50 protein-coding genes, 1 tRNA gene, 1 pseudogene and 1 CRISPR repeat array (1 of these 53 running past the window's edge) are annotated in these 57,671 nt (G+C 42.5%); of the genes and pseudogenes, 26 read left to right on the plus strand and 26 right to left on the minus strand.

Going from position 1 to position 57,671, the window contains the following annotated elements; all coding sequences use genetic code 11:
• From OC23_RS06565 to OC23_RS06590, 6 genes are all read left to right on the plus strand, one after another.
• Window positions 1-2,559, plus strand: a 2,559-nt coding sequence (locus OC23_RS06565) for a type VI secretion system Vgr family protein (RefSeq protein ID WP_038343704.1), incomplete at its 5' end; no start/stop codon positions are given.
• A complete protein-coding gene (locus tag OC23_RS06570; protein WP_038343705.1) occupies window positions 2,556-3,500 on the plus strand; it encodes a DUF4123 domain-containing protein in 945 nt (314 codons plus the stop codon). The genes OC23_RS06565 and OC23_RS06570, both read left to right, overlap by 4 nt.
• Window positions 3,501-3,508: 8 nt before the next feature.
• Entirely contained in the window at window positions 3,509-6,268 is a 2,760-nt protein-coding gene (locus OC23_RS06575) for a T6SS effector BTH_I2691 family protein (protein ID WP_038343707.1), read from the plus strand.
• Between the two features lies 1 nt (window position 6,269).
• Window positions 6,270-7,049 carry a putative type VI secretion system effector gene (locus OC23_RS06580; RefSeq protein WP_081407301.1) on the plus strand — a complete coding sequence of 260 codons (780 nt, stop codon included), beginning with the start codon at window positions 6,270-6,272 and terminating at the stop codon, window positions 7,047-7,049.
• Entirely contained in the window at window positions 7,046-7,840 is a 795-nt protein-coding gene (locus OC23_RS06585; protein ID WP_038343708.1) for a putative type VI secretion system effector, read from the plus strand. The genes OC23_RS06580 and OC23_RS06585 overlap by 4 nt, the downstream gene beginning before the upstream one ends.
• Window positions 7,837-8,628: a putative type VI secretion system effector gene (locus OC23_RS06590; protein ID WP_152607805.1), complete on the plus strand. Its 792-nt coding sequence runs from the start codon at window positions 7,837-7,839 to the stop codon at window positions 8,626-8,628. The genes OC23_RS06585 and OC23_RS06590 overlap by 4 nt, the downstream gene beginning before the upstream one ends.
• Window positions 8,629-8,681: 53 nt before the next feature.
• Here OC23_RS06590 and OC23_RS06595 read toward each other — a convergent pair.
• Both OC23_RS06595 and OC23_RS06600 read right to left on the minus strand, forming a co-directional pair.
• Window positions 8,682-9,659: pseudogene (locus OC23_RS06595) on the minus strand (formylglycine-generating enzyme family protein).
• Window positions 9,660-9,687: 28 nt separating this feature from the next.
• Window positions 9,688-10,692 carry a formylglycine-generating enzyme family protein gene (locus OC23_RS06600; RefSeq protein ID WP_038343711.1) on the minus strand — a complete coding sequence of 335 codons (1,005 nt, stop codon included), beginning with the start codon at window positions 10,690-10,692 and terminating at the stop codon, window positions 9,688-9,690.
• A gap of 276 nt (window positions 10,693-10,968) precedes the next feature.
• On the opposite strand from OC23_RS06600, the gene OC23_RS06605 reads away from it, so the two are divergent.
• Complete coding sequence (locus tag OC23_RS06605) at window positions 10,969-11,751, plus strand: tetratricopeptide repeat protein (protein WP_038343712.1); 783 nt, start codon at window positions 10,969-10,971, stop codon at window positions 11,749-11,751.
• 74 nt (window positions 11,752-11,825) lie between these two features.
• Here OC23_RS06605 and trmB read toward each other — a convergent pair whose 3' ends face one another.
• Entirely contained in the window at window positions 11,826-12,542 is a 717-nt protein-coding gene (gene trmB / locus OC23_RS06610; protein ID WP_038343713.1) for a tRNA (guanosine(46)-N7)-methyltransferase TrmB, read from the minus strand.
• A 182-nt stretch (window positions 12,543-12,724) separates the two neighbouring features.
• Here trmB and OC23_RS06615 point away from each other — a divergent pair, with 182 nt between their 5' ends.
• Together OC23_RS06615 and OC23_RS06620 are read left to right on the plus strand one after the other, a co-directional pair.
• The gene (locus tag OC23_RS06615; protein WP_038343714.1) at window positions 12,725-15,166 is read left to right on the plus strand and encodes an ExeM/NucH family extracellular endonuclease; all 2,442 of its coding nucleotides are present in this window, start codon (window positions 12,725-12,727) and stop codon (window positions 15,164-15,166) included.
• Window positions 15,167-15,372: 206 nt separating this feature from the next.
• The gene (locus OC23_RS06620) at window positions 15,373-15,984 is read left to right on the plus strand and encodes a glutathione binding-like protein (protein WP_038343716.1); all 612 of its coding nucleotides are present in this window, start codon (window positions 15,373-15,375) and stop codon (window positions 15,982-15,984) included.
• A 54-nt stretch (window positions 15,985-16,038) separates the two neighbouring features.
• On the opposite strand, the gene OC23_RS06625 is transcribed toward OC23_RS06620, so the two are convergent.
• Both OC23_RS06625 and ahpF read right to left on the minus strand, forming a co-directional pair.
• Window positions 16,039-16,383 (minus strand): hypothetical protein, encoded by a 345-nt coding sequence (locus OC23_RS06625; protein WP_038343717.1) that lies wholly within the window; start codon window positions 16,381-16,383, stop codon window positions 16,039-16,041.
• Between the two features lie 145 nt (window positions 16,384-16,528).
• Entirely contained in the window at window positions 16,529-18,094 is a 1,566-nt protein-coding gene (gene ahpF / locus OC23_RS06630; RefSeq protein ID WP_038343720.1) for an alkyl hydroperoxide reductase subunit F, read from the minus strand.
• Between the two features lie 230 nt (window positions 18,095-18,324).
• Here ahpF and OC23_RS06635 point away from each other — a divergent pair, with 230 nt between their 5' ends.
• Together OC23_RS06635 and OC23_RS06640 are read left to right on the plus strand one after the other, a co-directional pair.
• Window positions 18,325-18,546, plus strand: a complete 222-nt coding sequence (locus OC23_RS06635; RefSeq protein WP_038343721.1) for a DUF1653 domain-containing protein — start codon at window positions 18,325-18,327, stop codon at window positions 18,544-18,546.
• A gap of 41 nt (window positions 18,547-18,587) precedes the next feature.
• Window positions 18,588-19,175 (plus strand): O-methyltransferase, encoded by a 588-nt coding sequence (locus tag OC23_RS06640; protein WP_038343722.1) that lies wholly within the window; start codon window positions 18,588-18,590, stop codon window positions 19,173-19,175.
• Here OC23_RS06640 and OC23_RS06645 read toward each other — a convergent pair.
• Window positions 19,152-20,201, minus strand: coding sequence for a helix-turn-helix domain-containing protein (locus OC23_RS06645; protein ID WP_038343723.1), 1,050 nt, complete (start codon window positions 20,199-20,201; stop codon window positions 19,152-19,154). The two genes, OC23_RS06640 and OC23_RS06645, sit on opposite strands and share 24 nt — an antisense overlap.
• 122 nt (window positions 20,202-20,323) lie before the next feature.
• Here OC23_RS06645 and OC23_RS06650 point away from each other — a divergent pair, with 122 nt between their 5' ends.
• A complete protein-coding gene (locus OC23_RS06650; RefSeq protein ID WP_038343724.1) occupies window positions 20,324-21,517 on the plus strand; it encodes an alkane 1-monooxygenase in 1,194 nt (397 codons plus the stop codon).
• A 52-nt stretch (window positions 21,518-21,569) separates the two neighbouring features.
• Here the strand turns inward: OC23_RS06650 and OC23_RS06655 are convergent, their stop codons facing one another.
• Window positions 21,570-21,779 carry a KTSC domain-containing protein gene (locus tag OC23_RS06655; RefSeq protein WP_038343725.1) on the minus strand — a complete coding sequence of 70 codons (210 nt, stop codon included), beginning with the start codon at window positions 21,777-21,779 and terminating at the stop codon, window positions 21,570-21,572.
• Window positions 21,780-22,035: 256 nt separating this feature from the next.
• Window positions 22,036-22,599 (minus strand): alkyl hydroperoxide reductase subunit C, encoded by a 564-nt coding sequence (gene ahpC / locus OC23_RS06660; protein ID WP_038343727.1) that lies wholly within the window; start codon window positions 22,597-22,599, stop codon window positions 22,036-22,038.
• 698 nt (window positions 22,600-23,297) lie between these two features.
• On the opposite strand from ahpC, the gene hrpA reads away from it, so the two are divergent.
• Together hrpA and OC23_RS06670 are read left to right on the plus strand one after the other, a co-directional pair.
• The gene (gene hrpA / locus OC23_RS06665) at window positions 23,298-27,236 is read left to right on the plus strand and encodes an ATP-dependent RNA helicase HrpA (RefSeq protein ID WP_038343729.1); all 3,939 of its coding nucleotides are present in this window, start codon (window positions 23,298-23,300) and stop codon (window positions 27,234-27,236) included.
• A 45-nt stretch (window positions 27,237-27,281) separates the two neighbouring features.
• On the plus strand, window positions 27,282-28,388 hold the full coding sequence (locus OC23_RS06670; RefSeq protein WP_038343731.1) for a beta-ketoacyl-ACP synthase III: 1,107 nt from the start codon (window positions 27,282-27,284) through the stop codon (window positions 28,386-28,388).
• 60 nt (window positions 28,389-28,448) lie between these two features.
• Here the strand turns inward: OC23_RS06670 and lipA are convergent, their stop codons facing one another.
• Window positions 28,449-29,462 (minus strand): lipoyl synthase, encoded by a 1,014-nt coding sequence (lipA, locus tag OC23_RS06675; RefSeq protein ID WP_038343733.1) that lies wholly within the window; start codon window positions 29,460-29,462, stop codon window positions 28,449-28,451.
• Window positions 29,463-29,652: 190 nt separating this feature from the next.
• Here lipA and sthA point away from each other — a divergent pair, with 190 nt between their 5' ends.
• Together sthA and OC23_RS06685 are read left to right on the plus strand one after the other, a co-directional pair.
• On the plus strand, window positions 29,653-31,068 hold the full coding sequence (gene sthA, locus OC23_RS06680; protein WP_038343735.1) for a Si-specific NAD(P)(+) transhydrogenase: 1,416 nt from the start codon (window positions 29,653-29,655) through the stop codon (window positions 31,066-31,068).
• 79 nt (window positions 31,069-31,147) lie between these two features.
• On the plus strand, window positions 31,148-31,621 hold the full coding sequence (locus OC23_RS06685; RefSeq protein WP_038343736.1) for a DUF3465 domain-containing protein: 474 nt from the start codon (window positions 31,148-31,150) through the stop codon (window positions 31,619-31,621).
• 40 nt (window positions 31,622-31,661) lie between these two features.
• Here OC23_RS06685 and OC23_RS06690 read toward each other — a convergent pair whose 3' ends face one another.
• The 8 genes from OC23_RS06690 to OC23_RS06725 form a co-directional block, all read right to left on the minus strand.
• A complete protein-coding gene (locus tag OC23_RS06690; protein ID WP_038343738.1) occupies window positions 31,662-32,114 on the minus strand; it encodes a DUF962 domain-containing protein in 453 nt (150 codons plus the stop codon).
• A gap of 138 nt (window positions 32,115-32,252) precedes the next feature.
• Entirely contained in the window at window positions 32,253-32,864 is a 612-nt protein-coding gene (locus OC23_RS06695; protein ID WP_038343740.1) for a septal ring lytic transglycosylase RlpA family protein, read from the minus strand.
• A gap of 288 nt (window positions 32,865-33,152) precedes the next feature.
• Window positions 33,153-34,154 (minus strand): lytic murein transglycosylase B, encoded by a 1,002-nt coding sequence (gene mltB, locus OC23_RS06700; RefSeq protein WP_038343741.1) that lies wholly within the window; start codon window positions 34,152-34,154, stop codon window positions 33,153-33,155.
• A gap of 19 nt (window positions 34,155-34,173) precedes the next feature.
• On the minus strand, window positions 34,174-35,316 hold the full coding sequence (gene rodA, locus OC23_RS06705; RefSeq protein ID WP_038343742.1) for a rod shape-determining protein RodA: 1,143 nt from the start codon (window positions 35,314-35,316) through the stop codon (window positions 34,174-34,176).
• Between the two features lie 155 nt (window positions 35,317-35,471).
• Window positions 35,472-36,131, minus strand: coding sequence for a hypothetical protein (locus tag OC23_RS06710; protein ID WP_038343743.1), 660 nt, complete (start codon window positions 36,129-36,131; stop codon window positions 35,472-35,474).
• 33 nt (window positions 36,132-36,164) lie between these two features.
• Window positions 36,165-36,980 carry an NADPH-dependent 7-cyano-7-deazaguanine reductase QueF gene (gene queF, locus OC23_RS06715; protein WP_038343744.1) on the minus strand — a complete coding sequence of 272 codons (816 nt, stop codon included), beginning with the start codon at window positions 36,978-36,980 and terminating at the stop codon, window positions 36,165-36,167.
• Window positions 36,977-37,750, minus strand: coding sequence for an ABC transporter permease (locus OC23_RS06720; RefSeq protein ID WP_038343745.1), 774 nt, complete (start codon window positions 37,748-37,750; stop codon window positions 36,977-36,979). The genes queF and OC23_RS06720 overlap by 4 nt, the downstream gene beginning before the upstream one ends.
• Window positions 37,747-38,682: an ABC transporter ATP-binding protein gene (locus OC23_RS06725; RefSeq protein WP_038343746.1), complete on the minus strand. Its 936-nt coding sequence runs from the start codon at window positions 38,680-38,682 to the stop codon at window positions 37,747-37,749. Before OC23_RS06725 ends, OC23_RS06720 begins: the two co-directional genes overlap by 4 nt.
• A gap of 274 nt (window positions 38,683-38,956) precedes the next feature.
• Between OC23_RS06725 and OC23_RS06730 the strand changes: the two genes are divergently transcribed.
• Window positions 38,957-39,032 (plus strand) — tRNA-Arg (locus OC23_RS06730).
• 307 nt (window positions 39,033-39,339) lie between these two features.
• Here OC23_RS06730 and OC23_RS06735 read toward each other — a convergent pair.
• Window positions 39,340-39,900, minus strand: a complete 561-nt coding sequence (locus tag OC23_RS06735; protein WP_038343747.1) for a hypothetical protein — start codon at window positions 39,898-39,900, stop codon at window positions 39,340-39,342.
• Window positions 39,901-40,036: 136 nt separating this feature from the next.
• Window positions 40,037-40,729 carry a putative quorum-sensing-regulated virulence factor gene (locus OC23_RS06740; RefSeq protein ID WP_038343748.1) on the minus strand — a complete coding sequence of 231 codons (693 nt, stop codon included), beginning with the start codon at window positions 40,727-40,729 and terminating at the stop codon, window positions 40,037-40,039.
• Window positions 40,730-40,963: 234 nt separating this feature from the next.
• On the opposite strand from OC23_RS06740, the gene OC23_RS06745 reads away from it, so the two are divergent.
• Both OC23_RS06745 and glyA read left to right on the plus strand, forming a co-directional pair.
• A complete protein-coding gene (locus OC23_RS06745; RefSeq protein ID WP_038343749.1) occupies window positions 40,964-42,205 on the plus strand; it encodes an alpha/beta hydrolase family protein in 1,242 nt (413 codons plus the stop codon).
• Window positions 42,206-42,782: 577 nt separating this feature from the next.
• On the plus strand, window positions 42,783-44,036 hold the full coding sequence (gene glyA / locus OC23_RS06750) for a serine hydroxymethyltransferase (RefSeq protein ID WP_038343750.1): 1,254 nt from the start codon (window positions 42,783-42,785) through the stop codon (window positions 44,034-44,036).
• A gap of 50 nt (window positions 44,037-44,086) precedes the next feature.
• Here the strand turns inward: glyA and OC23_RS06755 are convergent, their stop codons facing one another.
• From OC23_RS06755 to yiaA, 4 genes are all read right to left on the minus strand, one after another.
• Complete coding sequence (locus OC23_RS06755; protein ID WP_038343751.1) at window positions 44,087-44,335, minus strand: YfhL family 4Fe-4S dicluster ferredoxin; 249 nt, start codon at window positions 44,333-44,335, stop codon at window positions 44,087-44,089.
• 1 nt (window position 44,336) lies between these two features.
• Window positions 44,337-45,704: a tRNA 5-hydroxyuridine modification protein YegQ gene (gene yegQ / locus OC23_RS06760; RefSeq protein ID WP_038344379.1), complete on the minus strand. Its 1,368-nt coding sequence runs from the start codon at window positions 45,702-45,704 to the stop codon at window positions 44,337-44,339.
• 147 nt (window positions 45,705-45,851) lie between these two features.
• Window positions 45,852-46,280, minus strand: coding sequence for a hypothetical protein (locus OC23_RS06765; protein WP_038343752.1), 429 nt, complete (start codon window positions 46,278-46,280; stop codon window positions 45,852-45,854).
• A 238-nt stretch (window positions 46,281-46,518) separates the two neighbouring features.
• Complete coding sequence (gene yiaA / locus OC23_RS06770; RefSeq protein WP_038343754.1) at window positions 46,519-46,986, minus strand: inner membrane protein YiaA; 468 nt, start codon at window positions 46,984-46,986, stop codon at window positions 46,519-46,521.
• Between the two features lie 238 nt (window positions 46,987-47,224).
• Here yiaA and prfA point away from each other — a divergent pair, with 238 nt between their 5' ends.
• Window positions 47,225-48,313: a peptide chain release factor 1 gene (prfA, locus tag OC23_RS06775; protein ID WP_038343756.1), complete on the plus strand. Its 1,089-nt coding sequence runs from the start codon at window positions 47,225-47,227 to the stop codon at window positions 48,311-48,313.
• The gene (gene prmC / locus OC23_RS06780; RefSeq protein ID WP_038343757.1) at window positions 48,313-49,131 is read left to right on the plus strand and encodes a peptide chain release factor N(5)-glutamine methyltransferase; all 819 of its coding nucleotides are present in this window, start codon (window positions 48,313-48,315) and stop codon (window positions 49,129-49,131) included. The genes prfA and prmC overlap by 1 nt, the downstream gene beginning before the upstream one ends.
• Here the strand turns inward: prmC and OC23_RS06785 are convergent.
• Both OC23_RS06785 and OC23_RS06790 read right to left on the minus strand, forming a co-directional pair.
• A complete protein-coding gene (locus OC23_RS06785) occupies window positions 49,128-49,760 on the minus strand; it encodes an FMN-binding negative transcriptional regulator (RefSeq protein ID WP_038343758.1) in 633 nt (210 codons plus the stop codon). The genes prmC and OC23_RS06785 overlap by 4 nt on opposite strands.
• 13 nt (window positions 49,761-49,773) lie before the next feature.
• Window positions 49,774-50,835 carry an AraC family transcriptional regulator gene (locus OC23_RS06790; RefSeq protein ID WP_038343759.1) on the minus strand — a complete coding sequence of 354 codons (1,062 nt, stop codon included), beginning with the start codon at window positions 50,833-50,835 and terminating at the stop codon, window positions 49,774-49,776.
• A gap of 143 nt (window positions 50,836-50,978) precedes the next feature.
• Between OC23_RS06790 and OC23_RS06795 the strand changes: the two genes are divergently transcribed.
• Window positions 50,979-51,749: an SDR family NAD(P)-dependent oxidoreductase gene (locus tag OC23_RS06795; RefSeq protein WP_038343761.1), complete on the plus strand. Its 771-nt coding sequence runs from the start codon at window positions 50,979-50,981 to the stop codon at window positions 51,747-51,749.
• A 162-nt stretch (window positions 51,750-51,911) separates the two neighbouring features.
• A complete protein-coding gene (locus OC23_RS06800; RefSeq protein ID WP_038343762.1) occupies window positions 51,912-52,478 on the plus strand; it encodes a hypothetical protein in 567 nt (188 codons plus the stop codon).
• Window positions 52,479-52,521: 43 nt separating this feature from the next.
• Here the strand turns inward: OC23_RS06800 and OC23_RS06805 are convergent, their stop codons facing one another.
• Complete coding sequence (locus OC23_RS06805; protein ID WP_038343764.1) at window positions 52,522-53,097, minus strand: flavin reductase family protein; 576 nt, start codon at window positions 53,095-53,097, stop codon at window positions 52,522-52,524.
• A gap of 426 nt (window positions 53,098-53,523) precedes the next feature.
• On the opposite strand from OC23_RS06805, the gene OC23_RS06810 reads away from it, so the two are divergent.
• The 3 genes from OC23_RS06810 (at window position 53,524) to OC23_RS06820 (ending at window position 56,149) form a co-directional block, all read left to right on the plus strand.
• Window positions 53,524-54,540: a lipase family alpha/beta hydrolase gene (locus OC23_RS06810; protein ID WP_038344380.1), complete on the plus strand. Its 1,017-nt coding sequence runs from the start codon at window positions 53,524-53,526 to the stop codon at window positions 54,538-54,540.
• 79 nt (window positions 54,541-54,619) lie between these two features.
• Window positions 54,620-55,648 (plus strand): lipase secretion chaperone, encoded by a 1,029-nt coding sequence (locus OC23_RS06815; protein WP_038343766.1) that lies wholly within the window; start codon window positions 54,620-54,622, stop codon window positions 55,646-55,648.
• Window positions 55,649-55,705: 57 nt separating this feature from the next.
• Window positions 55,706-56,149 carry a hypothetical protein gene (locus tag OC23_RS06820; RefSeq protein WP_038343767.1) on the plus strand — a complete coding sequence of 148 codons (444 nt, stop codon included), beginning with the start codon at window positions 55,706-55,708 and terminating at the stop codon, window positions 56,147-56,149.
• Window positions 56,150-56,207: 58 nt separating this feature from the next.
• A CRISPR array of direct repeats spans window positions 56,208-57,671; the repeat unit is 28 nt; unit sequence TTTCTAAATGACGTATGCCGTCATGAAC; it runs 544 nt beyond the window's last position.

Here is a 57,671-nt window from a genome sequence, read left to right on the forward strand (position 1 = left end):
ACCGCACAAAAACGTGCCATTCATATTCAATTTTCAAATCAACATTTAAATTCTCAGGTTTTCCTGCAACGTATAGATGGCCAGCATGAGCTGAATGGCGGCTTTAAGGCCGAGCTGATCTGCCTGTCGACCAATGCCACCATTCCACTCAAACAATTTATTGGCAGTCAGGCCGCAATCGATAGCGTGACCGATCAGGGCCAGCTTACCCGTGTCACGGGCATTATCACGCAAGCCCTGCAAGGTCAGTCTGACGGCAGCCTGACCTTATATAAACTCACACTCGAAGACCCAACTGCACTGTGGAAACAACGCCGTAACAGCCGCGTGTTTATGAACAAGAGTGCGCGCGATGTGGTGGAAGTTGTCTTTAAAGAATGGCAGCAGAAAAGCCCGTTATTTGCCTCGAGCTTAACGCTAGATTTAAGCGGCCTTAGTCAGGACTATGATGTCCGACCATTCATGATGCAGTCCAATGAGAGCGACTATGACTTTCTGACCCGATTGCTGCGTAGCGAAGGCATCAACTGGCTGGTAGATGAAGCAGAACGAACCGTTCCGCAAAGTAGTGCTGCAATTCAGCCGCAGAAACTGCGTCTGATTGATGACAATAGCCAGTATCAGGCCTTGGAACGTCGCCAGATCCGTTATCACCGCAGCAGTGCCACCGAACAATACGACAGCATGACCAGTCTGGTCGGACAACGCTCATTACAACCGAGTGCGGTGCATGTACAGCGCTGGCAGGCCGATGCCCTGGAACAGGAAGAAGGTGCAGGCAGTGTACAAAGCACCCACCAGCACAGTGAACAACATGACAATGCCAGTCTGGGACTGGAACAGGCCTGGCATTTCTCACCGGCATGGATGCAAGACCTGAATGGTGAAGATGGTGCAACCGCATCGGGTAATGGCCAGATAGAAAAACTCAACCGCAATCTTGGACAATACCACGACCTGCAATCGAAGCAGTTCGTGGCGAATACTACGGTGCGTGACACCCATGTCGGTCACTGGTTTGAACTGGCAGAACACCCTGAAATTGACCAGCACAGCGGTGCAGACAAAGAATTCCTGATCACGGGTAAGCAGTTTTATAACCAGAACAACTTGCCAAAAGACCTGAACCAGCAAATCAAACAGTTACTGGCCCAAAGCAACTGGCATATAAAAGAAAATGACGAACGACAGGCCAACCAGCTGATACTGCAACGTCGCAATATCAAAACGGTTCCTGAATACAACCCGTTACAACACCGTCCAGCCGCTTCACCACAACGTGCCAGAGTGGTTGGCCCAAGCGGCGAAGAAATCCATGTGGATGAATGGGGCCGTATCAAAGTCCGTTTCCTGTTTACCCGTAGTGAAGACCATAGCCACGATGGGGGTGCAGGGGCCAATGACAACGACACCGATTCTGCCTGGGTGGATGTACTGACACCTTGGGCAGGCGAAGGTTATGGGGCACGCTTCCTGCCACGAATCGGTGAGATTGTGGTGATTGACTTCTTTGATGGCAATATTGACCGTCCATTTGTGGTCGGACGCATCCATGAAGCACAGCGCAGTCCAACCAGATTTGACAATGCAGGCAAGCTACCAGACACCAAGAAACTGGCCGGCATTAAAACGAAAGAATATCAGGGTGAAGGCTTTAACCAGTTACGCTTTGATGACACCACCGGACAGATCAGCGCCCAACTGCAAAGCAGTCATGCTGCCAGCCAACTCAACTTGGGTAAACTGAGTCATCCAAAAGATAAAGCTGAAAGCGAAGACCGGGGCGAAGGTTTTGAACTGCGTACCGATCAATGGGGTGCGGTACGAGCCGGAGAAGGCTTACTGCTTTCCACGCATAAACAGGATCAGGCCCAAGGCGAACATCTGGATGCACAGCCTGCTAAACAGCAGCTGGAAGGCAACCAAAGCAATGCCAAAGCTTTAAGTGAAGTGGCTAAGAACCAGCAGACTGATGAAATAGAATCATTGGATCAATTAAAAGCGTTTGCTGATGAAATTGAAGCGGATATTGCCAAGTTTAATAGAGCCATGCTGCTATTGAGTTCACCAGCGGGTATTGGCCTGAGCACTAATGAAGATATTCATTTATCTGCAGATGGTCAGATCAACCAGTTTGCAGGTGAGAGTATCAACTTAAGCACCCAAAAAAATCTGGTGGCACATGTCAGTGGAAAAGCTAGCCTGTTTGCCGCGCAGAATGGGATTAAGCAGGTGGCGGCCAAAGGCAAGTTTGAGGCACTGGCTCAATCGGATGGCATGGACTTACTGGCCAAGCAAGGTATTCAGATCATTTCAACTGAAGATCGAATCGAGATTACCAGCCCTAAAGAAATCGTGATTACTGCGGGCGGTACCCAGATCAAGTTGGATGGTTCAGGGATCTTTCCCGTAACGAGTGGCAAGTTTGAGGTGAAAGCGGGGCAGCATTTATTTATGGGTGGGGCATCGGTGAATGTCCCTGCAATTGATTTACCAGATTGTTCTGCTAAACAGACACAAGCTGCCCAGAATGGTTCTGCTAAGGTTGACTTGTCATGAGTTTATCTATCTTTACAGCAATTCAATATGATATTGAACAAGATCATAATGCTGAGTTAGAACAGCAGTGCTTAAAACTTTTAGGTCAATATGGGCATCTTATCTTTTTATTGGATCGCACCTTAAATCCTTCAATTTTTGATGATCTGGTAAATACTTTAGCAAAAAAAAATATTGCTTATATTCCCTTAGCCATTAAAAAGGATATGGAAACATCTGATCTTTTTTTGATACGTATTGATGATCAAAAGGTATTTGAACAAGTAAAAGATGATTTATTGCTAAATTTATTACGTAATAAAGATATTACCAACGACTACTATTTTGTACATGGTTTTGGTACAACAAAAGTAGCATCGCTTGAAGAGTTAAGAGATCAGATAAGAAATAAGCTCGTGGTGTCTGATCAGGAGCGAAAAATTTTATTCCGTTGGTATGATCCTCGGGTACTGATTTATTTAAATGACATTTTGGAAGAAAAAAATTTATTGAGCTTATTGGAAAGCTTTGAGGCTTGGTCTTTTTTGCATCCCACAGGATTTTATAGTATCGAATCTAGTGAAGAAAGGACTCAGATTCAAAAAATACCTCTGCGTTCTTTAAATAAAGAACAATCCATCGCATTAGATCTGGTTGAAATAGCAAATAGTGTTTTTCAGCAATTGAATGATTTTAAAGAAGTCGATATTTCAAAATTACATCCCGTAGAAATTCATAAAACTTTATTACATGCATATCAATTCTATGGACTAGAAAATAATTTAGATCTCGTCTCTTATGGTTTGTATGGACAAATTATTCATAAAGACTTTATGGCTCATCCTGTGGTTACGGATATTCTTTATACACATTGTGTGCAGGATGAGCTTTCGTTTACAGATGCAATGGATTATCTGGATGCTGAGTTGTACTCCGTTATTCAGCAAGATCTAAATGTATAAGGTGTGATATGACAACAAATCAACAGGCTAAATTCAAGATTTCAGATAATGCTAACTCGAAATATATTGAAGTTCTAGAACAGCAAAGGCAACGGCAAGCTCAAATTTTTAAGCTTGGAAAAACCAAGACTGTGGGGGATATGAGAGATCCTGAGGTTGCAAACGCAGTCATTAAAAAAATGGAACAAAGTAAAATTGCCAAGTCTGCCAAGCAGTCCACTGCTGCAAATGTACAAAATAATAGCGCAGGGCAAGCACAAAAAGAGTGTTCTAACTTCTGTCGTAAAACAGGATTTAATATTTTACCTTTACGTTATACGGTAGTTGGTAGCGCAGCACCGGCTTTGCCTGCAACATTAGGAAAAAATGTAAAAGAGATTCAGTTAAGTCATTTTAAATATGCGGTAGAAATGATTGATACTGGGTATATCTATCGTTTAGTAAAACGGGCATCAGGAGCTTTAGAGTGGGCTGGTTATTTAGTTACACCGAAAGGACATTTATCATATTTTCCTGTGGGTAAAGAAGCACCGAAAAGCGTGCCTGAATTTGCCTGCAAAGGGGCCGGGCATAGTGCTAATTCATCTCTGATTACTCTGGAAAGCAATCCTAAAGATGAAGCTAAAATTGCTTATCTCATCCATACCCATGATCCGATGAGTAAATTAAAACTAAAAGAATATGAAAAAAATGCCGAAAAGTTTGTAACCGAAGGCAAATGGCAAAAGTTTATTGTAGGAGGGGGAGCTGCTCAAGCACATTGTTTGGCCACAGCTAATCTGAAAAATTCAATTTATAATGTCAAAAGTTTTGGTACAGGACGCATTGATCAAATTTTGAAAAAATTTGCTCAAGAACCTAATAATGTTGCTTGTATGGTGTTATATGATCCAATTGGGATAACGCTTAAACTCAATGAAAGCCGAAATGCGAGATTTGAAAAACTTACAAAATATATCGCAGAGAAAGATAATAAAACGACCAATGAGCATAAGTTACATTCTTCTCAATTGGTTGATAGTATTAAAATTATTATTGAAAATAAACTGATTAATCAAGGTTTAAGCACGAATACCCTACAGGCAGATTTGAGTGCTAAATTAATATTTGCGCAAGGTAAAATCCCTCTCTTTGGATCGATGGATCAAAGAGACTACCAAAGCAAAGTTAATGAAATTTGGGATCGAGCTTCGCCGCAAGAAAAAGAAAAGTTTTTACAGCAGTACAATAAAAAATATGCTGCGGGACAAAAGCAGGTCAGAGATAAGATTATTAGTCAATCTAAAGCACAAGCGAAATTGGATTGGGAAACCAAATATTCGACAAAAATTGATTGGACCGCAAAAAATGCTTTTGACGACAAAGTAAAAGCATTAACGAATGAGGCACGTAAGTCGGCACAAGCCTATGCAAGCGATCATCTAAAATGGTTGCAATCAAAACAGTTGCTAAAAGCATTTTATACTTATGATCAAACGGTTCTAAAGGGGGATGGTGCTTTATTTCATATAAAAGCACTATCAGTCATGGATGGCATGACAGGTTGTGATGAAGGGCAGGCATTGATGGAAAAATGGTTAGGGGTGGATAAAATCTCTGACGATAATCTATATATGCGGGCAGTCACCTATAATCAAAAAAGTCTGATTGATCAATATAATGCAAAAAGTCCTGAAATTACTTCTTTAACTTGGGATCAGACTCAATCCAGTTTAAAGGGTTTAATTGCTGCGTTTGTCAGTGCCGACCAGCTTTGGGAGCAATGGTTAGCCGACCCAAACAATAAAGTTAATGACCTGAAATGGTATAATCCTGCCAGAGCTTTACCCTGGATCTCCGAGATTACACGCAGTGTAGCCAAATGGAGCCTACAATATAATGCAAGTCCTTTAATTGCAAAGAAACTTTCAAGGGTTTCTTTTATTGCCTATGCTCATAGTTCTTTATTAACCGACAAAGTGCCGAAATGGTCATTACTTTATAATATTGACTTGAAAATGACGAATGCTGCAAGTCAGTTGAATGCGACAGAAATCCAAAAACGTTGGAAAAATGCAGGGCAGAATACGGCTACACAAAAGATTAAAGAAATTCTAAGTAAGTCTTCTGTGAGTGTAGCGCTCAGAATTTCTGGAGTTGTTGCTCTATTTGAGTTAATAAATTTGGGAACGCAAGCCAGTCTTTTCGCTGGGGATAGAAATTGGGAAAACGGTTTTAAGGTAACAGCAGGCTTATTAGCGACTACAGCGGTTGTTTTAGATATTGCTGGTGGTGGTATGGATGCTTTAAGTTTTCAAGAAAAAGCGAATAAAATTAGACTATATGGTGCAAGACTTGCAATTGGTGGAGCCACCTTTAGTATGATTGCCGACATTACAGCATTTGTAAAAGAGTTTGGCGGAAAAGATAATATTTTCTTACTGATTGTATTAGGTGCAAAAGCTACTATTTCTTTATTAATGGTTGGTGTCGGTATTGGGATGTTATTAAGACTTCCTGCATTAGCTGGCAGAGATATTGTAATAAGATTGCAAAAGTCTATAGCTATTAAAAGCTTTTTGACTATAGGTATTATGCGTGCTGCTGTATGGCTAAACTGGATTGGTATTGGTCTTAGCATTATTGAAATTATTTTAAGAAATTATTATTACACGGAAGATGAGCTGCAAAAATGGTGTAAAAAGTCAGTATTTGGGACGGAAGCTGGGAAATATGAATCTCTTGAAAATGAAGAAGAAGCTTTTAGTAAAGCTGTAGTGAGTGTCTAAGATGAATGAAATGTTATTGATCAAGGGATTTGTAAAGAACTTAGATGTTGAGGACTCCAAAATTTATCCTTTGAAGAATATTAAATCACAAGCTGCTGGTAGTGTAATACTTGGAACCTTAACTGCAAGTAGTAGCGCAGCAACTAATGCACCAATTTTGCTAATGGCAGCAAGTGGAGAAGATGCTAAATCCTTTACTTGTGAAGTCGGTGATTATCGTTTGATTGGTCAATTTACAACAGTACAATTTAAGAACGGCGATGAACTGGTTTGGGTGATTAGTAGGGAAAAAGAGCAAGGAAGACATTTAACTTATGCTGTACTTGATCCTAAAACTGGGTTACTTTATATGATGTATGAATTGGGACGGTCGTTGAAAAAAGCTTATAACTATAACAATAAGGTAGCATTATTTTTAGGACTAGTATGTTTTTCATTTATATCTATTTTAATATTAGGTTCAAAACTTTATTATGGAGATAGTGTAGATATTTCTTTTAATGATATTATTAAATATTTATTTTTCAGCTTTATTATAAGTTTTTTATTTTCCCTCTCTTTTTCTTATCTTGTTTTCGGCCGAGTATCAAAGAAAATGGGAGTATTATCTGAGAAAATTTTTAAAGTCTTAGGTTTTAAAATAATTGAACAGGATTTTTACAATGATTGTATCGTCAAAGATGGCATTCATATTAGTGTCATGGAATATAGAAAAAACTTAAAAGGCCCAGACCCATATCCAGAAGATTATTTTGATAAGAAAAAAGTTAATGAATCATGACTGGTCTACAATTAAATCTAAAACTGGTAGAAGGCCCAATCCATTCTTTAGAAAAAGCCAAATCCAAAATACCCGTAAATCAAAATGTGGGAGGAATTGCAACTGGTACCGCTTTTGCTGGTGTACTGGCTGAAAGTAGTTCGTTACTTACCAGTGCTCCTATACTAGTGATGGCAGGTAAAGCTAAAGATGGCATCACGTTTACGGGGGAAATAGAAGGATATTCTTTACTGGGGCAATTTACAACGGCTCGTTTTAACGAAAATGATGAACTGATCGCTATAATTAATGACAAGCCTGTAGATGGACGTTATCAGGTCTATGCCATTCTTGATCCTAAATCTGGTTTGCTTTATATGATCTATGAAATGGGTCGTTCAGTAAAGAAGGGCTATAAAGCGATTATTATGCAAACCTATTATTTCACTTTAATTTGTTGGGGTGGGATGTCAATAATGCTTTTACTTTTTTACATTTTTGATTTTAATTATTCTTGGGACTCTTTTCTATATTTAATAATGTGGATACTTATAAGTATTTTTATCTGTATTCCATTGATGGCTTTTGTAAATTATTTTGGTTATAGAAAATCCTATGAGAATTTTGGAACATTATCAGAGCAAATATTTGAAAAACTAGGCTTTGATGATCCTAAAGAGCAGGATTTTTACAATGATTATTTAATTAATGATGGAATCAACATCAGTGTTATGGATTATAGAAAAAATTTAAAAGGTCAAGATCCTTATCCAGAAGATTATTTTGATAAGAAAAAAGTTAATGAATCATGACTGGTCTACAATTAAATCTAAAACTGGTAGAAGGCCCAATCCATTCTTTAGAAAAAGCCAAATCCAAAATACCCGTAAACCAAAATGTAGGTGGAATTGCTGCTGGAACTGCTTTTGTAGGTGTACTGGCTGAAAGTAGTTCGTTGCTTACCAGTGCTCCTATTTTGGTGCTGGCAGGTAAAGCTAAAGATGGCATCACGTTTACAGGGGAAATAGAAGGACATTCTTTACTGGGGCAATTTACGACCGCACGTTTCAAAGAAAATGATGAACTGATCGCTGTAATTAATGACAAGCCTGTAGATGGGCGTTATCAGGTCTATGCCATTCTTGATCCTAAATCTGGTTTACTTTATATGATCTATGAAATGGGCCGTTCAATAAAAATGGGCTATAAAGCCATTATTATGCAGACTTACTATTTTACATTGTTGTCATGGGGTTTTCTCTTTATTTTTATTTTATTCTATTTTGTTTTTAATTTTTCCTACTCTATGAACACCATTTTATACTTACTAGAGATAGTGGGAATTTCTTTATTTGTTTCTATAGCAATTTCTGGTTTTGTTAATTACTTTGGTTATAGAAAATCCTATGAGAATTTTGGAACATTGTCAGAGCAGATATTTGAAAAACTAGGTTTTGATGATCCTAAAGAGCAGGATTTTTACAATGATTATTTAATTAATGATGGAATCAACATTAGTGTTATGGATTATAGAAAAAATTTAAAAGGTCAAGATCCTTATCCAGAAGATTATTTTGATAAGAAAAAAGTTAATGAGTGATGTAAGGTATACCATGTTTAAGGCACTAAGGTACACCTTAGAAAGTATACAAATTAAGGGTGAGCTGCGCAACGTACTGAATTGTTTTGGTTTAGATCAATATTATATTTTTTAATTCTTGGGTCTTTTGCACGTATTGGATCTTCCACAGGATGTATCGAATGACGTTGCATGGTTAAGCCTTTCCCTCCCATATACATATTCTGGCCATCATCAGGCGCAGAACTCCGTACAACTTTTAATGTACCTGTTGCAGGGCCTTGTGGATTTTTCTCAGGGGACTTGCTGTAATATTCCGGATCATACCAGTCCAGCATCCATTCATAATTATCGGTGATCATGTCATAAAAACCTAACGGGCTAGCAGGATATTGTTGTAAAACAGGAATATCTTTCAGTGATTTAAATTTTTTATTAATTGCTTTTCTTTGTTCAAAACTCCAGATATTACGGCCGATATCCATTTTGCCGTTATCAGTTGCATATAAAACATACTGGCCACGATTACGGGCAGCATATTCCCACTGTGCTTCTGTAGGCAAATCCATTTTTAAATTAAGTTGTTGACCAAGCCATTGGCAGTAATCGCGTGCCTGTTGCCAATTAATTCCTGCAGCGGCTGTAGGAACACGTTCTTGAATTGAAAATTCATCGAACGTTCCAACCTTCTTTTGACCTGTGACATCAGTATAGATATCAAAATCAGCATAAGTGGCTTTGGTAGCACTTAATTGAAAGTCATCTAAAGTGACTTTATGCAAGGGCTTGCTGTCACCTTTACCATCGTAAGGAAGTTGGTCAATACTATGTTCAGGGCCAAAGTCACCCATCATAAAAGTTCCACCCTTGACGAAAATGAGATTCTTTTTAGTTTTTTCCAATAGTTGCTGTAATTGCTTTTGTTGTTCGGCAGACAGGTTTTTCTAGTCAATTGGTACTTGTGTCTTTAGGCTAGAATCTGAGGCGGGTTTTGCACATGCAGTTAAGGCTATACTAGAAAATATAATAGCTATAAGGGTGGGTTTAATCATTTTTTAAAACCTAAAATTGAATGCTGACTTAAAAAGAATGTGGAAGATTGGCGACGCAACGTACCCCATATAAATGATAAGTCATTTTATTTTCTTCATTTGATTTTGGTCGGGCATGGGCTCTTTCTATATTAAGACCACCTGCCATCATCAAATCATCCGCACTCATTGCTGGGGAGCTACGCAATACCTTTTCAGTTCCAGTTTTGGGCCCTTTGGGATTAACAACGGGGGAGTGTTTGTAATAATCTTTATCGTACCAGTCATTCATCCATTCATAATTATTGGTGACTAGATCATAAAAGCCTAATGGATTCGGGGGAGTTTGTCCTAAGACGGGGATATTTCCAATAGTATCCATGCTATTAGTCTTATTTTTATATGCGACATACTGTTTTTTTGACCAAAGATTTTTTTCTGGCTCTACTTTGCCTGTATCGGTTGCAAAGACAGTATATTGGCCTTTATTTCGTGCAACATATTCCCATTGCGCTTCAGTCGGTAGGTCCATAGGCGTTCCTACTTGTTGTCCCAGCCACTGGCAATAATCTTTAGCCTGTTGCCAATCCATTCCTGTTGCAATTTCATGGGCGATTTCTGGAGTAAAGAGTTCATTGTAATAGCTCTTGGGTTGTCCGGTTGCCTCGGTAAAAATATTAAAGTCTTCTAATGTAGTTTTATAGGCACTCATATTAAAGCTGCTCAGTGTCACTTTATGCAGAGTCTTATTGTCATTTCCCGGTGAGAAAGGCAGGTGATCAGGTTTTTCTGTATTGCCTTTTGGATTCTTGATCGCCATGCTGTCAGGTACGGTTTTTTCGAGTTCAGGAGTGACTAGTCCGAAATCACCCATCAGGTAGCTACCACCTTCAACAAAGATCATATTCTTTTTGGTTTTTTCCACCAGTTTTTGAATTTTTTGTTGCAGTTCTGGTGAGGCCTTTACAACCTTTTGATTCGTTTCAGGTGCTTTGGCACAAGCATTTAAAGTAATGCTTGCGCATAAGATAAAGAATAACTTCTGCTTTTTCATTATAAAAAATCAATTGCTTAAATTTAATTAGATGAAATGCTAATCAATTCAATTAAAATAGGGAAGCTAATTTGTGTTAGTCATTATTGAAAATCAATTCAATACTTTTAAATAATCACAATTTTATTTGACAGAAATATATAACATTGCTCATTTTTGATTATGCTGTGGTAGAAGTTAAATTTGCAGTCTAATGTTTAATGCTAAAATTGTCTTTTTATAGATATAAAAATCTGGTTTTTACTCATCAGCTTTACGCAAGGTATTAATATTGAAATGAAAGAAAAGTTGATTGTTATTTTGCTTGTTTTGACTATTTTTCAATTCAGTGCCTGTTCAGAAGCAACCCGCGATAAAAGGGATCAGAAGGCGGCAGAGTTACTCTATCAGCAAGGAGGAAGATACTTCTTGGGCAAGGGCGTTGCTCAAGATTATGTCAAAGCAAAGAACTTGTTTGAAAAATCTGCCCAATTAGGCTCTGCGATTGCTCAAAATGATTTGGCTGGTATGTATTTTAAGGGAATCGGAACCGAGAAAAATGAAGAAAAAGCCTTTTACTGGTATGAGCAAGCGGCACAGAAAAATTTCCCGGAAGCGCAATATAATTTGGGCATTATGTATGACCTGGGCCATTATGTGCAAAAAGACCGGAACAAAGCTTTAGCTTTTTATCGGTTATCTGCAGATCAAGGCTATGCTAAGGCTCAATATAATCTGGCAAATGCTTATTCTTCAGGAAGAGGCGTGAAAAAAGATATTGGTCTAGCCATGGATTTATATGAAAAGGCTGCACAACAAAATCTGCCTGAAGCACAATATAATCTGGCAAATATGTATTCTGATGGTTTACTGGTGCCCAAGAATGAAGAGAGGGCTTTAAAACTATATGAAAGTGCAGCCGAGCAGAATTTCCCTTTGGCTCAGCATAATCTAGGTTATATCTATGCAAATGAATATCATGACCTTGAAAAAGCCAGATACTGGTTTAAAAAAGCCTATGAAAATGGCGTTGAAGCGTCTGGTGAGGTGTTAAAACAGTTAGAGCATGACTCGCCATAGCCAAGCCATATCAATACTTATGCAATAAAAAAGCCACTTAACACATTGTTAGTGGCTTTTTAAGCTAATTGGGCTTACTTAATTTTCTTAAAGATAAAGTCATTAATCTTATGACCAGATTCAAGTCCGCGACGCTCGAATTTGGTGACTGGACGCCAGTCTGGGCGAGGGTAGCTATTGCCTTTACCGGCAAGGTTTTCAAGGTCAGGGCGGTTATCCAGAATATCAAGCATCCATTCGGCATACGGCTCCCAGTCGGTTGCTGCATGGAAGGTACCACCCAGCTCAAGCTTCTGTTCCACCAGTTGCATACGCTCATGAATCACGAAACGGCGTTTAAAGTGGCGTTTCTTCTGCCATGGATCAGGGAAATAAAGCTGTACACAGTTAATGCTGTTGTCTGGCATTTCACGTAGTACCTGAATGGCATCGGCATCCAGTACAAACAGGTTCTTTAAGCCTGCCATACCTGCTTCATAGACACATTGTGCAATGCCGGGTACATGCACTTCGATACCGACAAAGTTACGTTCAGGGTTGGCCTTTGCCATTAACACCAGAGAGCGCCCCATACCAAAACCGATTTCAACGGTTAATGGGCGTTCAGGATGTTCAAAATGCTGGCGTAAGTCACCAACCGGATATTCCAAAATTAAATCACGATAATCTTCTAAAGCAGTACGTTGTGAAGTATTGAGCGGAGCTGAACGACGCATAAACGTCACAATTTCACGGTGCTCAGGCAAATTGTCGAGTTCCGTAATTTGCGTTTCTAACTGATCGTTTGACATGATTCTGGAGATATAAAGATAGAAATGCCGTATTTTAAGTGCTCAGGTGGACAAGTCAAACTTTTAAGTGATTTTATTTAGGCATTTATTTTTATAAATGATGAAAACTTGTCAAAAAATCTTCATGGTGCTGTCACAGAACTTGCATAGCCTAATGGCAATTTAAACGCACAGTAAAAAACATGAATCATTTTAAATACCATTCGATCGCCATTTGTTTAAGCCTTTTGGGTGCATCTTCAATCTTTTCTGTTGCACATGCACAACTGATGTTTAGCCAGTATGTCGATGGCAGCAGCAATAAAAAGGGACTGGAAATTTATAACCCCGATGCCACAACGGTCAATCTGGCAGACTATGAAATCCAGCAGTTTAATAATGGTGGCACCGTTAAAACCGCAGCATTTCCCTTAAAAGGCAGTTTAGCCAGCAAACAGAAATTTTTGATCGGCCGTTCAGAATTACAAGCCCAATTAGGCAATAAGGTCAATCAGGTTGCTGGTCTGTCCTTTAATGGCGATGATGCGGTGGTGTTATTGCATCGTGGGACACCTGTAGATCGTTTTGGTCGTATTGGTGAACGTCCAGCTGCGGGTTGGGGTACAACTGTTTTCAGTATGGGCAATAGCTTTAAACGCATTCAGACAGATAACCCTGTGGTGAGTGTTGACCCAACCAGTCCGTTCGATCTGGATCAATCCTGGCAAGCCTGGACGGACCGGAATGACTTTTCGAACTTAACCGGTTCAAGCACAATACCGCCTGTTAATGAACAGATCAGCTGTAGCAGCCATGATACCCCAATCGCGGCTTTGGCCGACTCGACCCAGAATCAGGACTATACCATTCGTGGGGTGATCACCGCGGACTATCGCTATAACAATGGTTTTTCGGGTTTCTATGTACAAACGCCCGATAGCAAAGCTACGCCAAATGTCAGCAATGCCATCTTTGTGTATATTCCTGCAAGCAGTGCAGTCAAGGGCGGTGAAGTTGGTGATGAAGTGATCCTGCGTGGTCGTTTAACCAGTTATCAAAACCAGCTGCAAATGGATCAGTTGCAGCAGGATATCAAGACCTGTAACCAGAACATGGCATCGCTGATTCAACCACTGGATTTGAATTTACCCTTTAGCAGTTTGACTGATACAGGGGGGAACTCACCGAAACGTTATCAGGGTATGCTGGTCAAATTGCCGCAAACACTGACGGTCAGCGAAAACTATAACTATGGTCGTTATGGGGAGCTGTCCTTGAGCCTTGGTCGCCTGTTTATTCCGACTAACCTGTATCCGGCACGGTCAATCGAAGCTAAAGCCTTGGCACAGCAAAACCTGCTTTCCAGGATTATCTTTGATGATGGTTATAACAATCAAAACCGTGCGCCGTGGTTACCTCAAAATTTTAGTGCCCTAAATACACTGCGCTCTGGTAACCAGATCAAAAATGCACAAGGCATTTTAGAATACCGTTTTAATGCCTGGCGTGTACAACCGGTTGCCGGGGCAAACTTACCGGAAGTGGTAACCACCACCAATCCACGGTCAACTGTTGCGGTTAAGCAAAGCAAACATGTTCGTGTTGCCGCATTTAATGTCCTTAACTATGACAATGGCAAGACTGGTTTCCCAACCGAACGTGGCGCTAACAGCCAGACCGAGTTTGACAAACAGCATGCCAAAATCGTAAGTGCATTAAAATCAATCGATGCTGATGTATATGGCCTGATGGAGATTGCCAATAATGGCTATGGCAGTGACAGTGCGATTGCCAATTTGACCAAGGCGCTAGGCCCAGACTGGAAATATGTCATTCCAGAAGGCCTGAACCAGTTAGGTACCGATGTGATTGCAGTGGCGATTATCTATAACAGCAAACGTGTGCAACCGGTCAATAAAGCTGCGGTATTGGATCTGGGCGATAAAAACCGTACAACGATTGCACAATCCTTCAAGCCTGTACAAGGTGGACAGATCTTTACGGTCATTCCTAATCACCTTAAATCGAAAGGGTGTAAAGGTGTCGATGAAAATTCGCTTGATGCTGATCAGAAAGATGGACAAGGTTGCTGGAACCCAACTCGCGTGAAAGCGGTTGAACAACTCACGCAATGGATTGCCAAGAATCCAACTCAGGTCAAAACTCCGAATATCTTGTTATTGGGTGATATGAACAGCTATGCCAAAGAAGATCCGATCCTGAGCTTTGAAAAAGCCAGCTACAAAATTCTGCTAAATGACAGCAAGATTGGTGAGGGCACCAAGGCCTATAGCTATGTCTTTGGCGTATCGAGTAATGCAGAGGGCTACGGCGGAGCAGGTAACCTTGATCATGCCATCGCCGATGCCGGCCTGTATAAGCGTGTGGTGAAAGCCTTTGCCTGGCATATCAATGCCGATGAGCCAACCGTGCTGGACTATAACGAAGAATATAAAACCGATGAGCAAAAGGCCTTGTTTTTCGCAGCCGATGCCTACCGTTCTTCAGATCATGATCCGGTGATTGTTGATCTGGATATGAAAACCGCCGATTCTCAACTCGAAGCGGGTCATCCGAAAAGCATCGTTACGGAATTATTAAATTCGTTATTTGAGTGGTTGGCTAAACTTTTTGGCAGAGCGTAATGATCTTTCCGTGACGTGGACTGATAAGTTTTTTCATAAATTAATCAATCGTCACGGAATATAACTTGCAAGGCAGAAAAAAATTCATTAATAGTAGTGGTGTAGATGTTCTTAGCATGAAAGCGATTATAAATTTCAGGTATTGCTGTTCTCGAGTTTCGTAGGAATGTTCTAGGGCATAAGTTGTTAGATAACAAGGATCAATTATGAAGTTGTATTATTCACCGGGTGCATGCTCATTGGCCGCCCATATTATTTTAAATGAAATAAACGTAGATTTTGATTTAGAACGAGTTGATCTAAAAACACATAAAACCTCAAAAGGTGCAGATTATTACGAGATTAATCCGAAGGGGTATGTACCGGCTCTGGAAATTAATCCGGGATTGATTTTAACCGAGAATGTTGCGATTTTACCGTTTCTGGCACAACATGATCCAAAACAGGATTTGATTCCACCATCAGGGATGGGGAGAGCAAAAGTACTGGAGTGGTTAGGATATTTAAACTCCGAATTACATGATGCCTATGCCGTTTTCTTTACCGGTACACTCAGCGATGCTGAAAAAACCAAGGCCTATGCCGAGGTTGACCGCTTACTGAAATATATTGATAACTATCTGGCAGAATCGGACTGTGATTATCTGGTCGATGACAACTTTGGCCCGGCCGATGCCTATTTATTTGTGCTGACCAACTGGTCGAACCATATTGAGCATGATTTAACACCTTATACAAATATTGTTGCGCTGCGTAATAAAATTGCAGAGCGTCAATCGGTACAAATTGCAATGCGTGATGAAGGCTTGTTGAGCTAAGATCACACCCAATAAAAAGCCTCTGCGAACAGAGGCTTTTTTATTTGAGCTCGATTATTGTTGAGCTTTTTGTTTCACGTCAGCAGCGCCAGATTCTACTGCACCCGCAACTTTAGCTGTCGCATCACGTGCAGCAGCTTCTGTTTTTGCAGCAGCTTCAGCAGTTGCCGTTGCAGTGTGATCAGCCGCAGCATCAATCTGATCGCCTGCTGTATCTACCGCAGTTGCAACATCGCTAGTTGCCGCTTCAGTTGCGTTTTTGATATCTGCACCAGCCTGATCAGCTGCGTGTTCTAAATGTTCACCCGTGGTCGCGCCTGTTTCAGGTGCTTTATCTTTATTACAGCCTACAAGCGCAACAGTAGCAGCAAGACCTAATGCAACAAGTAATTTATTCATTGTCTATTTCCTTTTCTTTGTGGCATCCAATAGGAATGGATAGCAAAAATATAAACATAAACTGTAGTAAGAATAAAGTTGAAAATTTGTAAAAACACGCACTTACATTGCTCAATATAAGTGCGTGTCCTGTATCTAGCTCAGTTTAGCTGCCTGAACGGATCATATAATCAAAGGCAGACAGGGATGCTTTGGCACCTTCACCTGTGGCAATGATGATCTGCTTGTATGGTACGGTCGTACAGTCACCGGCAGCAAAGACACCTTTAACACTGGTTTCGTTACGGTCGTTGATCACGATCTCGCCACGGTTGCTTAACTCAACTGCACTGTTTTTCAGGAATTCGGTATTTGGCAATAACCCGATCTGGACAAAGATCCCTGCAAGCTCTACCGTATGTTCAACATCAGTGGCACGGTCTTTGTACTTCAATGCCGTTACTTGTGAACCATCACCAACCACTTCAGTACTCAAGGCATTCATGATCACCGTGGTATTTGGCAAGCTGTTTAACTTGTCTTGCAACACCTGGTCAGCACGAAGTTTGGTGTCAAATTCAACCAGTGTGACATGCTCAACAATACCTGCAAGGTCAATCGCCGCTTCTACACCCGAGTTACCACCACCAATTACCGCAACACGTTTGCCTTTGAACAACGGGCCATCACAGTGCGGGCAGTAAGCCACACCACGGGTACGGTATTCGGCTTCACCCGGTACATTCATCTCTCTCCAGCGTGCACCGGTAGAAAGAATGATGGTTTTCGATTCAAGCTTGGCGCCATTTTCCAGTTCAACCTCAACCAGACCGTTGGCGGTCTGATCTGCGCCTGTGATCTTGCTGACACGTTGCAGATTCATGATATCCACACCGTATTCACGGACATGCGCTTCCATATCCTGCGCAAACTTCGGACCTACGGTTTTTTGTACAGTAGTAAAGTTTTCAATGTCCATGGTATCCATCACCTGACCACCGAAGCGTTCAGCCACGATACCGGTCTTGATGCCTTTACGCGCAGCATAGATTGCCGCAGTACCACCGGCAGGCCCACCACCAATCACCAACACATCAAATGCATCTTTGGCATTGATAGCCGCTGCATCTTTCTCGGCAGAGTTGGTATCGAGCTTGGCCACGATTTCTTCCAGTGTCATACGACCCTGACCAATATGCTGGTTGTCCTGAAATACCATCGGTACTGCCAGAATCTTGCGCTCTTCCACTTCATCCTGGAAGAAAGCACCATCAATCATGGTCGCCGTAGTATTTGGGTTGTTGATCGCAATCAGGTTAAGTGCCTGCACTACATCTGGACAGTTGTGGCAGCTCAGTGATACAAACACATCAAAGTTGGCAGTCAAGTTAAGGCCTTTGATCTGGGCCAAGACTTCATCAGAGACTTTTGGTGCGTAACCCGATACTTGCAGCAATGCCAGAATCAAGGAAGTAAACTCATGGCCCATGGGCAAGCCGGCAAAGAACACACGCGGTTGTTCGCCTGCTTTAGCCACACCAAAGCTAGGGCGGCGAGCGTTTGAACCGTCAAAACGCGCCGTAACCTGATCAGAAAGTTCCGCGATTTCAGTCACCAGTTCTTTGATTTTCTCTGCTTTGTCTGAGTCATCTAAAGCAGCAACCAGTTCGATCGGGCTTTCTAAACGTTCTAAATAAGCTTTTAATTGAGTTTTAATATTTTGATCTAACATGTATTTCTCCAAACCCTAAGACTTTTAAATCGGTCAATTCATTCAATAAGGCTATACTACGCAAAAATCATAAATAGGTAAAACAGTATGTTTTTATGAGTTTGATCGGTTTTTTGAATTTTTAATCGATTAGTTGAATTTTGAAATATATCTTTCGATAAAAAAATCAGTACAATCATAGTTGTTATATAACTGCAATCATTGCATGGCATAAAGAAAAGGTAAGCAATATGGCATTACAGCGCGGCATCTATCAGCATTATAAAGGACAACTGTATCAGGTCTTTCATGTTGCCCGACACAGTGAGACCGAAGAAGAGCTGGTCGTATATCAGTGTCTATATGGTGATTATTCGATGTGGGTGCGGCCATTGAGCATGTTTACTGAAACGGTTGAACTGCCTGATGGTCAAATCCAGCCCCGTTTTAAATTGATTCAGGCGATCACATAACATCAATCCTTTGCTGACTTGGCCTTTGGAGGACGGAATATATGACCAGTAATGTGTTTTTACAGCGTATTTCTGATTTATATGACCAGTTTAAACAGCATGATGCGCAACAGTCTGATCGTCTGAGCCGCTATCGTAATATTGAGGTCGAGTCGGCCAAGTTATTGGCGATGCTGATTCGCTCCCAGCAAGCAAAACGTATTCTGGAAATAGGAACCTCGACTGGTTATTCAACTTTGTGGCTGGCTGAGGCTGCCCAGTCGGTAGGCGGAAAAGTTCAAACGCTAGAAATTGATCGCTTACGTAGTGCCCAGGCACACAAATATGCGCAAGAGTTTGGACTTGAGCAGCAGGTTGACTTCTGGGTGGGGGATGCAGTAGATTTTCTGGCCCAAACCACTCAAGTGTTTGATTTTATTTTACTGGATGCAGAGCGTGTTGATTATGTGAGTTACTGGGACGATTTAAAGCGTTTATTACAAAATGCTGGCAGCACCTTGATGATTGATAATGTGATTTCTCATGCTGCCGAAGTGAAATCCTTTTTAGAATTGATAAAGAATGATGATGATTACATGAGTACGATTTTGCCAGTTGGCGCGGGCTTATGTATGGTCGTTTTGAAATGAATTGATTTGATTCTGATGTTTTAAGCGATATGCTTGCGGACTACAACCCATCATCTTGTTAAAGGCCCGGGTAAAATTGGCCGGGTTAGAATAACCCAGCTCATAAGCAATTGCTGTAATGGTCAGGGTAGAATGCTCTAATAAATCAATGGCACGTTCTGTGCTGATCTGCTGTTTTAATCCCTGAAACTCTACACCGTGTTGCTGCAAATAACGTTGCAGGGTTTTTGTAGAAAGGTTCAGGACTTTGGCACATTCAGTTAAGGTGGGTACCTGATTGGCTTGTCTGAGCATCATACTGATCCATTCCACTATTTCGCCTTGATGGTAGATTTTCTGAATTTGTTCCTGACAACGTTGCTCAACCACTTTTAAGCTATGTGCGTCTGCCAAAGGTAAGGGCAGTGCCAGCTGTTGCTGGTCAATCACGACCCGTATACCCGAAAGCCAGTGATAATTAAACTGGAAACTGGCTTTGACTAAGGAGAGATAACGTTCCTGATAAGCCGGTTCGGGAATACTTAAATAGATCTGATAACGTTGTAACTGCTGGCCTGCCAGTTCGAGCAAACTGTAGTAAAAGGCCACGGCAATGGCTTCGATATGAAAGGCCAGACATGATTTATTCATTTGCAAGACCGGTTCAAATAACAGCTCAACCTTTTGCTGGTGAGCTGGTAACTGAATACTGAGCTTAAAACTTGGCATAATCAGTCTAAAGTACTGCGCAATAAGTCTGAGCGCGTGTTCCAGATTCGGGCTGGTCATCAGGGCATAACCCACCAGACTATGCGAGCTAAGTTTAAGGTTTTTTCCTAGTACAAAGGCCAGATCCCGGGTATTGGGCAGGCTTAAAGCCATATCAATAAATTGCTCAATCTGTTGAATGGACAGCAGTTCTGTGCTTTCCAGTTGCTGCTGCAAGGCGATCAACACATGATTATCGTATTGATGCGTAGCGATTAAAATTTCGATCAGCCGTAAATAATAACGTGATGGAATCACCGGAATCTGCTGCTTCTGCACAAGAAAAACTCAGTAAAGTCTTAAAATGATATTAGCAAGTCTTAAAATGATAATATATGGCTGCTGTAAAATTACACAATCACTTCAAGCGAAACAGGATGGATTTGATTGAGGAGATTGTAATGAATATGCATACTCAACTGCATGTCGAGCAGGCTACAACAACATTTAAAGATAAAAAACGTCATTTATGGCTATTGGGACTGGCTGTTCCTGTAATTGCCATGAGTGGTTTGGCTGGTTACCAGTTTGGCCCGAAGAAAACCCGGAAACTTTTTGCTTCATTTGGCCCCATATTTTTACATGGTGTGATTCCAGCACTGGATAAATTTGTTGGGGAGGATAGCGAAAATCCTCCAGTAGAGGCTATTGCTGCGCTTGAAGCCGATCCATACTATGCGCGAATCGTAAAACTGTATATTCCATTGCAGTATGCAGCAAATCTGTATGGGGCTTATCTTGCCAGCCGTAACGATACATCAGTTACTGATCAGGTGTTATTGGGTACCCTGGTTGGCATGGTCAATGGTATTGCGATTAATACCGCACATGAACTGTGTCACAAAACCGGCCGACTGGAACATTATCTGTCGCATCTGGCTCTGGCACCATCGGGTTATAATCATTTTCGTATTGAGCATCCTTACGGTCATCACCGTCGTGTTGCTACACCAGAAGATCCTGCATCATCACAGTTTGGTGAAAGCTTCTGGAGGTTTTTACCGCGGACGGTGATAGGCAGTTTTAAATCGGCGATTGAAATTGAAAATAAACGTTTGCAACGAAAACAATTATCGTTCTGGTGTAAGGAAAATGAGTTGATTCATGGTTGGGCCATGTCAGCTCTGTATCATGCGGCGATGTTAAGCACTTTTGGCAGGCGTTCGGTACCATTTCAGGTCACGCAGGCAGCCTATGCGGTGACCTTGTTTGAATCGGTCAATTATATTGAGCATTATGGCTTGCAGCGTGAGAAAAAGCCCAATGGCCAATATGAACGGACTTTGCCTGAGCATAGCTGGAACAATAATAATGTGGTGACCAACTTGTTCCTGTACCAGTTACAACGTCACTCCGATCATCATGCCAATCCGACCCGAAGCTTTCAGACCTTACGCCACTTTGAAAATGCGCCGCAGTTACCTGCAGGGTATGGTGCCATGATTTTACCAGCCTTTGTTCCGGCATGGTGGTCAAAGATTATGGATGATCGGGTCGTAAGCCATTATCAAGGTAAGCTGGATAAAATTAATATTTATCCTGCGGCCAGAAAAAAGATGTTAGAAAAATATGGTGATCACGATGCTGTGGCCTGAACCGGCCGGCGAAATCACAAAATCAGCCTGAGCAGGCTGATTTTTTTATGGGTTATGCCGAAATGCAGAGTCGTTTAAAATGTAAGTCAAACTCAAGATACTTGTGAACAAAGGCCGTTTTATCATGGGTGCGCAGTAAATTATTATAGATAAATTCTGGAACAGGATGATAAAGCTCGCCTGAGCCGTTGCTATAGAAAATCTTTAAATAGCGTGAAGAAACATCATATTTCCACGAAGTTACAACAACAGGTTTTTGCATAGTTTTTTGTCCCCATCTTGATTTGATCTTTTAGTACATATTGAACAACTCTTATCCTTGTTTCTTTGACACTACTCCAACTTGGACAGGCTGACAATTGATAAATGAAGCTGGCTATAAATTTATAAGTATAAGAATTGTAAAAAATTAGCTATAGCTATTTAGGCGGGGAAGGACGGATTGCACCTGTGCCTGCAGGCAAAAAGAAACCACCCTGAAAAGGGTGGTTCCGGATGACTTGATCTAATCTGGATAATTAGATTTTACCAACTAGGTCGATAGATGGAGCAAGTGTTGCTTCACCTTCTTTCCATTTAGCTGGGCAAACTTCGCCTGGGTGAGCATGTACGTATTGAGCAGCTTTTACTTTACGAAGAAGTTCAGATGCGTCACGGCCGATGCCACCAGCGTTGATTTCAACGATCTGGATTTTGCCTTCTGGATCGATTACGAAAGTACCACGGTCAGCAAGACCAGCAGCTTCGATTAATACGTCGAAGTTTTTAGAAAGTGTCCAGGTTGGATCGCCGATCAATGGGTACTGGATTTTACCAATTACGTCTGAAGTGTCGTGCCAAGCTTTGTGCGTGAAGTGAGTGTCAGTAGACACGCCGTAGATTTCAACGCCTAATTTTTGGAATTCAGCATAGTTGTCAGCAAGATCGCCTAACTCAGTTGGACATACGAAAGTAAAGTCAGCTGGGTAGAAGAATACAACAGACCATTTACCTTTAAGATCTGCTTCTGATACGTCAATAAATTGACCGTTGTGGTACGCAGTTGCTTTAAATGGTTTAACTTCAGTATTAATTAAGCTCATCATTGTCTCCATGATTGAGGTTTTATTGAGAGGCTAACGCCTTACTTGTTTACGAGGTCTAGAATAAATAATTTTTAGTTATTGGGGAAATAGTATTTTTACATGACTAAAATCGGAAAATTGAATAACTCAATTAAAAACGACTTTCACCCAAAGATATCTGCTCTATTTGACGACATAAAAATGAAGTAAACATGACAAATATCTGAAAACTAACGTGCATAACAACATGAAGTCTAAGCCGTAAAAATTCAAGGGTAAAATTGAAAAATTCTAAAAATATATAAAAAACCAAGATATACGATTAAATTTTCTTCAAGTCTGGGGCAGATTTTAAAATTGCCATGCGAAGCTTCATCACTGGCACAGACTTGCCGTTTGCTTGTGATTGACAGGACGCATGCTGTAGCTAAACAGTTTCATGAGATGCCATTTCAATATGTAGATAGCAAATCATCAGCAGGCGCTTTGAGAAACAAATGCAGATAACAACCGGACTGATTGGGTGCAATCGTTGATCAGGCTCTTTAAAAAGAGATCAGGTATTTGCTAAAAAACGCGTTGAACAGCCCCCCAAATCTTGAGTTGTATGAGAGGGACTGTGTCAATATTGGCAGGAGTTTGATGCAGTTTCTTTGCATAGCAAGGCTTTAAGGCGTAAAATAACCGATTAGTTTATTTTTCAGGAAAGCTGTTCAGTGCAGAGTCATTTAAATGTAGATCAATTGGTTATGGCACGTGACCGTCACCGTTTAAATCGACTGCGCAAAGATAAAAAAACACAGCCGGCAGACATCGAAAAACTGTTTGAACAGTCCAACCATAAAGTCAGGCAGCGTCTTGCTCGTATTCCAAAGATTAAACTTAATCAGGATTTACCGGTCACCCAGTACGCAGATCGTTTGATTGAAGCGATTCAAAAGCATCAGGTGATTATTGTGGCGGGTGAAACCGGTTCTGGTAAAACCACCCAGTTACCCCAGATTGCCATGCTGGCCGGTCGCGGCTTGACCGGCATGATTGGTCATACCCAGCCACGTCGTCTGGCTGCACGGAGTGTTTCGCAGCGTATTGCCGAAGAAGTAGGTGAGAAGCTGGGTGAATCGATTGGTTTTAAAGTCCGTTTCAATGAGCAGGGCTCACAAGATTCAATTGTTCGTTTGATGACCGATGGTATCTTGCTGGCTGAACTGACCAATGACCGGTTTCTGTCAAAATACGACACCATTATTATTGATGAGGCGCACGAACGTTCACTCAATATTGACTTTATCATGGGCTACCTCAAGCAGCTATTGCCTAAGCGTCCCGATTTAAAGGTCATCGTGACTTCGGCAACCCTCGATGTAAACCGTTTTAGCCAGTATTTTAATAATGCGCCGATTTTTGAAGTGGAAGGGCGTAGTTATCCTGTCGAAGTGCGTTATCGGCCTATTTCCGAGCTCAGCATTGTCGGCAGTGATGATGATGAATTTGACGATTTTGAAGAAAACCTGCCGCGTGCAGTGGTACAGGCTGTCGAAGAATGTTTTGCCGATGCAGAAAGCAAAGGTCATCCTGAACATGCCGATATCCTTATTTTTGCCAGTACGGAACAGGAAATCCGTGAATTGCAGGAGACCTTGCAGAAGTATGGTCCCCGTCATACCGAAGTGTTGCCTTTATATGCACGTTTGGCGCTAGCAGAACAGCAAAAGATTTTTAATCCGGGCGGTAAAGGCCGGCGTATCATTATTGCCACCAACGTGGCTGAAACTGCCCTGACAGTACCCAATATTCGCTATGTGATTGATAGTGGTTTTGCCCGTATTTCACGTTATAACTATCGTTCACGGGTACAACGCCTTCCAATTGAAGCCATTTCACAGGCAGCAGCCAATCAACGTAAAGGCCGTTGTGGTCGTATTGCGGCGGGTATTTGTATTCGCCTATATAGCGAAGAAGATTTTCTAAGCCGTCCAGAGTTCACCGAACCGGAAATTAAACGAACCAACTTGGCCTCTGTTATTTTGCAAATGCAAAGCCTAGGTCTAGGTCGTCTGGAAGATTTTGATTTTATCGAACCACCCGATTTTCGTCTGGTCAATGATGGTCGGAAGCTACTCATTGAGTTAGGTGCACTGAGTGAGAAAAAAGCTCCTCTTTTGCAAAGAGAGGTTGGGGGAGATTTATCTAAACAGAATCCCCCTCAATCCCCCTTTAATAAAGGGGGAAGTCAAGATAGCCTAACCAAAGTCGGTCAGATGATGGCTCGTATGCCGATTGACCCGCGACTGGCACGTATGATCATTGGCGGGGCACATTTTGGTGTGCTCAAAGAAACCCTGATTATTGTCAGTGCCCTGGCAATTCAAGATCCGCGTGAAAGACCTGCCGACAAGCAAATGCAGGCCGATCAGAAGCATGCGTTATTTAAAGAAGCAGATTCAGACTTCTTATTCTACTTAAAGCTCTGGAATACCCTGCAAACCAGTCCGGATACACAGACGGAAAACAAGCGCCGTCAATTTGCACGTCAGCATTTTTTAAGCTGGTTGCGTTTGCGTGAATGGAAGCAGACCCACCAGCAACTGGTCGAGCTGGCCGAAAGCTTAAAACTGAGTTTTAATGAGAAAGGTGCCAATTATGAAAACCTGCACCGTGCTTTATTAACTGGGCTGCTTTCATTTATTGCCAATAAAACCGATGAACGTAATACCTTTATGGCAGTACGTCAGCAGAAAGCCAAAGTGTTTCCGGCCAGTAGCTTGCACAAGACCAATACCGCCTGGGTGATGGCCTTCGAGATGGTGGAAACCTCTCAGGTGTATTTACGGACTTTGGCCAAAATTGATCCGGAATGGATTTTGCTGGCAGCACGCGATTTATTGAAATACCACTATTTTGAACCGCACTGGTCCAAGAAAGCCGGTATTGTAAATGCCTATGCCCAGATTTCTCTGTTTGGTTTAATCATTGAACCGAAACGTTTGATCAACTTTGAAAAGGTGGATCAGCCTGCGGCCCATGAGATCTTTTTACGCGATGCGCTAACCACTGGCAATTTGGGCATTACACCACCGTTCTTGAAGCATAACCTGTTAAAACTCGAAGAAGTGGAGCGGGTTGAGGATAAATTACGTCGCCGTGATCTGGTGGTCGATGAAGAAACCATTTATCAGTTCTATGCTGAAAAAGTGCCTGCTGAAATTGCCAGCCGTCGCAGTTTTGAGGACTGGCGTGCTACGGTAGAACCCGATCATCCCCGCTATCTGTTTGTCGATGATGATGCATTGTGGATGAATGATCGTCCGACCACACAACAATTCCCTGACTATTTGCACAATGGTCAATTGCGTTTGGCGGCCAGCTATCGATTTGATCCAAGCCATGATGAAGATGGGGCAACCGTCAAGATTCCAGTGCAGGCTTTACCGCAAGTGGATGAAAAACAATGGTCATGGGGTATCCCTGGCTGGCGTCAAGACTTGATCGAGGCGTTACTCAAGGCTTTGCCAAAAGACAAGCGCCGTAATCTGGTACCGATTCCGGATACTGCGAAAAAACTGATGCAAGGCGTTGATGCAACGCATTTACGTGAACATCTGTTTAGTTATCTGGCTTTTGCTTTGCGTGGTGAGCAGATTACGGAAAAAGATTTTTCTTTTGAGCGGATTGAGCAATATCTGGTGCCTTTTATTAAGGTTATTGATGAAAAAGGCAAGCTGATTGCACAAGGCCGCGATCTGGATGAGTTAAAGGCCCGTTGTCGTGTGGAGACCCACCGTCCGGTGAAGCAGCAAAAAGGTGAATTTAAAACCTTCCCTGAAAACTTTATTTTTGAGGCATCTCAGAAAGTTACAGGTGTAGTGGTCAAGCAGTATCAGGCCTTGGTTCCAACCAGACTTTTTGCCGAGCTTGAGGCGAAGGATGAATCTGGTGTGGTGATTCAAACCTTTAACGATCAGGCCGAGGCAATCAGGCAACATCGAGAAGGGGTAATCCGCCTTGTGCATATGCAGCTGGGGGATTTAATCCGTCAGCTCAAAAAGCAGATTTCCAAACCGCTGGCGCTGGCCTATTCGCCTTTAGGTGAACGTGCCAAGCTGGAACAGATGCTGGTCTATGCAACCTTGCAGGTTTCGATTCAGGAGCTACCAAAAAATGCCGATGAATTTCAGCAGTTATTGACTGAAATCAAAAAGCGGTTTTTAGCAAATGGTCAACAGACATTAACTGATTTAACTGAAATATTTACCCAATGGCAGCAAGTACGCCGCGAGTTGCTGGTACTGGATCAGGATATTTTTGGCCGGAGTGTAGATGATATTGAAGATCAGCTTGATTTAATGTCATTAGCAGACTTTGTATATAGCCGGCCAGCCGAGATTTGGCAGGAATATCCACGTTATTTGAAAGCGTTGCTATTGCGTTTGGAGCGATTGCCAAATAATCTACAACGTGATCTGGCTGCCATTGATGAAGTCGATCCATGGATGGACAAAGTATTTAAATTTAAAAATGATCCTAAAATCAAAGAATTGTATTTGATGTTGGAAGAATTGCGAATTTCCTTGTTTTCTCAACCGATGAAGACAAAGCTGCCTATTTCGCCAACTAGATTACAAAAACTATGGGATCGATTGGCAATCGGTTAAACTGAGAAATATGAATTTTAGAAGCATTCTTTACAGGAGTTTTACATGGGCATCCGTATAACAGGTACAGGGTTATTTCACCCGACCGAATCTATTTCCAATGAAGAGTTGGTTGAAAGTTTAAATGCTTATGTAGAACAATATAACCAAGACAACGCGGCTCGAATCGAAGCAGGTGAAATCGAGGCTTTACGTGGTTCAAGTCCTGAATTTATCGAAAAAGCATCGGGAATTAAACGTCGTTACGTAGTTGAAAAATCTGGTATTTTAGACCCTGAGCGCTTGCGTCCACGTTTACAGGAACGTAGCAATGATGAACTTTCACTTCAAGCGGAGTGGGGGGTAATTGCTGCCAAGCAGGCGATGGAAAATGCAGGGATAACTGCAGATGACATCGACGTGGTGATTTTAGCCTGTTCAAACATGCAACGTGCTTATCCTGCGGTGGCTATCGAGATCCAGTCTGCACTTGGAATTAAAGGTTATGCTTACGATATGAATGTAGCGTGTTCTGCTGCAACATTCGGTTTGAAGCAGGCCTATGATGCTGTGAAATGTGGTGCTCGCCGTGTGCTATTGCTGAATGTTGAAATCACCTCAGGTCATTTGGACTACCGGTCTCGTGATGCACATTTCATTTTTGGTGATGTGGCAACCGCTTCTATTATTGAAGATACTGAAACCAAATCAGGTTTTGAAATTTTAGATATTCATCTGTTTACCCAGTTCTCAAATAATATCCGTAATAACTTTGGTTTCTTGAACCGTAGTGAAGATGCGGTAGTCGATGACAAGTTATTCCGTCAAGACGGTCGTAAAGTATTTAAAGAAGTATGTCCGCTTGTTGCAAAAATCATTACCGCACAACTGGAAAAACTTGAATTAACCCCTGAACAGATCAAACGTTTCTGGTTGCATCAAGCCAATGCCAACATGAATGAACTGATTTTAAAACTGGTTGTCGGTAAAGATGCTGATCTTGAGCGTGCGCCGATCATTCTGGATGAGTTTGCCAATACCTCATCTGCAGGTGTGATCATCGCGATGCATCGTACTGGTGAACAGGTCAATGATGGTGAATACGCCGTGATTTCTTCATTCGGTGCTGGCTATTCAGTCGGTTCGATTGTGGTACAAAAGCATATTGCCTAAGTCTTTGGTACAAATAAAAAAACACCACGATTGTGGTGTTTTTTTATGTCTTATGAAACTTTAAGCTTCAATCGCCTGAACGGCAATTTTCTTGGCAGGATCTGCCTTGCGGCGTACAGCTGGTACTGGCTCACCATGATATTGGCGATCAGCAAAGTAGCTTGAACGAACCATTGGCGCAGACCAGATATTTCTGAAACCGAGTTTACGGCCATGTTCAGCATAACGCTCGAATTCTTCTGGCGTAACAAAACGGTCAATTGGGGCATGTTGCTTCGACGGTTGCAGATATTGACCAATGGTCACGTAATCTACATCGTGTGCACGCAGATCATCCAGTAACGAAATTACTTCTTCTTCAGTTTCACCGATACCGACCATCAAACCACATTTGGTTGGTACATCCGGGCAGTATTCCTTAAACATTTTTAACAGGTTTAAAGAATGCTGATAGTCAGAACCTGGACGCATGGCTTTGTAGAGACGTGGTACAGTTTCAATGTTGTGGTTAAACACATCTGGCGGACATTCAGTCATGATACGTAAGGCAATATCCATACGACCACGGAAGTCAGGCACCAGAATTTCCAGTAAGGTTGTTGGACTTAATGCACGTGCTTCCTTAATACAGTCAACAAAATGCTGGGCACCACCATCAAGCAGGTCATCACGGTCAACCGACGTAATCACGGCATACTTTAAGCCAAGATTGGAAATGGTTTCGGCCATGTGGCGTGGTTCATCCGGGTCCAGTGCATTTGGACGGCCATGTGCAACATCACAGAACGGACAGCGACGGGTACAGATATCGCCCATGATCATGAAGGTTGCTGTACCCCCACCGAAGCATTCAGGCAGGTTAGGGCAGGCCGCTTCTTCACATACGGTATGCAGTTTTTGTGAACGCAAGGTTGTTTTGATACGCTGAACTTCTTCTGGAGCGGTCATCTTGACTCGAATCCAGTCAGGTTTGCGAGGTACTTCAACCGTAGGGATAACTTTTACAGGAATTCTTGCGACTTTTTCCGCGCCACGAAGTTTTATACCCTGTTCTGGTTTACGGTGTTCAGACATATACTTCCTACAGCCTTTGATTTGAGATATGTGAATATTATAGTCAAATTTGCCGCATTAGAGCAGGAAAAGTGGTATTCATTTTGAAAATGTAAATATATAAAAATATATAGTTGTGAAATACATCATCACGCGGCATATTGGTTATCATATGCATAGCAAAAACGGTTAAGAGACAAAGGAGCTTTGAATGCCACGTAAGAAAGAGGTCGTTGGTGGGAATATTGTCAAATATGATGCAGTAATTCTCGGTTCTGGCCCGGCTGGCGAAGGCGCGGCAATGAAGCTTGCAAAAGCAGGTAAAAAAGTTGCAATCGTGGATGTTCGTGATCAACTCGGCGGTAACTGCGCACATGTAGGCACAATTCCAAGTAAAGCTTTACGTCAAACAGTTTCAAGTATTATTCGTTATCAACGTGATCCAATGTTTCAAAAAGTCGGTGAGTGGAAACAGTTCACCATGAAACAGGTACTTCGTAACGCACATAAAGTCATTCAGCAACAGGTAGATACGCATACACGTTTCTATGATCGCAACAAAATCGAAGTTTTTCATGGCCGTGCCTATATTCAGGATAAAAACACGGTACTGATTTTTGGTCAGGAAGGCATTAAAGACACTATTATTTGCAAGCAGATCGTGATTGCAACAGGTAGCCGGCCTTATCAGCCACAAGGTCTGGATTTTAATCATCCTCGTGTATTTGATTCAGACAAGATTCTCGATCTTGATTTTGCCATCCAGAAAATCATCATTTATGGTGCAGGCGTGATCGGCTGTGAATATGCCTCAATTTTCATTGGTCTGGACCATAAGGTTGACCTGATCAATACCCAGCAAAAGCTTTTAAGCTATCTCGATGATGAAATTGCCGATGCATTATCATATCACTTGCGTGAGCAAGGTGTGCTGATCCGTCACAATGAACAGATCGACCGTCTAGAGACTTTTGATGATCATGTTGTCTTGCACTTGCTGAGCGGCAAGAAGATCAAGGCCGATGCTATTTTGTGGTGTAACGGCCGTTCAGGGAATACCGATGGGTTAGGCCTTGAAAATGTCGGTTTGGTACCGAATGGTCGTGGTCAGTTGATGGTGAATGATCAATATCAGACCGAAGTGGAAAATATTTATGCAGCAGGTGATGTGATTGGCTGGCCATCACTGGCATCGGCAGCGTATGACCAGGGTCGTTGTGCAGGTGCGAATATGGTCGGCGAGAAAAATGTAAAACCGATCCGTGATGTTCCGACCGGTATTTATACCATTCCAGAGATTTCGTCGATCGGTAAGACCGAGCAGGAGTTAACGGAAGAAAAAGTGCCATATGAAGTGGGGCAGGCTTCTTTCCGTCATCTGGCGCGTGCGCAGATTACCGGTGATACGGTAGGTGAATTAAAGATTCTGTTCCACCGTGATACTTTAGAAGTATTGGGTATTCACTGCTTTGGTAACAATGCCGCAGAGATTATCCATATTGGACAGGTGGTGATGCATAGTCCAAACAATACCTTGAAGTATTTTGTTGAAACCACATTCAACTATCCGACTATGGCAGAAGCCTATCGTGTGGCTGCTTTGAATGGAATGAACCGTTTGTTCTAAGCCAGCCAGACCTTGTATGATGCAAATGCCAATCATCTTGATTGGCATTTTGCTATCTTGAGTTGCATAAAAGGAAAATATGAAAAATCAAAAAAATAATCTGATCATTGTTGCCATTGTCTTGTTGGTCGCGGCTTATTTTGGTCTGGATTTTAAGCAGAAACAAAACACCGGATCTGATGCTCATACCACCAATATCGGAAATACTGCTTCTGTCGATGATCAGCAGAAGATCATGCAGGCTTATCAGCAACAACGCAGTAATGTTCAGGTACAAGCTCAGGGAGTGGTGAAAGCGATTTTGCCTGATGATAATGAAGGCTCAAGACACCAAAAAATGATTCTCAAGCTGGACAATGGCTTAACCGTTCTCATTGCGCACAATATTGATCTGGCACCAAGAATTGAGGGGCTTAAAAAGGGCGATACAGTCGAGTTTTATGGTGAATATGAATATAGCCAGAAAGGTGGCGTGATTCACTGGACGCATCATGACCCGCGTGGAAAACATATTGATGGCTGGTTAAAACATCAAGGAAGAACCTATCAATGAAGTTCCTCCTTGGTGAGTTACTTGTAAGATAGGCGCTAAATTAGCGTGTAAGCGCCAATTTTTGACGAAGTTTCCATTTAGGTAGGACTTTAGCTAAATACGCGTCCATGCACCATACAGGGCCAATCAGAAGGAATTGTAAGTCTTTAAAGAACGAAGGCTTCTTGCCTTCAACTTTATGACCATAAAATTGACCGATCCAGGCAATTACAAATACCCCGATATAAAATCCGACACCGACGGGCAAGATCAAAATCAGCCAGGCCATCACGGCCAATAAGGCTGCCATCGCAATCGCCAGCATAATATCCAGACGCGCATAAAAAACTAAAGTTAAAACCAGTAATAACGCGGTGAGCAAGGTACTAAAGTGTGCAAGGATACCAATAATCGAAAATAAGATGGCAGGCACACAGACCCAGTGAATTTTCTTGTTGGTTGAGTTCTGGTGGCTATCGCTATATTCATCAAACCATTCCTCGATCGATTTCACAATGCGCTCCTTGCTGTATTCATTTTTATGGCTTCAATATACCGAACAAAAGAAGAGGGCGTAAAGTACTAAAAAATATAATCGATAAAAATAAAAAAGCCGCATGAAGCGGCTTTTTGGAATGCTGTGGTTTAACGCTTAAGAGTTAGGACCATCAACACGTTCAATGCTGACATTACCTGTACCAGCGCTTGACATGCCTAGCTGTTTAGCAGCAGCATAAGATAAGTCCAGTACGCGGTTACCATGGAACGGGCCACGATCATTGACTTTCACAACCACACTCTTACCATTGTCTTTGTTAGTTACACGGATGTAACAGTTCAAAGGCAGGCTGCGATGTGCAGCAGTCATGGCATTCATATCGAATGTTTCGCCGCTTGCGGTTTTACGGCCATGAAATTGACGACCATACCAAGAGGCTACACCGCTTTGGCTGAATTTACGAACTGTGTTCGAAGCAACGGTATTCAGTTTTTCAATCACTGAAGGCTCTTCTTCAGGGATATCGATCTTTGCAGCAATCGTCTGGCGACGTACTTTGTCACCTGAACTCTCAGTGATTGAAAGACTATTAACGTTAGAAAAACGAGAATTAAAATTTTGAGAATCTTTGCTTAGAACGCGGGCAGCCAAATTAGAACCATCCACATCATTAGATAATGATGAAGACTGTACCATTTCAGCATGTAACGGGCTTAAACTTAAGCCTGCCGTCAGCGCTAGAATATATTTTAGCGAAAACTGCATTGTATAAACTCCTAGAGAACATGCTTTTCTATCTCAATAAAACTGCTTGAAATATAGTGCACATGTCTAATTATTCACTTTTTGCAATTACTTTAACTTGGGGGATAATATTCATCGCTTACGAAGTGTGTCTAGTCTTTAACGATAAATAGTTACAAAAAGGGCAAAAACTTACAGTTTGTGGTTAAAAAATAATCAATATTGTAACAAGAAATGAAATTTGCTGATTCTGTGTTCGTTTTTTATTAAAAAATTATTGACTTTCCATAATCTTGTAAAAAAGCTAGCCTATCGGCTAGCTACTTCTGTACCTAATAACCATACTGCTGTCGCATACATACGGCTCTTGTTGTAAGTGGTAATGACCTGAAAATTCGGGTAGGTAATATAGTAAATTGGGCCAAACTGATCTTGTAATTGGATCACATTGACCAGATCAAGATCATCAATTTTTACCAATGGATTAACGGGAGTAATACCGAGTCTTTTCAGCTCGCCATAAGGCGTTGGCTGGGTTAGGTCCTTGGCAATGACGCTGTCAGGATTGTTGCCTGTATAGCGAGCAGGGAAGCCAATCGGTTGATCACGCTGCCAGCCATATTGAGCAAGATAGTTTGCAATGGAACCGATCGCATCCGCAGCAGAATTTCTTAGATCAATGTGTCCATTTCCATCATAGTCCACGCCCAGTTTCTGGATATTGCTTGGCATGAATTGTGGATATCCAATTGCACCCGCATAAGAACCCACAATACTATTGGTCGGGTAGCCTTCTTTATAAGTCCAGGAGATCAAGGCTGCGAGCTCGTCACTAAAATAGTCTGCACGACGCGGATAACCAAAAGCGAGTGTTGCCAGTGCATCACGGGTAATGAAAGAGCCCTTGTTGGCGCCATAGCCAGTCTCTACACCCAAGATACCTAAAATAACTGCTTTAGGGACGCCATACTGCTGTTCTGCGCGGTTAAGTACATCTTCGTACTGGTTTTTAAAGCGAACACCCCGTTGAATGGTTCCTTCAACCAGAAACATGGAGCGGTATTGGTACCAGGGCTTGCTTTCACCCGGACGGGTCATGATATTTAAAATATTTGGTAAATTACGGGCACCGCTCATCGCAGCATCAATTTGTTCGCTGCTTAAGCCATAAGTGGTCATTGCTTTTTGTTTAAATGCAAAGTAATTCGGGTGATTGTAAAATTCATTTGCCTGTGCCCAATTGCTGCTCAAGAACAAACCTGTACTTAAAGTTAAAAATTTAAAAGTTTTATTTAAAGTAGGAAGAAACATAAGATTATAAAATTCCTCATTATCGATGTGTATGAATAGACATAACCAGTCCAAAAGTTGACATAAGGGTAATAATTGCAGTTCCGCCATAACTCATGAACGGCAAAGGCACACCTACTACCGGTAAAATACCACTGACCATGCCAGCGTTTACAAATACATAAACAAAAAATGACAAACCAAAGGCGCCAGCCACCAGACGACCATAGTTATGAAAGCTTTGCAGACCGATCTGGAAGGTCCGGAAAATAATGGCACAATAAAGAAGAATCAGTAGTGTAACGCCAATCAGGCCAAATTCTTCTGAATAGGCTGCAATAATAAAGTCGGTATGACCTTCTGGTAAAAAATGTAAGTGTGATTGGGTGCCTTCAAGAAAGCCTTTACCTGAAAAACCTCCGGAACCAATCGCAGTTTTTGACTGAATGATATTCCAGCCGGTTCCTAACGCATCTGCTTCGGGGTTGAAAAGCGTCAATACCCGCTGACGCTGGTAGTCATGCAATAAAAACTCCCAGGCAATCGGAATGACAACACCTGCAGCAGCGACAGCGGCAGCAATCAGCTTCCAGGAAAGTCCGCTGAGGAAAAGGACGAAAATCCCGCTGGCAAGTACCAGTAACGATGTACCTAAGTCCGGCTGTTCGGCAATGAGCAGAAAAGGTACTACAATCAGCATCAGAGACAGAATAACCTGTGAGAAGCTTGGTGGCAGGGCTTTACGTGACAAGAACCAGGCCACCATCATCGGCATGCCGATTTTCATAAATTCGCTGGGTTGCACACTGCCAAAACCCGGAATATCAATCCAGCGCTGTGCACCCATCCGCACTTCACCAAACACCATAACAGCAAGCAGGCACAATACGCCAAAGACATAAAAATAGGGTGAAAATGCCTGATAGACTTTGGGCGGGATCTGCGCTAAACCGAACATGACTCCAAAGCCGATTCCGAAACTCATGGCCTGCTTGGTTACCAGTCCGACATCCTGTGCAGATGCACTATATAAAACAGTCAGTCCGAGTGCAGCATTGAGAATTAAAAACAGGCATAGCCAGGGGTCAAGATGAAGTTGTTGCCAACGCGAAGGTTGATTGGCCGTGCTCAAGCCATCACGTGGTGCTTGACGCAAAAATTTGTATTGTGAGCTTGGAGACATGCGATTCTAAATCTAGTAAATCAACGCTTCGCGAATGCTAACATAATCGCTGATTTAGACAATGCAAATTTAGAAAATGTGACACTTATAAGCATTTAATTTGGCATAAAAAAAAGCGACACTTTTGCAAGTATCGCTTTTTTTTGCCCTGAAACTTATTTTTGTACCAGCAACTGGTCAAAGTGCTTGGTAAATACTTCCAGTTCCGCCTGGCTCAAGCTTGGAATCAGTTTCTTAATGACGAGATGAACAGCTGTTTCAACTCCGCTGGTTGCGACACTGGCGACACCACGTTTGACCATGCCAAGACCAAGCGTCTTGTTATATTCAGTCATAAAATGGTGAATCAGGGCATCAGCAAAAGTTTTGAACTGCTGGGTTAATGCCTCACGTTGTTCTTTACCGTTTCCGGCAGCGACTTCTGCAAAGCTTTTTTTCATATCGTTGACAAGGCTATCTGGCAAGGCGGTGCCTATGCGTTGTTTACCTTCATTGTCAGTAAACAGGCTCTTTTCCATAAATGCCAGAGATTCGCGAACCTGTTCGTTGGACGCTTTGCCAAGCAGCTGTTTCATCAGGGTTTCTACAATGCCACGAATTTTAATTGCCAGACCTTCTGTGGTATCCCGTTTGTCACTTGGTGGAAACTGTTGAACCAAATGAAGCAGCATGGTGTCAATTAATTCATCCGTAAGCTGTAGGGAGATTTTGTCACGTAAAGGGTATTGAGGCTCTTTACTATCACGATTGGCTTGTGCAAGCTGAATATCCTGACTCAAACTTGCTGACGGAAGAATCCCGAAATAACTGGTCATTGAAGAACGTCCTCTATATCAAATTTATTCGTTTTATTGTCGTGCCAAGCGAACTGGCTCGGGCATCCATGACAGATCCGATACGCGACATGGGTTAATATCCAGGCCCCCACGGCGGGTATACGTTGCATAGACCATCAGTTTTTCCGGTTTCAAGAGTTGCCAGATATCCGAGTAGATCTGTTCAACACATTGTTCATGAAAACCGTTATGCTGACGGTACGAGATAATATAAGCTAAAATGCTGCGATAACAAGGCTTTTTACCTTGTAAACGAATAAAAACTGTACCCCAGTCAGGCTGGCCGGTAACCGGACAATTGCTTCTCAATAAATGAGAGTACAGCTCGATTTCGACCTCATCTTGTACTGTTGCATCGAGTTGCAATAGCGTTGAATCAGGATGTTCTGAAAGTCGCTCAGGCGTCAAATCATCAATGCAAATACCTTGAGGTTTTGCAATTTCCAGATCATCGACTTGAAACAGTTGCAATGAAACCGGCGCACCTGCTGCTTTTGACAGGTCCTGTTCTACCGTCGCGATAAAGGCTTGTTTTGAATCAAATCTGGTAAAATTCATACTGTTGAAGTAAAGCTTTAGCGACTTTGATTCGATCAGGTTAGGCGAGCTGGCTGGCAGGGTAAGGCGGCCAATTGCAACTTGAGGCAAACCTAACGGGTTTAACCATGAAATTTCAAAAACATGCCACCAGTCTTTACCTTGTTTAATACCTTCAATATGTGCATATTGTTGACGAGACTCGGCACGTGCAATCGGAAATAAAACATCTGGCTGATATTGAGTAGGGTATTGGGTATCTTTTCCCAACAAAGAATGTTCAACACTCATTCACGCATTCCTGAACCACGAGCTAATAAATGATATGCAATTGCATAGAGGACAATACAGCACAGCGTTACAATGCCTAAAGAGAAAGAGACATTAACATCACTGTGGCCTAAAATACCGTAACGGAAGGCATTGACCATATATACAATCGGGTTAACTAAAGATAGGTTTTGCCAAAATGGACTTAATGCACTGATGGCATAAAATACACCACCCAGATAGGTCAGCGGCGTCAAGACAAAGGTCGGGATAATGGAAATATCATCAAATGACTTTGCATAGACTGCATTAATAAATCCACCTAGTGAAAATAATAAAGACGTAATGATGACGGTATATATCGTCACAAACAAATTATAAATTTCTAAATGGGTAAAGAACAGGCTCATTAAGGTCACAATCAGGCCAACTAGTACGCCACGGCTCACACCACCAATCACGTAACCCCACAGGATAAGATGTAAGGGCACAGGACTCATGATCAGTTCTTCAATGCTTTTCTGGAACTTTGCGCTAAAAAAGCTTGAAGAAACGTTGGCATAACTATTGGTGATAACGGCCATCATGATCAAGCCTGGCACAATGAATTGCATATAGCTAAAGCCACCCATTTCACCGATGCGTGAGCCCACCAGATTGCCGAAAATCACAAAGTACAGGCTCATGGTGATCGCAGGTGGAAGCAGGGTTTGTGGCCAGATGCGCATAAAGCGACGTATCTCTTTAACAACTAAAGTCCACAGTGCAGTTTTTAATTGATTAAAGTTCATGGGTTCGCTCCAGCAAGATTCTTCTCAACCATTTTTACGAATAACTCTTCAAGACGATTGGATTTATTGCGCATACTGTTGACCTGAATATTCTGTGACTGTAATAACAGGAACAGATCATTCATGCTATGTGCCTTATCCATGGTGACTTCGAGAGTGACCGGATCAATCAGGTTGAACTGGAAGCCAATAATGTTCAGGTCAAAACTGCTGATCGGTTCGGCCAGATCACAAATAAATGACTCTTCATTGAGCTGGTTAAGGAAGCCTTTCATGGTGGTATCTTCTTTAATTACCCCACGATCGATAATTGCAATGCGTCGGCACAACATTTCTGCTTCTTCTAAATAATGGGTCGTCAGAATGATTGAGGTGCCTTTTTCATTCATTTCAATCAGGAAGTCCCACATTGAACGGCGTAATTCAATATCAACACCTGCGGTAGGTTCATCCAGAATCAGCAGCTTCGGCTCGTGCATCATGGCACGGGCGATCATTAAGCGGCGTTTCATCCCGCCTGACAACATACGTGACTGAATATTACGTTTTTCCCACAAGCCCAGCTTTTCCAGATAATGCTCGGCACGTTGCTCGGCTATTTTTTTGGGAATGCCGTAATAACCTGCCTGAGTCACTAAAATATCAAAGGTTTTTTCAAATTGACCAAAGTTAAATTCTTGAGGAACAACACCAAGACATTGTTTCGCCTGAGAAGGATGGGTATCCAGGTTATGTCCAAAAATCTCAACTGAACCAGATGTTTTTTTGGCTAAAGAGCTAATGATACTGATCGTTGTCGATTTTCCTGCACCATTAGGACCTAATAATGCATAAAATTCGCCTTCAGGTACGGTTAAGTTAATACCTTTTAACGCCTGAAAACCATTACGATAAGTTTTGGACAAATCGCTCAACACCAAAGCATCAGTCATAAACGTCTCACGTTGTTAAATAGAACGGGTATTTTGAGCGATATAAATAAATAAACCAAGTAGAAAAACAGGTTTATGCTGTGTTAAAAACGGAACGTTATGTATCGTGCCGGTTCTCCAGGCAAAATGGCTGTTTTTTCTGAAAGAAACCTGTTTAAAAGTAACCAGATAATTTTAAATAGGGCAAAATCGTTGTTTTAATAGACAAGAAGCAAGTTTGTTTGAGGATATGTATTTACCAATGCGTTTTTTTTGCCTATGATGTGGCTCGCACGCGCTCATAGCTCAACTGGATAGAGTACAGGTCTCCGAAGCCTGTGGCGTGGGTTCGAGTCCCGCTGAGCGCACCATGATTCCTGTTGGATTAACAAAATTATTAAAAATTATAAGAAGGTATATGTTCAGGTTTTGATCTGTTTATCCTGCTGCAATATTTCCTTTCTCATGACAATACAGCCCTCCGCTTGATTATGGCTACAACAGCCAAAATGTCCTTTATCAATTAAACCTGTATAAAACTATGAAGATTCGGTTAGTTGTATGGCTTAGGCTGTACCGGATCTTATAAAACAGCGCAGAGGACGAAAGGACTGTTTTACTCGTCATGGATATGTTCAGTCATTTAAAGCCCACAAACCCTGATAGGCCCTGATTCAATCACGAGGATAAATGCTGTACCGAATAATTGATCAGTTTCAGCGTCTGGTTGAGCTGCTCTGGTGGCATGCGTGATTCTTGCAATGAGGTAATCCATTGCATCTGGCAAGCTTTCAACTGTTGTAACGAATCAATGGTCTGGATGTTCTGGATCAGCGGGCGGGCCATCAGGCCACAATAGCTGGTCAATGTCTCAATCATGACTTGCTGGATTTCAGCAAAAGGAAGTTGCTCTAATGTTGGCTCTGCCAATGGCGATAGGGCCATTTGTTTTTCCGGCATGTGTGCAGATTGAGTGAGTGTGACCTGTTCATTGTCTTGTAAGGTTAATGTTGTGCTGATTTGTGGGGTATTTACGGCAGTGTGTTGTGCCAATAATCCCATATCAATCAGTTGCTGCAGCAGTTCGGTCGGCGCAATTCGCGCCTTATAATCCTGATCAAGCCCTTTAAAATCTTCATGATCAATTAAGAGTAATAAACGACGCTGGCGGGCAGTTAAAGCAATACTACGTTGTTGTAAGGCAGTCTGCCCAAGTTCGGTTTTAAAAAAATGTGACATCTCTTAATTTCCCCCTAATCAAGATAAGACGGAAGTTAAGATAGAATGAAAAAATGACAGTAATATTAACAATTTATGAAATATTACTGCCTTTATAAATTAAACCGGAATGAGATTAGAGGCTGGTTTTTAGCGTTTAATTCACTAATTTTGCTTCAAGGGCCTTGCGTAAATAAGGATCGAGATCATCCTGACGCATCAGCCACTGGATATAGTCGGCAGGCAGGTCTTGTATGGCCGTACCTTTATGCTTGCCAAAAGTGATGCTTTTTGGAATGCGTGCTTCTTCGGAAGCTAGATACAGTTGCTCAATATCTTGAATGTTCAGTTGATGAATAATATGCATCAGGATATTGGCGGTTAAGATAATGTCGGCATCGGCTCGATGCGCACCTTTAAGCATTTCTCTGGCCTTATCACTTCCTTTGGAAATAAGATAGATCAGGGCCGAGATATTATGTGCTTCAGCATTTTCCCAGACACGTCGTGCCAAGGCCAAGGTGCAAATCGGTTTTAATTTTGATGTGTCAACACCGCAACGGGCAATTGCAGCAATATCATAGTCAACATTATGACCAATAATATAAGTTGTTTGGTCAGGCAGCTTGAACTCGTTATAAAACGGCTGTCCGGTCAGGTCGGACTCTAAAATATGATGAACTGCCATCGCAGCGAAGGAAATAGGCTGGCCAACCTGATAAAGCTGGTCAAAAATCTGTTTTTTGTCCAGACTGAGTTTTCCGCTATGGATTTCAATTGGCGCATAGGCGATTTCAATGGGCAAACCATTCAAAGTATGTGTTTCTGTATCCAGGATGATTGCTTGCATTCAAGTCGGCCTGATCTGAGTTGAGAATGCCAGTATTTTACAAGAAATTCATGTCTTACTGTGCTGAAGTAGGGTGGTAGACTCAATTTTTTTAAGACTTTGAGTAAATAAGCAACAAAAAGAAAAAATACTTGAACAATTTTAGATTAGGTGCATGCTTATGGAAGGAAATGCCTTAGTAAAACAGAGGCTAAGCACTAAAATGAAAAATGATAATAATCAGGGAAATATGATATGAATATGAAGTTGTTAACGGTTGCGCTGCTGAGTTCAAGTGTATTACTGACAGCCTGTCATGATGACAATGATGATATTTCATTTATACCTAAGCCAGAGATTCCGGAGAATAATTTCAAAAATCCGGTGGTGGGTATTCCAGTGCCCTATACTAAAACTGATTTTAGTCCGGTGGCGGCAGAAAGCGCTGTGCTGACCTATAAAATGTTGGGGCAGAATGGCAAGGAAACTCTGGCAACCAGTCTGCTATTTGTGCCAGGTGGGCCAACACCTCAAGGGGGATGGAAAATTGTTGCATGGGCACACGGTACGACAGGAGTCGCAGATCAATGTGCGCCAAGCCGTAATGCAACCAATCTGTATGTTCAAAATATGATTAGGCCGTTACTGGCAGCAGGTTATGTGGTGGTTGCTCCTGATTATGAAGGCTTGGGAGAGCCGAGTGGTAGGGAACTGCATCCGTTCTTGAATGTTAAAAGTGAAGCTTTCTCCATTACCGATGCTGTAGTTGCGGCGCGCTATTATTTGGCTGGGCAAGGTAAAGTAGTTTCCCGTCAATGGATGACTGTGGGCCATTCACAAGGTGGTCAGGCGGCGTTGGGTGCAGCGCAATATCAGAGTCGCGCCAAGCTGGACTACAAGGGAACGGTTGCGGTTGCTCCGGCTTCCCATCTGGCGACTATCCTGGACAATGGAAATGCCTCGGTTGAGAATGCACCATTAGCGCAGAAAGTTGCCATGTATGCGCAACTGGATACCTTTACTGCCTTGATCACGGCGGGGTTAAGAAATCTTGAACCAGGTTTTAACTATTCTACTGTGTTTAAGTCGCCAACGGATAAAATCGCCAGCAATGCAGAAACGGATTGCTATGATGTGTTAGGCCAGAAGTTTGGAGCCGCCATGCTGGATTATGCGGGTAAAAGTAATAATGGTTTAGCCAATTATCCAAGGACACAAAGCAATTTTATGACCGTGCCATTGGTTAAAACATTTTTGGAAACCGATTCACAACCCGCGCAAGTGAGGTTGAATCAGCCCGTAATAATCTATCAAGGGGTCAGGGATACAACTGTACCTAAGCAGGCAACCGATGCACTTGTCGCACAGGCACAAAACAAAGGTTCAAAAATCCAGTACATAACCAATGCAGAATGGGATCATGGCACAGCCTATGTCTTGAATATCGGGAACATTGTCAACGATGTAAAAACAGCAATGCCGGCTAATAGTGAATAGAAGCCAGCCAAGCCCGATGCCCTGTAGAGTATAGGCATCGGGCTTGGAATCAGTTTTTCATCATTTACGTTTCCCGGCCATCATCTTTCTGTATTAAATGGCTGGGCCAATTTCCAGAGTTGTAGAGTGCATATATCTATAGTGTAGGTCGACATGATCCATTCTAGAAATCTGTAACGGGTAGAAATGATGTTCCTGCTCCGCAAGGCAGGTTTGTTTACTACTGCAAAGCCTGAAACTTTAACTGCATTCAGACAATATGTACGATGCTTCTCATTGTGAAAATAGATCCGGTGAGCGACCCGATCTGGCACCTATAAAAATTCCATTTTTCTGGAACGTCTAAACTCTGGCACTCCGCTGGTGGTTGGGGTGAATGATTTTTCTCCGGAAAAAAATTGTCCATACCTCTCATTTATATTTCCTTTTTTATTTGCTTATGAGAATAGCAGGCAAAATGCGTAAAATTCACGAATAATTTAATAAATATCAACCTGTGAAAAGGCAAACTTCGTGCTACAATACGCACCAATCTTTAGCACGGCTTAAAAGCCCTAATTTATAGGACCCTCCGCTAATGTTTGCCAATATCTCTATTGCTGAATTTGATCCAGAATTAGCTCAAGCAATTGCTTCTGAAGGCGAGCGCCAAGAAGCACATATCGAGTTAATTGCATCTGAAAACTATTGCTCACCAGCTGTGATGGAAGCACAAGGATCAAAACTTACCAACAAATATGCAGAAGGCTATCCTGGCAAACGCTATTATGGCGGTTGTGAATATGTTGATGTGATCGAGCAACTTGCGATTGATCGCGCAAAAGAATTGTTCGGTGCTGACTACGCAAACGTCCAGCCACATGCGGGTTCACAGGCGAACTCTGCAGTTTATCTTGCATTGCTTAACCCGGGTGATACCGTATTGGGGATGAGTCTGGCTCACGGTGGTCACTTGACTCACGGTGCTAAAGTAAGTTTCTCTGGTAAAACATATAATGCCGTTCAGTATGGTTTAAACCCTGAAACTGGCGAAATCGATTATGAAGAAGTTGAGCGTTTGGCTTTAGAACATAAGCCACGCATGATTGTTGCAGGTTTCTCTGCGTATAGTCAGGTTGTAGACTGGCAGCGTTTCCGTGACATCGCGGACAAAGTTGGTGCGTATCTGTTTGTTGATATGGCTCACGTTGCAGGTCTTGTTGCTGCTGGCGTATATCCAAACCCGGTACAAATCGCAGACGTAACCACTACAACAACGCATAAAACACTTCGTGGCCCGCGTTCTGGTTTGATCCTTGCGAAAGCAAACGAAGAAATCGAGAAAAAACTTCAATCTGCGGTATTCCCGGGCAACCAGGGTGGTCCGTTGATGCATGCGATTGCTGCAAAAGCAATCTGCTTCAAGGAAGCGATGTCTGCTGAATTCAAAACTTACCAGCAGCAAGTTGTGAAAAATGCGCAGGCGATGGCTGAAGTATTAATCGCACGTGGTTATGATGTTGTGTCAGGCGGTACAGAAAACCATTTATTCTTATTGTCTCTGATCAAACAAGACGTAACCGGTAAAGATGCGGATGCATGGTTAGGTGCAGCGCATATCACGGTAAACAAAAACGCGGTTCCAAATGACCCACGTTCTCCATTTGTGACTTCTGGTATCCGTATTGGTACACCAGCAGTGACCACACGTGGTTTTGGTGAAGCTGAAGTGCGTGAACTTGCTGGCTGGATCGCAGACGTGATCGATAGCAAAGGTGACGAAAAAGTGATTGCTGACGTGAAAGCGAAAGTTGAAGCTGTTTGTGCCAAATTCCCGGTATATGCAAACTAATTTGCCTATCTAAAAAAAGCGCCGTCAGGCGCTTTTTTTATGACTGTCTTTCATAAAATTTGCAGGCTTTTAAACTTCTGTAACAGTTCGGTTTGGGTTTCACTGTAGTGTGGATCGGGCCTGATACAATCAATCGGGCATACAGCCAGACACGTTGGTGCTTCATAAAAGCCGATACACTCGGTACAGCGTAACGGATCAATTTCATAGACTTTTGCACCCTCAGTAATCGCCCGATTGGGGCATTCGGGCAAGCACATATCACAATTGATACATGCACCAGTAATTAACAGTGCCATCTTAATCTGCCGAATAGCTCAGCGCCGCAGAATGTAATTCGGTTGAGGCATGTGGCAAATTACGAATCAAAAGTGCATATTCAATATCAATCTCGGGGGAGAAAGGAATTTCGACGATATGACCTGAACCCTTGGCGTTTTCAATGGTGTTGCCTTTAAGATCACGCATCTGTTCTAATTTGAAGTTGATATTGCCTTTGGGTGTCATTAACTCAAGTGAATCACCAATCATAAAGCGGTTTTTGACTTCGATGCGCAGGTAGTCTCCATTACGCCCGATCACTTCACCACAGAACTGCTGATAGTCAAAGTGAGATGAACCATCTATATAATTTTGATAATCACTATGCACATGGCGTCGCAAGAAGCCTTCGGTATAGCCTCGATTAGCCAGACCTTCCAGTTGGGTCATCAGACTTGGATCAAATGCCTTGCCTGCCAGTGCATCATCAATGGCTTTGCGATAAATTTGTGCAGTACGGGCACAATAAAAATAAGATTTGGTTCGACCTTCAATTTTTAAAGACGCAACACCCATTTGAGTCAGGCGATCAACATGCTGTACTGCACGTAGGTCTTTGGAGTTCATGAAATAGGTGCCATGCTCATCTTCTTCAGCAGCAAACATGTTTTCATCATTACGCTGCACCAGAACAGTTTGCGCCGTATTAGTGCTGTTTGATGTCTGTGAGCAACATTGCTGTTGAGTTGCAACCTGCTGAACAGGTATCACATCACCATTGGCATCTTCCTGTGTCTCGTGGATTTTATACTCCCAGCGACAGGCATTGGTACAGGCACCTTGATTGGCATCTCGCTTGTTCATATAACCCGATAACAGGCAACGTCCTGAATAGGCCATGCAGAGGGCGCCATGTATGAACACTTCCAGTTCAATGTCGGGAACCTGATGATGGATTTCCTCAATTTCTTCAAGTGATAATTCTCGTGACAGGATAATGCGGCTGAGACCGTAGTCTTTCCAGAATTTTACCGTAGCCCAGTTAATTGCATTGGCTTGTACCGAAAGATGAATCTGCATCTGCGGGAAATGCTCGCGTATCATCATGATCAGGCCGGGATCAGACATAATCAGGGCATCTGGTTGCATGGCAATAACCGGTTCGATGTCCCGGATAAAATTTTTAAGCTTGCTGTTATGCGGCTGGATATTGACCACGACATAAAATTTTTTACCCAAGGCATGCGCTTCATCAATCCCGATTTTTAGATTGGCATGGTCAAACTCATTATTACGGACACGTAAGCTATAGCGAGGTTGGCCTGCGTAGACGGCATCTGCACCATAGGCAAAGGCATAGCGCATATTTTTAAGCGAACCGGCAGGAGAGAGTAATTCGGTATTCATCATGCAATAAAAGGCATATAAAAAATAGGGAATTATTCTAAAAAGTTCGTAAAAAGGATTCAACCTAGCATTTTGCTCAGGTTTTTAGCAGATGGAGCAGGAAAGCCCAGACCATAAAAAAGCACCCGAAGGTGCTGTTTTAATGCATTAGTGATGACGATGCTTTCTTTTTTTCTTGTATTTTTTAGACTGGTGATTGTCATAATAACGATCTTGGCCCACTTTACGACCTAAGGCAGAACCACCCGCAGCACCAGCAGCCGCACCGATATAACCGCCAGTTGTACCGCCCATATGTTTACCTACAGTATAACCACCGACACCGCCTAAACCGCCACCAATAGCAGCTTCGGTACGTGTACGCTTGCTACTTGCAGCAGCTGCGCCACCTGCACCACCAAGCGCAGAGCCAATCATTGCGCCGTTATTGCCACCGATTTCTTTACCGATTGCAGTACCTACAACACTGCCGAGCGCAGAGGTTGCTGCAACACGAGTTGCGTTATCAGCATGAGCGACAGTAACAAGTGATGAAGTTGCAAAAATTGCACCACATAACCAAGCGTTTAATTTCATGTTTGACTCCGTGTCCGCAATCAATCGGACCTCTTTCTAATGGCAGCAAATGTAACAAAATTTGAGAATGAAAGTGTGGAGAAGCTGGCCTAAATTATTACTCTTTGGTGTCTGGATTGTAATCTTTTGTTTTAGATTAGGTTTTATGAAACTATATAAATTTTAAAAAACAATTGGTTAATTAAATTGTGGGACGGGGAGGCTTAAATGTTTTTAAGCCTTGACTGAAAACGGACATTTAGTCCTTTGGTTCTTGTTTTACAGAATTCTCTTCTAACTTGAGTTGACGCGGGTTAAATTCGGTTTGTAAACGCAGATAATTGAGATCACGGATATTCTTTTGGGTGGCTACGACACCGAACAAACTCAAAAGGAAGGACATAATATAAAAGCCTTTTTCACTCATGCTCAGTTCGGCATTCCATAAGCTGATCAGTAAAAGCACAATACAAACTGCCATAGATGCCCAGCAAAGACCAAAATAAATGGCGGTAACCGGGATCTCCTCAAGCCGGTCACGTACTGTCTTTTGCAAGGATGCTGCCGAAAAAAGTCCATAAAGTAAAATCACCAGATAATAGCCTTTTTCATGTAAGGGCATGTGGGCATTCCACAATCCAATCATAAAACCCACGGCACCTGCGAGTAAGGCTACCCAGCTTGCTGCAATAAAGGCCGAGGTTGGGCGGTTAATAAAATTATTCATGGTTTATCCTGTTGTTTTATCATTCTATTTGTCCTTCATTATTTATAGCCAAGCGTACTGGAGAGAACAAGTGCTAACAACTGAAATTGAACAATTTGTGATGAAATGAGGCGGGAAGACCAAGTTGCACAGTTTCACTATGTCTTTTAAGCGGCAGAGTCTGTAAACTATGCGCAATTTTTTGATTTTACTCGTGCTTCATCAGCACTGAGTCTTTAGATTTTGAGATATTCCGCCCATGAAAGCATCACTCCGTTTAAGACTTGATCAACTTTGTGATCGTCACGAAGAGCTGACTGCATTACTCGCTGATGTAGAAGTGATTTCGGACAATAAACGTTTTCGTAAACTGTCTCGTGAACATAATGATTTAACTGAAATCACCGAAGTTTGGGGCAAATATCGTCAAGCGGAAGAAGACATTGAAACTGCTGAAATGATGAAGTCAGATCCTGATTTCAAAGATATGGCAGAAGAAGAAATTAAAGAAAATAAAGCTTTGCTGCTTGAGCTGGAAGATCAGTTAAATGTATTGATGATTCCAAAAGATCCAAACGATGCCAATGCAGCCTATCTTGAAGTACGTGCCGGAACCGGTGGTGATGAAGCAGCAATCTTCTCGGGTGACTTGTTCCGCATGTACAGTAAATATGCCGAGAGCCAAGGCTGGCGTATTGAAGTGCTTTCTGAAAATGAAGGCGAACATGGTGGTTATAAAGAAATCATTTGCCGCATTGATGGTGAAGGTGTTTATGGTCGCTTGAAATTTGAAAGCGGCGCGCATCGTGTGCAACGTGTCCCGGCAACCGAATCGCAGGGCCGTGTTCATACCTCGGCTTGTACGGTTGCGATTCTTCCAGAAGTGGATGTCGATACCACCGTCGAAATCAATCCTGCCGATTTACGTATTGATACCTACCGTGCATCAGGTGCGGGTGGTCAGCACATTAACAAGACCGATTCTGCGGTACGTATTACCCATATCCCGTCAGGTGTAGTGGTGGAATGTCAGGAAGAGCGTTCACAGCATAAGAACAAAGCCAAAGCGATGGCCCTGCTGGTGTCGCGTCTGGAAAATGCCAAACGTGCAGCAGCTGATGCCGCGACCTCTGAAATGCGCCGTGACCTGGTCGGTTCTGGTGACCGTTCGGAGCGTATCCGGACTTATAACTACCCGCAAGGTCGTATGACCGACCATCGTATCAACCTGACTTTATATAAGCTGGATGCGATTATGGAAGGGGATTTAACCGAACTGCTGGATAGCCTGCACCGTGAATATCAGGCCGATCAGCTGGCGTTGCTTGCACAGGAAAATGGCGGCTAATGAATATTGCCCAAGCGTTGGAACTGAAAGGTGAAATGGATAGCTATGAGCGTCAGGAGGCGGCATGGCTGCTTGAGCATCTTTTAGGGATTAACGCTTTAGAATTGAAACTGCGACTTGAGCAGGAATTGACTGAAATACAGGAACAGGCCTATCTGGACGGGCTGGCCCGTATCGAGCAGGGTGAACCGCTGGCCTATGTCACCGGTTCACAGCCGTTCTGGACCTTGGACCTGAAAGTGACGCATGACACATTGGTACCGCGCCCAGATACCGAAATTGTTGTAGAAACGGTATTAAAGCTGCCGCTGGACCAACACGCCAATATTGTTGATTTAGGTACGGGGACGGGGGCAATTGCGTTAGCACTGGCGAGTGAACGTCCGCAGTGGCAAGTCATGGCAACTGATATTTATGAACCTACCTTGGCAGTTGCGCAGGAAAATGCAGTCCGGCATGGTCTGGCTCAGGTAAAATTTGCCTGTGGTGTCTGGTTTGATGCGCTGGATCAGCAACAGTTCGATTTGATTGTTTCCAATCCACCGTATATTGATCCAGAAGATGTGCATATGCAGAAGCTCAAGTCAGAACCTGAGCGTGCGCTGATTGCAGATCGTCAGGGCATGGCTGATCTTGAGACCATTATCCGGCAAGGTAAAAACTGGCTCAAAGCAGAAGGCTGGATTGTGCTGGAACATGGTTATGACCAAGGTGAAGCGGTTTGCCAAATCTTTGAACAGCAAGGTTTTGAGCAAATCCAGACCATCAAGGACTATGGTGGCAATGATCGGGTCAGTTTAGCCCAAAAGCCTGCTTAATCTTCTATATAGCGCTGTACGGCCTTTGCCAGAGTGTGATTGCCGTATTTTTCCAGCCCATCCACTACGCCTAAGGCATCGACTTTTTCCCGGTTCTGGCTGAGTTTAAATTTGCCCGTGATCCCGGTGATCTGGATTTCAATGCCCACAATATCTTGCAATAGCCGAGCAATGTATTCATCCGGTGCATCTGACATTTTCCAGGCAACGGGCTGATTGGCTTCATGTGTCCGTGTCAGTTTTGCCAAAATGCCGCGTAATGCTTTTTCATCAGACAAGAAATTAATTTTGCCTTTGACATGTACCACCTGATAGTTCCATGTCGGCACATGCTGATGGTGCTGCTGTTTGCTCGGATACCAGTTCGGTGAAATATACCCTTGTTCACCTTGAAAGATAATCAGCACTTCAGTGCCGTTTGAGATTTGCAGATGCAATGGATTATTTCTGGCAATGTGCGCAATCAGTATCGCCGTTTGATTTTGTTCATCCTGTACCAGTTTAAAAGGCAAATGATTGGCATCCAGACCTTCGCTACTCTGGCTGATAAGCGTCGCAAACGGATAATCCTGAATCAGCTGATAAAGTTTTTGAGGATCTTTTTCTTCAAATATTTCAGGAAGGTACATGGCTTAATTCCTTTTATTCATCGACGCGGTTACGTCTGTTTTTCTGCAAGGGTGAGCTTTTCCGGTAACTGCCCGGACTCACACCGCTCCACTTTTTAAAGGCACGATGAAAAGCGCTGGGATCATGAAAGTTCAGATCGTCGCTAATAGTCTGAATCGAGTCGTCTGTCTTGCTCAGTCGTTCAATGGCGATATCACAGCGTATGTCATTTTTAAGCTGCTGATAGCTGACACCTTCCTGTTTTAAACGACGTTGAATGGTTGCAGTCGACATGTTGAGCTGTTGGGCTATATCTTTCAGTTCTGCCCATTCTGAAGGTGCTTGTAGTAGTAATTGCCGGCGTATTTGCAGGCTCAGCGAGTTTTCATTCTTGAAACGCACGATCAGGTTGTAAGGCGTATGTCTCAGAAAATCATTGAGCGCCTGTTTGTCTTTTTTGATTTTATGTTTCAGATAATGCGCATCAAATTCGATGCAGTTCTGCCCGGCATGAAACTGGATATTTTCACAGAAACGGATACGATAATCCTGTATTTCAATCGGTGAATGACATCTAAAAGTCATTTTGTGAAAATGGATACGCTGATCGCTGAGCCAGCACATTAAACTATGAACCAGCATCAGGAAGGTTGCATAGGTAAACATCCGCTTTGGTTGTTCACGATCATGCAAGATCAGGTAGGCTTTATCATCTTTTTGAACCAGTTCACCCCGGATATCGTCCAGAATCAATGCTAAAAACTTTAAAATCTCTCTAATGGCCTGTTCCAGCGTCTGGGCATTAAAAGCAAGTTTTGCCAATAATTGATAACTTCCCCGACGCATGGGGTGGGTATCCATACCGAGAAACTCATCATTCATGCTCTCAGCAAGTTCGACCCATAATTGGGCGCACTGGGTAACTGGAACGCGCGCTTTGCTTGAGCTGAGCAACTCTGCCGAAATGCCAGCCCGGCTGGCAATATTGACAATATTAAAACCGCGACTGGCAGCAACACTTAATGCTTCCCGGATTAAAGCATTTGAAATCGTATCCTTGGTCGCATTAACATCGAAATTATCTTTTTTGATCATATTGGCATGAAATACAGGAGAATAAATAGATCGACTGCTCAAAAGTCGCATTCAATTTGCTACTTTTTGAAATTGTATCGGAAAAAAGTTGCCTTTAGGCTTGGTTATAAAAATTTATATCTTTAATTTGATAGGAAACGTAAATGAAAATTCAGGGAAAACATTTTGTTATTACTGGCGGTGGCTCTGGTCTAGGTGCAGCAACAGCTGAACATCTGGTTGCAAAAGGTGCATCAGTCACCTTGGTAGATATGAATGTTGAAGCAGGAGAACAACAGGCACAGGCATTGGGAGCACAGGCACAATTTGTAAAACTGGATGTAACCGATGAAGCTGCTGCGGAACAGTTTTTTAAAGATGTGCTTGCCAGACATGGTAGTGTTTATGGCTTGGTTAACTGCGCCGGTATTGGGCCATCTGCAAAGGTTGTGGGTAAAGATGGGGTACATGATCTGGCGATGTTCTCGAAAACCTTACAGATTAATGTCACAGGGACATTTAATATGCTGCGCTTTGCAGCAGATGCCATGAGCAAGAATATTGTTGCGGAAGGTGATGAAGATCGCGGAGTGATCGTCAATACAGCTTCGGTGGCTGCTTTTGACGGGCAAATCGGGCAAGCGGCATATTCTGCATCAAAGGGGGCTGTTGTTGCCATGACCTTACCAATCGCACGTGAACTGGCCCGCCATGACATTCGTGTGATGACCATTGCACCTGGAATCATGGAAACGCCTATGCTGAAGGGTCTACCACAGAACGTACAGGATGCTTTAGGTCAAATGGTGCCGTATCCTTCACGTTTGGGTCGTCCGGAAGAGTTTGCACGTTTGGTGGCCCATATCGCCGAAAATTCATATCTGAACGGTGAAGTGATTCGTCTGGATGGTGCAATCCGTATGGCGCCAAAATAAGCCTGGCTAAAAATATCCAGTCACGCCGTAGAACAGTTGTGGACATAGCTTTCGCAACTGTTTTTTTATTTTCTTGCCAGAGTTTATATTGTTTGTTGACGGATTTGCTTTTAAGGTAATAAACAGCGTCTTGATAAAAATAATGATACTTAAAGGATTGATATGCAATATAGACTGATTCTCTCCACATGCTTGGGCCTGTGTCTGAGCGGTTGTATCGGCAACATGAACCCGACCGGTGGAAACTCAACGCCGGATTATCCCTATTACAAAACCCGTGAAGCCCGCGTCGTGAAAAAGATTCTGGTCCCTGCAGGTACTATCTTGGTCTATGACACCCAGTTTTTAAAGGAAGGTGAACAAGATAAGATCATGCCTGAGAACAAACTCACCGATATTCGTTTTCCCAAAGATCAACCTCTAAGCTGGGGCGGAGTGCCGGTTAGCATGATTTCGAAATTTTTTAATTCAGAGATGCACGGTTTTTCTGTATATGCCGACTTTCAACAACTTGATACTGGTCAGCGCAGCCGATTTGCCCAATTGTGGCAGAGTTGTGATGATGATCTTGGTATCACAGTCAAAGACACAAGCGACTGGTCTTTTAACAAGGCCAATATTGCAGATATACAAAGTTGTAGTGTCAACTACCAACGTTATTTTAAGGACAATCCGAAGCAGCAGCAGTTCCTGGATAGCTTGTATCGTGAAATGATGAAAGTTGAATAAACAGCACAGGCAATACTGAAAATATTGCCCGAGGCCCAAACGGTTATTTTGCCTTGACTTCATCACCAATCAGATAAAAGGTGCCGCCAGCAATATAGTGCAGACTACGTAATTCTTTTGCAGCGTCCTGAAAATACCAGTGGCCATCACGGAACACACGAGAATCGGCCCATGCGGCAACCACAGCGCCAATAAATAGATCGTGTGCCTGCTGGTTATGCGGCTCTGGAATAACTTTACATATCAACCACGCCAGACTGCCGGTAACTAACGGTACAGGAAAGGCGTCTTGATAAAACAGTTCGGTTTTGCAATCTGCCAGTTTTGTGGGCCGGTCAAACTTGCTGATCGTGCCCAGTTGATGCACCATGTCAATCTGGGCATAGCAGGGCACCTGTAGCGCAAAATAACCGCTTTGCTCAACCAGTTGACGGGTTTTGGTACTTTTATCAAGTACAACCGTGACTTTGGCCGGGGTAAGCTCCAGTGCACATGCCCAGGCAGCTGCCATGACATCCGTATCTTGCTCATGTTGAGCCGAAACCAGTACGGTCGGGCCATGATTCAGTAGACGATAGGCTTTGGAAAGCTCAACAGCAGTAATATTTTGGTCAGGCATAATGATCTAGCACAGTAATAATAGACTATAAACTTTAGAACAATATGAAGTGCTTTTTCCAGAGCAGAAAAGCGAGCCAGGTCCAAAATTTATCGCTTATCCTGATTGTAACGTTAGGCCTGTTTTTGAGTCTTATCGGGTGGGATGCTCATATTGTTGCTTATCATTTTTAACGGCTTTGGATAAACCCAGTCAAGAATGTCTTTTCTGGATGAAATATGTACATTCATCGGAATTTTTTTCAATCAATCGCTATTTTGGCCTGAATTGTTGTGATTTTGGCATGGTTTGTTTTAGTCTAAAAATTAATTCAACATTCAAGGGAGGAATGTGTGTTAGGCCTTTTTGTAGGTCAGGAATGATTCCACATACAAAGTATAGGGTTCAATCTTTGTAATAAAAATGAAAAATGCTCGGAGCAAAAACGTGAAAAAGAAATATTTAAATGCCATGGTGTTAATGGCAGGTATGTTTATAAGTAGTGGAACGGTGGTTCATGCCGGTTTGTTCGATTTTCTATCCCCTAAAGCCTCATGGCAAAACTGTAATGTCAACGGCTGTTCAACGGGTGGTAGTGCCAATGTAACCTCCAGTTATGCAAAAACCAGATATCCGATTTTGTTGGCTCATGGCATGGCCGGGTTCTCGGCAGTAGGGCCATTGCAATACTGGAACGGGATAACTGAAGATCTGGTTGCAAACGGGGCCAATGTATTTGTGGCACAGCAAGCTTCTTTTAATTCATCAGAAGTACGTGGTGAACAGTTGCTGCTACAGGCAAAACAGGTGCTGGCCATTACCGGGGCGGAAAAAATCAACTTGATCGGTCACAGTCACGGTTCACAGTCGGTTCGTTATGTGGCGAGCTTATTGCCAGGCAAAATCGCTTCAGTAACAGCAGTTGGTGGGCCAACCAAGGGTTCAGATGTGGCAGATGTGGTCGATTCAGTAGTGAAATCACCTGCGGGTCCGGCGCTGGCACCGGTTGTGGCGGCAGGCGTTAATGCCTTTTTCTCACTGGTCGGTATTGGTTCTGGTCATTATTATGATCAGGATGCCCTTGCCGGATTAAACTCGCTTACCACTCAGGGTTCGGCCGACTTTAACCTGCGCTTCCCGGCTGGTGTACCCACCACAGCCTGTGGTTCTGGTGCTGAACTGGTAAATGGGGTGCGTTACTATTCGTGGAGTGGCACCAGTCCGTTTACCAATGCGGCAGATCCAATGGACTATGCCTTAACGGCAACTTCATTGCTGATTTCAGGAGAAAATGACGGTCTGGTACCGCGTTGCTCAAGCCATTTGGGCACAGTCATCCGTGATAACTATGCTTTTAACCATCTGGATGAGGTCAATCAGATCCTGGGGCTGGCAGGATTCTTGCAAAATCCGGTAACACCGTACCGTATGCAAGCCAATCGCTTAAAAAATCAGGGGCTTTAAACAAAAGGCTAAAGGGGCAATATGGATGCCCCTTTAGCAGCACTCGATTTAAAAATAAAGGATAGATAGAGCAAGGACGATGAACGGTAAATTTGTAAATAATAAAACCATCAGTTTATGTATCATTCTAGGTTTATTGCTGTTGCTGACTTTGATTTACTGGATAATCAAGCCCGAAACACCAGCAACTATGCATCCAGCCAACCCGCAAGCTCAACAGTATTCCCTAAAGAGCAATTTAACCAATACACAAGACGGTCAAAAAGAAAAGTTGCCGGTTCTGGCAGCCTCGCTACAAGGCACAGAGATTGATTGCCCGATTCAGGTAGATGCAAACGGCAAACTGATACTGACGGCTGGTATACGTAGCTGTTTTGATTATTTCTTTTCAAGTCTGGGCGAAAAAACCGAAACTGAACTGATTGCCGATATTCGTCAATATCTGACAGCTACCTTGCCTGAAGCCGCTGCCGGCTATGCCATTCATTTATTAGATCAGTATGTTGCCTATACGCATGCGTTAAAAAATATGAAGCCGGCTGCCAATCTCAAAACAGGCGATATTGACGGTTTTCAGAAAGTGATTGATCAGATGTATCTGGTACAACAACAGTTTTTTAATACAGCCGAGATAAGTGCCTTATTTGGCAATGAACGTAAGTTGAACCAGTTTAATCTTGAGCAGATGCGGATACATGCCAATAAGACCTTATCGGCACAACAAAAGGCGGCTGAACTGGCGAAACTGATTGACCAACTTCCTGCCACGATGGCGGATGGCGTCCGGGTGTCCATGCAATTTGCTGAATTACAGCAATTGACACAGGAAATTCGTGACAAAGGTGGTTCTGCTCAAGAGCTGCGGAATATGAGGGAAAGCTTACTGGGGCGGGAAGCGGCTGACCGTTTAGAGAAAGTTGATCAGGAAGAGGCTGGATGGCAAACTCAGGTCAATGGTTATCTGGCTGAACGCGACCAGATCTTAAAAGGTGAGGCCAGCCCTGAGAGCAAGCAACAGGCAATTAACCAGCTACGGACCCAGACTTTTACTACAAAGGAAGATTTATTAAGAGCGCAGTCTTACGAGATGATGCATGATCGGAAGTAGAGCAAAAGTAATAGATGGCAATATAATTAGTCATGATTTTATTAGACAAGCTTGAATATGTATGTAGCTGATTATATTAGTTTAGCATTGACCACAGAGATGACAGATAGGTGTGTGTCTCAGTCTGAAGTCATGCTTAAAGGAAAAAAGACAGGGGTTATGGTTGAGGGAAAAGTATTAGAGGGTGTGGTATGTGTATATTCTCACTGCTATCTTCTTTTCCTTACCCATGATTGTATTTTTGAGGAAACTTTAACTTTGGCGTTAGTCGATCTGGATAAAAATAGATTGTTGGAGTCATTATGGATAGGCCAGGTTTATCAGACTGATATCTTTACTGGTCTTAGAATATGTGATGATAAGATCTTATTTGAGTTTTTAGCCAAAAAAACATGGGTTCTTCAAGTATTACAAACTGCCAGAATTAGATTTCCTCTTTCTCTAAACGCTTTGATACATCGTGGTTTTCAGTTTAAATCTTATTTTCAGTTAAAACATTAATTTATAGAACATATACCCTCATGAAGGATGTAGGGTCGGCTGCATTTAATGGCTATGATTTCTAAATGACGTATGCCGTCATGAACTACAAGATTTTGGCAATTCAATTAGCTTATGATTTCTAAATGACGTATGCCGTCATGAACTCCAGATACCAATGTGTTATTTTTGATCAGTATTTCTAAATGACGTATGCCGTCATGAACTAGGTGATAAAGCCAATCCGCTTTATTCGTTTTTTCTAAATGACGTATGCCGTCATGAACCTTTGTCCAGTGAAACAACTGAATTATTTGAATTTCTAAATGACGTATGCCGTCATGAACGCTTAACTGCTGTTCCGAGTTCAGGAACAACTTTTCTAAATGACGTATGCCGTCATGAACAAGCATAGCCGTAATACTGATCTTCCGATAACTTTCTAAATGACGTATGCCGTCATGAACTGAAAAACAAGGACTGGAAAGCTTTTGCGCGGTTTCTAAATGACGTATGCCGTCATGAACATGCCCATCAGGCTTTTGCTGCCCTTCAAAAATTTCTAAATGACGTATGCCGTCATGAACTCTCGCTGAGCATATAACTCACCCAATTTCATTTTCTAAATGACGTATGCCGTCATGAACGCTTTATTTTATAAAGGGTATGACAATGCGAGTTTCTAAATGACGTATGCCGTCATGAACTTGGTCGATCATTAACACTGCATCGGCATTTTTTTCTAAATGACGTATGCCGTCATGAACATAAAGGCAATTGGCGTAGACCGAACGGGAAATTTCTAAATGACGTATGCCGTCATGAACGGAAATGTGGAGGGCTTGGCATGAGACCGGAATTTCTAAATGACGTATGCCGTCATGAACTCCTATTTGCTGGTTTTAAGAATGGGTTTACTTTTCTAAATGACGTATGCCGTCATGAACTTACGATTGTTGAGCAGCTGCCAGAGGATACTTTTCTAAATGACGTATGCCGTCATGAACGTTTATTGCGGCAGACTCTAGCCAGTTATCAATTTCTAAATGACGTATGCCGTCATGAACGAGAATGATTCTCATTTACATGTGTTTTTATTTTTCTAAATGACGTATGCCGTCATGAACAAATCTTAAATCAAGACGTGTCGGAAATCGCTTTTCTAAATGACGTATGCCGTCATGAACTCCTATTTGCTGGTTTTAAGAATGGGTTTACTTTTCTAAATGACGTATGCCGTCATGAACTTACGATTGTTGAGCAGCTGCCAGAGGATACTTTTCTAAATGACGTATGCCGTCATGAACGTTTATTGCGGCAGACTCTAGCCAGTTATCAATTTCTAAATGACGTATGCCGTCATGAACCAGGGCAATCCGTACAGGAATACGTTGTACAATTTCTAAATGACGTATGCCGTCATGAACGATGCGATTAAGAGCTCTGTTGATTCAGCTAATTTCTAAATGACGTATGCCGTCATGAACATAAAATGATCATACTTCTTACTGGTGCCATTTTTCTAAATGACGTATGCCGTCAT

This window comes from Acinetobacter sp. A47 (genome assembly GCF_000805455.1).
Taxonomy (GTDB): domain Bacteria; phylum Pseudomonadota; class Gammaproteobacteria; order Pseudomonadales; family Moraxellaceae; genus Acinetobacter.

What these genes read in the sequence shown, in the direction of transcription:
- OC23_RS06570 (WP_038343705.1), top strand. Translation starts at nt 2,556, where the DNA reads ATGAGTTTATCTATCTTTACAGCAATTCAATATGATATTGAACAAGAT.
- OC23_RS06575 (WP_038343707.1), top strand. Translation starts at nt 3,509, where the DNA reads ATGACAACAAATCAACAGGCTAAATTCAAGATTTCAGATAATGCTAAC.
- OC23_RS06580 (WP_081407301.1), top strand. Translation starts at nt 6,270, where the DNA reads ATGAATGAAATGTTATTGATCAAGGGATTTGTAAAGAACTTAGATGTT.
- OC23_RS06585 (WP_038343708.1), top strand. Translation starts at nt 7,046, where the DNA reads ATGACTGGTCTACAATTAAATCTAAAACTGGTAGAAGGCCCAATCCAT.
- OC23_RS06590 (WP_152607805.1), top strand. Translation starts at nt 7,837, where the DNA reads ATGACTGGTCTACAATTAAATCTAAAACTGGTAGAAGGCCCAATCCAT.
- OC23_RS06600 (WP_038343711.1), bottom strand. Translation starts at nt 10,692, where the DNA reads ATGAAAAAGCAGAAGTTATTCTTTATCTTATGCGCAAGCATTACTTTA.
- OC23_RS06605 (WP_038343712.1), top strand. Translation starts at nt 10,969, where the DNA reads ATGAAAGAAAAGTTGATTGTTATTTTGCTTGTTTTGACTATTTTTCAA.
- trmB (WP_038343713.1), bottom strand. Translation starts at nt 12,542, where the DNA reads ATGTCAAACGATCAGTTAGAAACGCAAATTACGGAACTCGACAATTTG.
- OC23_RS06615 (WP_038343714.1), top strand. Translation starts at nt 12,725, where the DNA reads ATGAATCATTTTAAATACCATTCGATCGCCATTTGTTTAAGCCTTTTG.
- OC23_RS06620 (WP_038343716.1), top strand. Translation starts at nt 15,373, where the DNA reads ATGAAGTTGTATTATTCACCGGGTGCATGCTCATTGGCCGCCCATATT.
- OC23_RS06625 (WP_038343717.1), bottom strand. Translation starts at nt 16,383, where the DNA reads ATGAATAAATTACTTGTTGCATTAGGTCTTGCTGCTACTGTTGCGCTT.
- ahpF (WP_038343720.1), bottom strand. Translation starts at nt 18,094, where the DNA reads ATGTTAGATCAAAATATTAAAACTCAATTAAAAGCTTATTTAGAACGT.
- OC23_RS06635 (WP_038343721.1), top strand. Translation starts at nt 18,325, where the DNA reads ATGGCATTACAGCGCGGCATCTATCAGCATTATAAAGGACAACTGTAT.
- OC23_RS06640 (WP_038343722.1), top strand. Translation starts at nt 18,588, where the DNA reads ATGACCAGTAATGTGTTTTTACAGCGTATTTCTGATTTATATGACCAG.
- OC23_RS06650 (WP_038343724.1), top strand. Translation starts at nt 20,324, where the DNA reads ATGAATATGCATACTCAACTGCATGTCGAGCAGGCTACAACAACATTT.
- OC23_RS06655 (WP_038343725.1), bottom strand. Translation starts at nt 21,779, where the DNA reads ATGCAAAAACCTGTTGTTGTAACTTCGTGGAAATATGATGTTTCTTCA.
- ahpC (WP_038343727.1), bottom strand. Translation starts at nt 22,599, where the DNA reads ATGAGCTTAATTAATACTGAAGTTAAACCATTTAAAGCAACTGCGTAC.
- OC23_RS06670 (WP_038343731.1), top strand. Translation starts at nt 27,282, where the DNA reads ATGGGCATCCGTATAACAGGTACAGGGTTATTTCACCCGACCGAATCT.
- lipA (WP_038343733.1), bottom strand. Translation starts at nt 29,462, where the DNA reads ATGTCTGAACACCGTAAACCAGAACAGGGTATAAAACTTCGTGGCGCG.
- sthA (WP_038343735.1), top strand. Translation starts at nt 29,653, where the DNA reads ATGCCACGTAAGAAAGAGGTCGTTGGTGGGAATATTGTCAAATATGAT.
- OC23_RS06685 (WP_038343736.1), top strand. Translation starts at nt 31,148, where the DNA reads ATGAAAAATCAAAAAAATAATCTGATCATTGTTGCCATTGTCTTGTTG.
- OC23_RS06695 (WP_038343740.1), bottom strand. Translation starts at nt 32,864, where the DNA reads ATGCAGTTTTCGCTAAAATATATTCTAGCGCTGACGGCAGGCTTAAGT.
- mltB (WP_038343741.1), bottom strand. Translation starts at nt 34,154, where the DNA reads ATGTTTCTTCCTACTTTAAATAAAACTTTTAAATTTTTAACTTTAAGT.
- rodA (WP_038343742.1), bottom strand. Translation starts at nt 35,316, where the DNA reads ATGTCTCCAAGCTCACAATACAAATTTTTGCGTCAAGCACCACGTGAT.
- OC23_RS06710 (WP_038343743.1), bottom strand. Translation starts at nt 36,131, where the DNA reads ATGACCAGTTATTTCGGGATTCTTCCGTCAGCAAGTTTGAGTCAGGAT.
- queF (WP_038343744.1), bottom strand. Translation starts at nt 36,980, where the DNA reads ATGAGTGTTGAACATTCTTTGTTGGGAAAAGATACCCAATACCCTACT.
- OC23_RS06720 (WP_038343745.1), bottom strand. Translation starts at nt 37,750, where the DNA reads ATGAACTTTAATCAATTAAAAACTGCACTGTGGACTTTAGTTGTTAAA.
- OC23_RS06725 (WP_038343746.1), bottom strand. Translation starts at nt 38,682, where the DNA reads ATGACTGATGCTTTGGTGTTGAGCGATTTGTCCAAAACTTATCGTAAT.
- OC23_RS06735 (WP_038343747.1), bottom strand. Translation starts at nt 39,900, where the DNA reads ATGTCACATTTTTTTAAAACCGAACTTGGGCAGACTGCCTTACAACAA.
- OC23_RS06740 (WP_038343748.1), bottom strand. Translation starts at nt 40,729, where the DNA reads ATGCAAGCAATCATCCTGGATACAGAAACACATACTTTGAATGGTTTG.
- OC23_RS06745 (WP_038343749.1), top strand. Translation starts at nt 40,964, where the DNA reads ATGAATATGAAGTTGTTAACGGTTGCGCTGCTGAGTTCAAGTGTATTA.
- glyA (WP_038343750.1), top strand. Translation starts at nt 42,783, where the DNA reads ATGTTTGCCAATATCTCTATTGCTGAATTTGATCCAGAATTAGCTCAA.
- OC23_RS06755 (WP_038343751.1), bottom strand. Translation starts at nt 44,335, where the DNA reads ATGGCACTGTTAATTACTGGTGCATGTATCAATTGTGATATGTGCTTG.
- yegQ (WP_038344379.1), bottom strand. Translation starts at nt 45,704, where the DNA reads ATGAATACCGAATTACTCTCTCCTGCCGGTTCGCTTAAAAATATGCGC.
- OC23_RS06765 (WP_038343752.1), bottom strand. Translation starts at nt 46,280, where the DNA reads ATGAAATTAAACGCTTGGTTATGTGGTGCAATTTTTGCAACTTCATCA.
- yiaA (WP_038343754.1), bottom strand. Translation starts at nt 46,986, where the DNA reads ATGAATAATTTTATTAACCGCCCAACCTCGGCCTTTATTGCAGCAAGC.
- prfA (WP_038343756.1), top strand. Translation starts at nt 47,225, where the DNA reads ATGAAAGCATCACTCCGTTTAAGACTTGATCAACTTTGTGATCGTCAC.
- prmC (WP_038343757.1), top strand. Translation starts at nt 48,313, where the DNA reads ATGAATATTGCCCAAGCGTTGGAACTGAAAGGTGAAATGGATAGCTAT.
- OC23_RS06785 (WP_038343758.1), bottom strand. Translation starts at nt 49,760, where the DNA reads ATGTACCTTCCTGAAATATTTGAAGAAAAAGATCCTCAAAAACTTTAT.
- OC23_RS06790 (WP_038343759.1), bottom strand. Translation starts at nt 50,835, where the DNA reads ATGATCAAAAAAGATAATTTCGATGTTAATGCGACCAAGGATACGATT.
- OC23_RS06795 (WP_038343761.1), top strand. Translation starts at nt 50,979, where the DNA reads ATGAAAATTCAGGGAAAACATTTTGTTATTACTGGCGGTGGCTCTGGT.
- OC23_RS06800 (WP_038343762.1), top strand. Translation starts at nt 51,912, where the DNA reads ATGCAATATAGACTGATTCTCTCCACATGCTTGGGCCTGTGTCTGAGC.
- OC23_RS06805 (WP_038343764.1), bottom strand. Translation starts at nt 53,097, where the DNA reads ATGCCTGACCAAAATATTACTGCTGTTGAGCTTTCCAAAGCCTATCGT.
- OC23_RS06815 (WP_038343766.1), top strand. Translation starts at nt 54,620, where the DNA reads ATGAACGGTAAATTTGTAAATAATAAAACCATCAGTTTATGTATCATT.
- OC23_RS06820 (WP_038343767.1), top strand. Translation starts at nt 55,706, where the DNA reads ATGTATGTAGCTGATTATATTAGTTTAGCATTGACCACAGAGATGACA.